Genomic DNA, 57,420 nt, shown 5'->3' with positions numbered 1-57,420 from the left:
AACAAGCCGCTCATTGAGGATATTGGCCATTTTTTCAATATCCGATGGATTTAGGCCTGGCGGAATGGAAAATATACGATTTTCCACATGCCCTGAATCGGTTACGATGATCGCAACCGCCGTGTCTTGCGTCAATGGAACAATCGACAGCTTTTTGACAATGTGCCTGCGCACATCAGGACCCAATAAAATGGACGTGTAATTGGTCAGTTCCGAAAGAATCATCGCAGAGCGCTTGATGACTTGCTCTGTCTCTGTCAGCTTCTCTTCGAAAACCGAGCGCAATTGCACAATGTCCTGCTGCGGAAGCGGCCTTGGCGTCAGCAGGTGGTCGACGTAATAACGGTATCCCTTCTCAGAAGGAATGCGTCCGGAAGACGTATGGGTTTTTTCCAGAAAGCCCATGCTTTCCAAATCCGCCATTTCATTGCGGATGGTCGCCGGACTGAAAGAAATTCCGGCTTTTTTGGAGAGTTGGTTCGATCCTACCGGCTGCGCTGATTGAATGTAATCATCTACTGTCACCTTTAAGATGAGCAGTTGCCGTTCTGTTAACATGATCATCACCTCTGTTAGCACTCTACGTACCCGAGTGCTAATACTACATTAAAATTAACAAATATAATGATCCTTGTCAACGGAAGAGCTTTATGCCAATAAAAATTGTTCAAACACTTCATTGCCGACAAATCGGCCTTTTCGGGTCAAACGAACAAAGCCTCCGGAAATCTCCAAGTTTTCCTTGGCAATTTCTTTATCTAAGATGTTGCCATAAACATCCTGTATCGGCTTTTGGAATTTTTCCTGGAAATGAATGAGCGACACGCCAGAAGTTTTCCGCAGTCCTAAAAACATTTCTTCTTCCATCTTTTCATGGACTGGCACTTCGTGTGTATTTAGAATTGGCCGTTCACCTGCGTCCAACGGTGCCATGTATTTTTTCAATGGCCCCGCATTCGAATAGCGGACGCCGTCCACATAGCCATGCGCCCCAGCTCCAACACCGATATATTCGACGTTGTCCCAATACAATAGGTTGTGGTGGGATTCGTGTCCGGGACGCGCGAAGTTGGAAATTTCATATTGCTTCAAACCGCGGATGTCCATTTCATTCATCAGCTTCTCGTACATATCGGCTTCCAAATCTTCTGTCACCGTATTCAATTTCCCTTTAGTCATCAAATTATAAAACACGGTTTTTGGTTCGATGATCAACGAATAGGCAGAGAAATGCGGCAGGTCAAATGCAAATGCCTGCTCGAGCGTATCGTCCCATTGCTGCATTGTTTGTCCAGGCAATCCGTACATCAAATCAAAGCTCAAATTTTCAAAGCCGACCAGACGGGCTGAATCAACTGCTCGTTCGACATCTGAGTTGCTATGGGTTCGTCCAAGCCGTTTCAGCAAATCTTCGTCGAACGACTGGACGCCCATGCTCAGGCGGTTGACGCCCCCGTCAAACAGCACCTGCATCTTGTCTTTCGTCAGTTCGTCCGGGTTCGCTTCTGAAGTCCACTCGAGGTTGGCAGCCATCGGCACATAGCGGTGAATATAGCCCAGCAGCTTTTCCAATTGTGCTGGGGTAAGAGACGTGGGAGTTCCCCCTCCCAGAAAGATGGTTTCAAGCGGGTGGTCGAGTGCTCCCTGCTGTTTCCATAAAGCCAGCTCTTTTCCCACCGAATCGATATAGGCATCTACGGGCTGGTCTTTGAAAAAGACTTTATTGAAATCGCAGTAAAAACAAATTTGGTGGCAGAATGGAATATGGATGTACAATCCCTTAACCATTTTATTTCCTCTTTTCTAATAAGAAAAGGAGGCTGAAATTCCGGCCTCCTTTTTTTCGTTTATTTTGATTGGTCGTCCATTTTCAGGATCGCCATGAATGCTTCTTGCGGCACTTCAACAGATCCTACTTGCTTCATGCGTTTCTTGCCTTCTTTTTGCTTGTCGAGAAGTTTCCGTTTACGGGAAATATCTCCCCCGTAACATTTGGCAAGAACATTTTTGCGCATCGCGCTGATGGTTTGGCGCGCAACGATCTTCTGGCCAATTGCGGCTTGGATCGGCACTTCAAACTGCTGGCGCGGAATCAGATTCTTGAGTTTATCGACAATAACTTTGCCGCGTTCATAGGCAAAATCACGGTGAACGATAAAGCTTAGTGCATCTACTTGCTCAGTGTTCAAAAGAATATCCATCTTCACAAGCTTGGACTCTTTGTAGCCGATCAGCTCGTAGTCAAATGAAGCGTAGCCTTTTGTTCCTGACTTTAACTGGTCGAAGAAATCGTAGACGATTTCAGCAAGCGGCAGCTCATAAATGATGCTGACACGGCTGTCATCGACGTAATCCATTGTCATGAAATTGCCGCGTTTTTTCTGGCAGATTTCCATAACTGCACCGACATAATCATTCGGCACCATAACAGTGGCCTTGACGTAAGGCTCTTCAACCATCTGGATTTTCTGTGCATCCGGCATCATGGCGGGGTTATCAATTTTTAGAACTTCCCCGTCCGTCATGTGGACATCGTAAATTACACTTGGCGCAGTCGTGATCAAATCAATGTTAAATTCACGCTCAATGCGTTCCTGGATAATCTCCATGTGCAGCAAGCCCAGGAAACCGCAACGGTAGCCAAAACCAAGTGCCTGTGAAGATTCCGGTTCAAACTGAAGTGCGGCATCGTTCAATTCCAGCTTTTCCAGTGCATCGCGCAGATCATTGTATTTCGATGTATCAATTGGGTACAGACCGCAGTAGACCATCGGGTTTAAGCGGCGGTAGCCAGGCAACGCTTCTGTTGCTGGATTGTTAGCCAGCGTAATCGTGTCGCCGACTGTTGAATCGCCAACATTTTTAATGGCCGCTGTCAGGAAACCAACATCGCCAACCGTCAATTCGTCACGCAAAATAGCATGCGGGGTGAAAACACCCGCTTCAATCACTTCAAATTCTTTTCCGGAAGCCATCATTTTGATGCGGTCTCCAGGTTTTACGGTTCCTTCGACAATCCGGATATACGCAACAATGCCGCGGTATGGATCGTAAAGAGAATCAAAGATTAACGCTTTTAACGGTGCGCCTGGATCACCGGTTGGCGCCGGGACTTTTTCGACGATCTGCTCGAGAATATCTTCAATCCCAATTCCCGCTTTTGCTGATGCCAATACAGCTTCAGAGGCATCCAAACCGATAACTTCTTCAATCTCGTGGCGGACGCGTTCCGGATCAGCTGCAGGCAAGTCGATTTTATTGATGACCGGAAGAATTTCCAAATCATTATCCAAAGCCAGATAGACGTTTGCCAGTGTCTGTGCTTCAATTCCTTGGGCTGCATCGACAACTAATACTGCGCCTTCACAAGCTGCAAGGCTTCGTGATACCTCGTAAGTGAAGTCGACATGTCCCGGTGTGTCGATTAAATGCATAATATAAATTTCTCCGTCTTTCGCTTTGTAATTAAGCTGGACGGCATTTAATTTAATGGTAATGCCACGTTCCCGTTCAAGATCCATGGAATCCAGTGACTGTGCTTTCATTTCTCGGGAAGTCAGCGCTTCCGTCATTTCTAAAATTCGGTCTGCAAGCGTAGACTTGCCATGGTCAATGTGCGCAATAATCGAGAAGTTGCGGATTTTGCTTTGCCGGGATAATCTTTCCTCATTATTCATTCTCTTCACTCCTATATAAACTACTATGAATTATAGCAGTACAGCACACATTGAGCAATGAAAGCTCCTGAAATCATTTAACTGTCAAGTGAAACTTCTTTGCACGTAACTATTGCATTCCTTTCGCTGATTTGATAAAATAACTCATGTTGTATAGAGACATTAAAGAGTTGGGATGATTTCCTCTCTTTCATATTGTCTAGGAGGTGAAAGATATGCCAAACATTAAATCTGCAATCAAACGTGTGCGTACGAACGACACTAAAAACGCTCAAAACTCACATGTAAAATCAGCAATGCGTTCTTCTATTAAGAAAGCTGAAACAGCTTTGACTAACAAAGACGATAACGCTAGCGATACTGTAAAAGCGGCGATTAAACAGGTGGAAAAAGCGGCTTCTAAAGGCTTGATCCATAAAAACACTGCAGCTCGTAAAAAAGCTCGCTTGATGAAACAAGCGTAAAACATTTAAAAAGCCGGTTCCCCTTAAAAGGGAGCCGGCTTTTTTCTATATATATATTTAACGCTGTGCCTGCCCGCCCCGCTTCATCAGGAAAAACTCCAGGATGCGGTCGCGATTGCCGCTGAGTGTTTTCAGCTGCAAGTCGATTTCGGCCAAATCACCAAGCACCTGCAGCAGCCTTTTTTCGGAAATCTGCTGGCGTTTTTCGACCAATAGTTTGACTCGATATGGATGCGCCTTTAATTGTTTGGAAATTTGCTGTGCGTGATAGCCTTTTTTCTGCAAATAATACACTTGAATCATGAAACGGATTTGCGATGCCAATAATGCCGTCAGTGCTACCGGCTCCTCTTTTTGCCGCAACAGGTCGTAATACACGCTGAGCGCCCCGCTGATGTTGCCATCGAGGTACGACTGCAGCATCTTGAAAGCGTCCTGTTCGAGTGTCCGGGCTGTCATCCTTTCCACAAGGTCCACGGTGATGTCTTCATCTGTTGATCCGAGATATAAGGACATCTTCTCAATTTCTGACGACAACAGCGTCAAGTTGGTGCCGGCCATCTCCATTAGCTTTTGCGCAGCTTTCAGGTCGATGCCTTTGCCAAAACTTTTCGCTTCGTGCATCAGCCAGCTTTCCAGATCGTTTGTCTGCAATGATTTAGCTTCCACCAATACGGTGTGCTGCTTTATCAGCTTGGTCACTTTTTTTCGTTCATCCAGTTTTTCATAAGGCGCTACGAAAATTGTGACTGAACTTCCCGGCGGATGCTCAAGCCAGGATTCCAATGCCTTCAAGTCATGGTTGATTTTTTCTTTGCCGCGCTCTGCCGCTTTCAGAAACGACGCATTCCGCGCAATGATCAGTTTGCGGTCGCTAAAGAACGGAATGGTATCAGCTTCGTCGATGACGTGTTCGACAGGCACTTCGTCCAAATCAAAAAAAGTCAGCTCCAGCTCTCCGCGGTCCGTCAATTTATCTTTTAATAAATCCAAGGTTTTTTCAATAAAATAGCTTTCTGTTCCCACAATGAGATAAACAGGTTCTATTTGTCCGCTGCGTATGGATTTCCACACGGAAGTAATCATCGTATCAGCCTCCCCTCTCTCTACTATATCGGATTTTTACCGCTTTGGGTATTTGACAGTTATGTGTCGGCGCGTAAATTCATCCTTTTAAGTTTACTTCAATCTAGATTTTTGCGTTGGCTTCGCTTATAATTAGAAGGAATTAGGAGGGATTTCAATGAATGAATTTGAACAGAATGTACAGTCCAAGCGTAACGATGCAATTGACGCAGGTATGGGCTTTGTCGTATCCTTTGGATTTTTCGCCCTTATCTTTATCATCGCTGGAGTTGTACAATTCGCAGCACGGTAATTAAATCAAAAAAGGTTCCTGGTCTAATGACCGGAACCTTTTTTTGTTGCCTTTTTATCATTTGTCACCTCATCGTCTCCAGCTCCAGCTCTCCATCATCATAAAGCAATCGGATGGTGCCGTTTTCTGCAGTGTTCAACGTCTTGAGCTTCATTTCAGCGAATCGTTCCACCACTTCCGCACTCGGGTGGCCGTAGCGATTGTCTGCACCCGTTGAGAAAATCGACAGTCCCGGCTTGAGCGCAGTTAAAAATTCCTCGCTGCTGGACGTCTTGCTGCCATGATGCCCCACTTTCAGCACCGTCAGCCCCGAAAGTTCCCTGCCATAAGGCGCAAGCAGCTCTTTCTCACCATCCGCCTCCAAGTCACCCGTGAATAAAACACGATAATCTCCAGTTTTCATCAGCAGTACCAGCGAATCATTATTGCCCTCGTATTTGCCATCCACCGGAGACAGATAAGCAAACTGCGTTTCTCCAACAGTCCAGTTCGATCCTCTACCTGGAAAAACCACTTGGGCTTCTGCTGCGTCCGGGGCGAGGTCGATCATTAATGCATTTGATGCAGAACCCGGTGTCAGATGAAGCTCATCGACTGCAAAAAGCCCAAAAATTTCTTCAGCCCCTTCGGCATGGTCCGCATCCGGATGGGAAATGATAAAAGTATCGATAGTTGAAATGCCGTTGCCTTTCAAATAAGGTGCCACAACCTGCCGGCCGATTTCGTATGGCCGTTTCTTCTTTTTAAAAGCTTCCGTATCAAATCGCAGCACCCCACCGCTGTCAATCAAGTAAACAGCCCTTCTGTGAGGCAATTCGATCAGTGCGCTGTCTCCTTGACCGACATCCAGGAAAGTTACCTTCAAGCGCGGATCGAGATAAGGCCATGCAGTGAACACTATGGCCGGCACTAAGATAATCAGCAGCTGCCGCACACGGAATTTCCGCTCAGCTGCACAATAAAACAAATAGACACTAGCTGTCAGCAGCACTACCATAAAAAATTCTGGTTTTCCCGGATTCCACAGCTGATAGGGCAATCCTGCCAGCCAAACCATAAACTGGTCGATCCCGTCTCGCAAAGGCTTATAAAAGTAGAACACTACTTCTGCAGCCGGCTGAAATAGTGCCGTCAAAAAAAGCAGCAAAAAATTGGCTGGCAGGATCACCACTGTGAACAAAGGGACAAACAGGCTGTTGACTACAAACGCCGACAGCGACAGCTCATAAAAGTGAAACAGCAGCAAAGGATACAATGTCATCTGCGAAATAAAGGTAATGAGAAATCCTGTTTTCACAGAAGATTGAATGCCTCCTAGAAACTTTAGCGAGTAAATAATGCCAAATGTCGCACCGTATGACAACTGAAAACCAATTTTGTACATTGCGTATGGATTCCATAGCATGAAGACGATCATACTGGTTAACATAATAATCGCAATAGGTAACCGAAAGCCGAACAGCCTTCCTGCCAATACAACAGATACCATGCTGACTGCCCGCCAAACAGATGGTGCGCCACCCGCTATGATGGCGTAAAGCGGCAGGACAATGAGCAATATGATAATGGCAGTCTCTTTTCGGACATGGAGACGGATGAGAATTACATACAGCAAACCCGATGCAATTCCAACATGAAGTCCGGAAATGGCAAATAAATGAGAAATTCCAAGAGTTTGATGCACGCGCTGATCTTCTGGATCCATATTTTCCCGCTCTCCAATCAGCAAAGCTTCCGCTTCTGCCGCAAGACTTTCAGGAAAATGCTCCCGTATATGGTGCTTTACTGCATCCCTTCTGCCTAACAGCCGATTGGTCCACGTATCATTTGCCTTGGCTGTGTGAATCGACTGTACCGCCAATAATGAAGCGGCCCCATTTTGTTTCAGGTAGTCAGCCATATCAAATGCATAGCGGTGCGAAGGCGGAGATGGTGCTTCAAAAATACCAGAAACTTGGAATACCGATTGATCCACCAGGCTTTCCATCGCTAGCTTTTCTTCTTCTGAATTCACACGGTACCGGGCATAAACGACCGTTCCATCTGCTAAGGATGCAAATCCTCTCAGGCTGTCGCCGTCGATTACTGCACCAGCCCGATATGTCAGATTTCCAGAATAGGGCTGGGAATAGTCAAAATGGTCTTGGCTTCGAAAATCCTGAACCAAGAATACAGCGCAGGCAAATAAAAAAATGCCGATGACAAGCAACATGCTTTCTCTTTTCCAGCCCATCCAACAAAAAAGCAGCGCCATGAACACGAGTTGAACCGCTGTTTCATGCGCTGCATATGTGGCAAGGGCTGTTGCCGCTGCCAGGTATAGAAAAATATTGGCTGTTACACTTCGATTTCTCCGAATAATTGGTTCACCCGTTCGTTATAATGGGCCAATTCTTCTTCACTTCCGCCTTTTTCCCGCAACTTCTCCAATAGTTCGATGTATAGAGCCGACTTTTCAACACTTAAAAAGTCGATTTTCCGCTCATCAAATACCACTTGCACTACTTCTACCCCGGCTTGTTCCAATAGCTCGATAGCATATTCGTGGTTTTTATAGTCGGTAGCATAATAGAGTCGGGAAATGCCTGACTGAATGATTGATTTTGTACATTGGAGGCATGGGAAATGACTGACGTACATATCGGCTCCATTGACGCTGACGCCATATTTTGCACATTGCAGCAACGCATTCATTTCTGCATGGATTGTCCGGACGCAATGTCCATCGACTACATAGCAGCCTTTATCGATGCAATGGTCGCCTCCTGAAATCGACCCGTTGTAGCCGCCCGCCATGATTCTCCGGTCGCGCACAATGGTCGCTCCGACAGCCAGACGCGTACATGTGCTTCTAAGTGCCAGTAAATGGCTTTGCGCCATGAAGAATTGGTCCCAAGTTATTCGCTTCATTTAATTGCCTCCTGCTTGTGTAGTTAAAATAAGTGTAGCAGAGGCAACAGTTTCGTCAACCGTCTTTTGTTTTACTCTCTTTATTTAGCGGTGATTAGATCTTTTAATTGTTCAAAAGTCTTGTCGCCAATTCCAGTGACTTCCGTCAGTTCTTCTGGTGTCTTAAACTTTCCAGCTTCGTCTCTGTACGCAAGGATCGCAGCTGCTTTAGAAGGGCCAATGCCCGGCAGTTCCATTAATTGGGCTTCCGTTGCCGTGTTGATGTTGATGACGCTGCTGCCGCCTGCTGAAGCAGCCTGTGCTGTTGCAGGCACCACGGCTTCTTCGCCTGCTGCGGGGACATAAAGACTCGTTTCATCCACGACAATCAGCGCTAAATTGATGGCACGGCTGTCTGCTTCAGGCGTAAATCCGCCCGCAGCATCTATAGCAGCCTGCATGCGGGATCCTGCCGGAAGTTCGTAGACACCCGGATTTGCCACTTGGCCTTTTATATCAATCATCAATGTTGCAGCAATTTCGGGATTTTCGGTTTCAGGGGTTTCTGTCTGCTGAGGGGATTCAGCGTTGATCAATTCGAGCGAAGCAGCAGGAGCTGTTTCCGGCTCCTCTTGTGGAAAGAAGAAGTAAATCAATAGCAGCGCAATGGCAGCAGCGGGGATCAGCAGCCATGCAGGTTTGTTCTGAAGATCGGAAAGTTTCAGGTGGCATTCCTCATTTCTTCAGGAGGCAATTAAATGGAAGCTGTTTGAATTATATAATAATTAGAATATGCTTGTCTATTCTTTTTTGAATAGATAAAAACCACCTGCAAGATGCAGATGGTTTTGGCCGATCTTATTTTTTTCTGGCATGAAAGAAAATGCGTTCGCTTTCTTCATCTGGAGATTCATCTGAAAAATCTGCGGTAACTGACTCCACAGAAAATCCCGCTGCTTCCAGCCATTTCAGATAAACGTCGACCGGGAAGGTCTGCTGCTCATGGGTTTCTTCAAAACGTTCGAACAACTCATTGTGGCGGACGAAAAATGTCATGTCATGAATTACGCTGTGTTCCGCTTCACCTGGCTCGGTATGCCAAATATAAGCAATTTCTTCCGCATCGTAGACAAACGGACTATCCATGTAAAGCACATCCACTTTAAAAACAGAATGCACATCAAAGAAAAAATGGCCGCCTGAATTTAATGCGCTATGGATTTCTTTGAACGTCTGCTGGACCTGCTGGCCGCTCTGCAAATAATTCAGTGAATCGATGGCGATCGTGACAACATCAAATCCTTCCAGCCCCTCCAGGTTGTCCATGGACAATTGGAGCACCGGAATCGATTGGTTCGCTTCCTGGAAACGCTGATTGGCAACCGTCAGCATGTCTTCAGACAAATCACTGGCGGTTACATCATAGCCCATTTCAGCAAAAAGCTGTGACAATGTGCCGGTCCCGCACGCCACATCCAGCAATTTGCCGGACGGAACGCGGGAAGCGACCCACTCCACATACTTTTCATAAGGAATATCCTCCATCAGCCCATCATAGACTGCGGCAAATTTTCCGTATTTCATATTTCCATTTGCGGAGCTTCTCTCCACAGGCGTTCAAGATTGTAGTATGAGCGTTCGTCTTTATGGAATACGTGTGCCACTACATCACCAAGATCGACAAGGATCCAGCGTGCCGAATCAAATCCTTCAACACTTTTCACTTCATGGCCTTCTTCATGGGCTTTATCCATAATTTCTTTTGCAATCGATTGAACCTGGCGATCGGAGTTTCCTGTGCAGATAACGAAAAAGTCAGCCAACAGCGAAATTCCCTCCATATTCAACACAACGATGTCTTCTGCTTTTTTATCTTCTGCAGCGTTATACGCCACTTGTAGTAAAGTTTCTTTAGTCATTCTTTCACTTTCCCTTTCTGTTGCACGAAGTAGTTGTAACACTTCAGTGAATCCGGAAATACCGGTTGATTTTTCGATACTAAAAATTCGATGGAATGTTTGACCGAGGCTTCCATCATAACATCCAATCCTTGTTCTTTTAATTGTCGCAATTCTTCAACACCTGAAAATTTGCGGTTTGGCTCAATCAAATCAGCAATATAGACCACTTTTTCCAAATCGGACATATCTTCTCGGCCCGTCGTGTGGTAGCGAATGGCATTCAAGACGTCTTCATCTTCTACGCCAAACTCAGTTTTCGCTAAATAAGCGCCAACCGGGGCATGCCAAAGTTCCGCATGATACTGGAGCAATAACGGATCCATCTTTTCAGAGACAATAATGGATTTCATCCAGTCCCGATCTGAAAACTTGGCAACATCATGGAGAATTGCCGCGACTTCTGCATTATCTAAAGATACATTAAATTCTCTTGCCAGCTCTATCGCCGTATCCACGACACCGAGCACATGCGTAAAGCGTTTTTCAGGAAGCCGTTCTTTGACAGTTTCAAGCATTTGGCTGTGATCCATATAAACGCTCCTTTCGAATAAACCTTTCCACTTTTTCCGGCACTAAAAAAGTGAGCGGCCGATCAGCGGCAGCGCGTTCTCTCAACATCGTAGATGACAGCAGCAATTCAGGCGAGTCGATCATCATGACCGGATAAGGCGTCTCAGTATTATACCCCGGACGCTTAACGCCGATAAAGCGAACGAACTCCACCAAATCATCAATGCGATGCCAGGTGGGCAAACCCTCTACCATATCTCCCCCGATAATGAAGAAAAACTCCGTGTCAGGTTCCTGTTCGGTCAGCTTTGTCAGCGTGTCGAATGAATAGGATACTCCGCCGCTTTTGACTTCTGCATCTTCCACTTTAAAATGAGAGTAGCCTGAAATCGCCAGTTGGGTCATCATCAATCGCTGCTGCGCACTGGCTCCTGCCACTTCCTTATGAGGTGCAATAAAATTAGGCATGAAGCGCACTTCGTCCAATCCGGCTGAATGGTACGCTTCATTGGCCATGATCAAATGGCCGAGATGAGGCGGATTAAAAGTTCCGCCCAATATCCCTACTTTTTTCATCTTTTAACCGGCAACTCGATCTTTTTGTTATGGACCGATTGCTTGTAAAGGATCACTGTATGGCCAATCAATTGAACCAATTGTGATTTTGTGCCTTTGGCAAGAGCTTTTGCCACTTCATCTTTGCCGTCTTCATTGTTTTGAAGAATGCTGATTTTTACCAACTCACGCTTTTCCAATGCTTCTTTGATCTGCACGAGCATCGCTTCGTTGACGCCGCCTTTGCCTACCTGGAAAATCGGTGCAAGGTGATGCGCTTCGCTTCTCAAAAAGCTTTTTTGTTTAGTTGTTAACATAAGTGCCTCCTAGTTTTTCTGTGACCAATTTGATCATTTTTTCTGTATCCGGCTGTACGCCCGTCCATTTTTCAAATGCAATTGCTCCTTGATAAACGAACATGCCTACACCGTTTAATGTGACGCAGTTTTTTTCTTCTGCCTTTTTCAAAAGGGGCGTTTCCAGCGGATTGTAAATAATATCCGCCACCAAAGTTCCAGCAGTGACCCGTTCCAAGGAAATCGGCAATGCTTCGTCAGCAGCCAAGCCGACAGATGTCGTTTGAATGAGGACTGCAAATTCGTTCAGGCTTTCTTCTGAAGATGCAAGCGTTATAGCCGAGCCACCAGTTTCAGCAGCCAGTTCTTCTGCGCGCCGGAATGTCCGGTTGGTAATGGTAACATCCGTAAATCCTGCGCGCTTAAGGGCAAAAGCAATGCCTCTCGCCGCACCGCCGGCTCCGATCAGCAGCACTTTGGATGTTTTATCGACAGAGTGAACGAGCATCGACCGAACGAAACCATCTCCATCGGTATTGGAACCGACATAACGGGTTCCATCAGAATGCACCGTGTTGACTGCATTCATTTGCATGGCGCTTTCTTCCAGCTTGACGAGCAACGGCACGATGGACTGCTTGTGCGGAAGCGTGATATTAAAACCGCTGATACCCAACAACTTCATGGCTTCAAACGATTTTTCGAGCTGTGACGGTTCCACATGAATGGGAATATAAGCAGCATCTATGCCGTGCTCATTAAACCACGAATCATGCATAAATGGGGACAAGGAATGGGCAATCGGGTCACCGATCACCGCGTACCATTTCTTCATCTAAAAACCTCCTAGATTAAAGATGGGCGCAATATTACTTCTACACCTTTAGGTGCATGGGCTGCAATGACAGCATTGCCGTGCTGAATGGTAATCCAGCCAAGTCCAGAAAAGACGATATCGGTTTTTGCATCCTTGACACTGAACTCATGGCGGACCAGCTCAGGAAAATCATCTTTATACTCCGCTGAAGGCGGTGCCAGCATATCACCCAAGTGCTGCTCATACAAGGCATTCGCGTTGTCCAGTTTAGTCCGGTGGATGGGCAGATCGTTGGCAATATGGACAGTAAAGGAAGAGCGTTCTCCTTGAATAAAGTCAAAGCGCGCCAAACCGCCAATAAATAGCGTTTGCTCTGCATTTAATTGGAAGACCCGCGGCTTGATTTCTTTTTTTGGCATGATTTGCTTTAAATCTGCCGTCTGAAGATGGTGTGCCAATTGGTGATGGTTGATGATGCCTGGCGTATCAAACAATGAACGTTTGTCGTCCAATGGAATTTCGATCATATCCAAAGTTGTTCCCGGGAAATGTGATGTCGTGATAACATCTGCTTGCCCAGTCGCCTGTTTGATGACGCGGTTGATGAACGTGGATTTTCCGACATTTGTACAGCCGACCACATAGACATCTTTGCCTTTGCGGTATTTTTCAATCGCTTCCATGGCTTCTGCAATTCCAGTTCCTTTATGCGCACTGACCGTCAAAATATCAATCGGCTGCAATCCCAGTTTACGGGCTTCCTGTTTCATCCAGTGGATCAATTTATGCTGCTTGACCGATTTCGGCAGCAGATCCGCTTTATTGGCAATCAACAAGATGTCGTTATTTCCGACAAAACGGTGCAAGCCTGGAAGCCAGCTGCCGTTAAAGTCAAAAATATCGACAATTTTCACTATCAGGCCATCGCGTTCTCCCAGACCGTTTAAGATACGAAGAAAATCATCGTCCGTTAAAGAAACCGGTTGAAGTTCATTGTAATTTTTCAGGCGGAAACAGCGTTGGCAAATAATTTCCTCTTTTTCCAATGAAGACGGCGGAGCGTATCCTACTTCTTCTTTGTTTTGGGTTTGAATCTGTACACCGCATCCGATGCAAGTTGGCATTTCACTCAATTTTCTTCCTCCCACATCAATTGTCCTTTATCTTTCAATCTCTTCATGATTCTGCGTTCGACTTTGCGGTTAAAGCGTGTGAAAAAACCATCCGACTGAGCCACAGGCAAAACCAGAATCGTGTGCATTTTATTCAGATTGCCGCCGAAAATATCCGTCAGCATTTGATCTCCGATTACTACAACCTGTTCACGTTTGGCTTCCATGATACGAAGCGCTTTACGGAAAGCACGTCCCATCGGTTTACGGGCCTGGTGGATAAATGGTATTCCTAAAGGATCTGCGAACGACTTGACGCGCAACTCCTTATTATTGGAAACAATGACTACTTGAATCCCGGCATCTTTCATTGACTTGAGCCATTCAACCAATTTTGGTGTCGCATCCGGTCGATCCCACTCCACTAGGGTGTTATCCAAATCGGTAATGATTCCTTTAATATTTTTTTCAATCAAAGTTTCCGGCTTAATGTCAAAAACTTCTTTTACGTATTGGCTTGGTACAAAATTTCGATACAATGCTACCCACTCCTGTTTTCCGAACTTAATGCTATTGATTATATCATATTTCCTAGCGCTTCTCCCACCTTGATCCGTTGGCCGGCAGACATATCTTCGACAAATTTGATGGAATTCTTCTCAAAAAACAACACAACAGTGGAGCCGAAACTGAAATAGCCCACTTCGTCCCCCTTTTCCCAGTCGCTTCCGGTGTTTGTCAGCTGGATGGAATTTACGAACATTGCGCCGACTTTGACTACCAGCATCCTGCCGAATGCCGTTTCCAGTTCCGTGATCATACGATAATTGCCGCTGATCGGTGCTTTGCCATATTGTAGTCCAGCCGCATTGACTGGATACGATTTTTTTCCAAGAACATATTGCTTATTCACTTTTCCGTCAGCTGGACTGTGAATACGGTGATAATCAGCTGGCGATAAATACAGCACGGCATAGTTGCCATCCTGGTATTGTTCCGCCAATGCTCCGTCACCCAACAGGTCCTCTAGTGAATAGGACTGGCTTTTCACTAGGAACCGGGTACCTTGCTGCAGGCCCCCAGCAATTTCAATTTTTCCGTCTACAGGGGAAACAACCGGCGCATTTGCCACTGGCCGGCTGGCTTTGGACAATTTTCGGACAAAAAAATCATGAAGAGTTGGAAATGCAGCCACTGGTTTTTCGACTTCCTCCACTGAAATCTGATAGGCTTTAATATAGCCGGGTATGAACCTGCGGCTGTTTTTGGATTGAGCAAACTGTCGAATCAAGTTCGAAGTGACTGCTCCATTCGTCAGTTCGATTGATCGCTGGTACATGTATTTTTTCATAGAGAAGCCTCCGTCGCTAAAATAGTCTACCATTTTTTTACCTTTCACAGTATAATAGAGTGAACAAGTTTACAAAAAAGAAGGAGTGTTTTCCATTGTTAATAACAGAAAAAATGGATCACACCATAAAAAAGCTGAGGTCACAGACCGCTAATACCATCACAATCGGCAATATGCTGTTTGGCGGGGCTTCTCTCATGGCCACTTTAAATGGATCTTATAGCTATAGCGTGCTATTTATATTTATTGCGGCTTTTCTAGACCGCTTTGACGGTATGGTGGCAAGAAAGTTTAATCAGGAATCTGATTTAGGAAAACAGCTCGATTCGATGAGTGACATAATCTCTTTTGGTGTTGCACCCGCAATTTTAATTTACCAGCTTGTCTTATCGGACTTTGGCGTGATCGGCATGGTCTTCACCGTTCTTTATATTTCGTGCGGGGGATTCCGGTTGGCACGGTTTAACATCTCAGATGCTACGGGATATTTTACCGGTTTGCCAATTACCGCAGCCGGTACCATCATCACTTTATCTTATTTCGGACTGCCGATCCTTTCGCCGGTCGTCTACATGTTCCTGTTCGTTATATGTTCTTTATTGATGGTCAGTACATTTACCTTGAAAAAAGTGTAGTAAAAAGCTGAGTGACGTTGAGAAAACGTCCTCAGCTTTTTATTTTGCCTCCTGCCGGTTAAATGCGTGCAGCCAGCTGGCTGATAACGTTAAAGACGATCTCTGTCGAATGCTTGGCTGCTACAGGCAGAAATTCATCAAATGACACTGATGATTCTTTCCCTGCAATGTCAGACAAGGCACGGATGACCACGAATGCCACGTCGAATTGATAGCAAACCTGCGCTACTGCTGCCGCTTCCATTTCAGCCGCTTTCATAGACGGAAAATATTCGCGTACCTTAGCTACACGCTCCGGATCGTTCATAAACGAATCGCCCGTTGCGATCAACCCGACCGCATAATCATGCTGGCCCATTTCTTTTACTGCTTTGACTGCCAGTTCGATCAATTCCTGATTGGAAGTAAACGCTGCCGGCAACTGAGGCACCTGGCCCATTTCATAGCCAAAGACCGTAACATCCACATCATGGTGGCGCACTTCGTCTGAAATTACGACTGCCCCTACTTCAAGCTCTTCATCAAAGCCACCCGCTGAGCCGATGTTAATGACGATGTCCGGCTTGTATTGCTGCAGAAGGATCGTTGTTGACATTGCGGCATTGACCTTGCCGATTCCGCTTTTCAGCAACACGATTTCCTGTCCATCGTATGTACCTATTGTAAACTCACATTTTGCAATTTCTTCCGTTTGTGTATTGTCCAGTTTGCTTCTGAGCAACTGGACTTCTTCTTCCATTGCACCAATCACACCAATTTTCATTTTTCCATTCCTCATTCCATAGTCTGTTAGTTTGCACAGGTTTACTTTATCTCAAAGAAAAAGACGCCTTTGTTAATAGGCGCCTTCCAGTGTTTTTAATACGTCCATCTTCACTGGTTTCCAGCCTTCGCCGTCTACCCATTCCATGTGGACACGGTACTTTTCAGATTCATCTTTGGACTGGACAGTCGCGATTGATTTTTGTGGACCGCCGCCATTTTTGATCATCATAACATACATATTGTTGGCATCGAGGCCAGTTGCATAGGACACTGCGTTGACTTTTTCGTTCCAATCTACAGAATCCTTTTGGTAGACTGAGACGTGGTCACCTTTTTGCTTCGTGCCGACTGGCTCCCAGCTTGTATTGATTACGGTTTCTTCCACGATTGGATCGCTTGAATCTTCACGTGTGATGGTCCCGCCTTTTGTAACGGATCCTTCTTTTTCTTCTCCAGCTTTTTTAGCTTCTTCAGCTTCTTTTTTGGCTTTTTCTTCTTCAGCTTTTTCTGCAGCCGCCAGTTCTTCAGCAGAAACTTCAGCATCTTCTTCTGGTTGTTCTTCAGTGTCTGTGCTTTCGCCTTCACTGTCTTCAGAACCGCTCGTTTGGTCTTCGGTTTCAGGTGAAATCGTTACTGCCTCAGGATCTTGAGCCTGATCGTCCCCTCCACTAAACAACATGGATACCCCAATGATGAGGATCAATGCAAATACCAAGCCAATCATAATATTCAAAATGGAATTTGATCGGTTTTTCTTTTTCTTCAAACGAGAGGGATATGGTTTTTCTTCGTTAGACATTGGATGTCCCCCTTTCTCAATAGTTTACCATAAATTCAGTATGACAAATTTGACGTTTCAGCGATATTTTCGTTTCATTTGGAGTCGAATTAATGAAAAGCGGCCATCCTTATTACAGAATGGCCGCTTGATCACGTGATTGAAAGAATCTTGATTTCCATTTCTCCGCCTGGTGTCAGCACTTTGACGTTTTCGCCAATTGTGCGGCCAATCATGCTTTTCGCAATTGGAGAATCGTTTGAAATACGGCCTTCTAACGGATCTGCTTCCGCTGATCCTACGATTGTGTAAGATTCTTTATCGCCATTTGGAACTTCTATGAATGTTACCGTCGTTCCTAAACGAACGATATCTTTGTTTGACTCATTTTCATTTATGATAACCGCGTTGCGGATCATCGATTCAAGTGTTGAGATGCGGCCTTCTACAAAAGCCTGATCTTCTTTTGCAGAGTCATACTCAGCGTTCTCAGATAAATCACCAAAATCACGTGCGATTTTAATTCGTTCAACCACTTCTTTGCGTTTGATCGTTTTCAGAAAGTCCAGTTCATCCTCTAACTTCTGCTTACCTGCAGCTGTCATTGGAAATTGTTTTTCGTTAGCCATTGTTCCCACTCCTTCAACTGCTGACCTGGATGCCTGCACCCGTCAGTCTTGTCTCATCATATTATAATCTGCCAATCTATTCAAGAATTGTTTTGATTTTTGTAACCATCAAGTCGATTGCCACTTCGTTTTGTCCGCCTTCGGGGATGATGACGTCCGCATAGCGTTTTGTTGGCTCAATAAATTGATTGTGCATCGGACGCACCACTGTCAAGTATTGTTCGATAACAGAATCGATGGTCCGTCCCCGTTCGTTGATGTCGCGCAGCAAGCGGCGTATGATGCGCAGATCGCCATCAGTATCGACAAATAATTTGATGTCCATCAATTCGCGCAAACGCACATCTTCAAGCACCAATATTCCCTCCAGAATGATAACATCTTTTGGTTCAATCAACACTGTTTCTTCTGCACGTGTATGTACAGCATAATTATAAACCGGTTTTTCAATCGGCTGGCGCTCGAGCAAACTGTTGATATGCTCAATCAGCAGATCCGTATCAAATGCCAGTGGATGGTCATAGTTTGTTTCCAGGCGCTCTTCAAAGGCCAAATGGCTTTGGTCCTTATAGTAATAATCCTGCTCAATAACCACCACTGAGTTTTCTTTAAACACTTCATAGATGGAATTCGTTACACTCGTTTTCCCCGAGCCCGAACCCCCTGCGATCCCAATAACGACCGGCCGTTTTTTAGACATGTTATTTAGCTCCCTGCAAACCTCTTTTTGGTGTTTTCATTTTTTTCTGCAGATCATAATGCCGTCTCCTGATGACAATAATTCCGTGTCATAACCAGGATGATTGAGCATATGCTCTTTAAAAGCTGCCAAATTGCGGATCATCGTCCGCTTTCTTCTCGGCACTTCCGATAATGGTATATCCGAAAGCCCATGCATGGCCATATTATCGCAATATATGATTCCGCCCGTTGCCAAAAGCTCTTCGTACTTGTCGAAAAATCGTTCATATTGTCCTTTTGCTGCATCGATAAAGATCGCATCGTACTGTTTTTTCAGGTCAGCCAGCGAAAGCTCCAGTGCATCTGCATGGAAAATGCGAATCCGATCGCTGAATCCTGATTGAGCGATAAACTCAACCGCTTTCTGGTATCTGGTTTCATCGCGTTCAACGGTATCCAGCTCGCTTGCCGGCAAAGCTTCAGCGATTTTGATCGCTGAAAATCCGATTGCTGCACCGATTTCCAGAATTTGTTTAGGCTGCTGAATTTTTAGCAGCCCCACTAATTCCCGGATGCCCTGATCTTCCATAATCGGTACATGTTCCAAAGCGGCATAAGCCTGAATCGCTCCGAGTGTTGCTGATAATTGGTCGTTCGCCATACTGGAATGCTCCTTTTCGGTTCAGCAAAAATTACTTCAAATTTTACCATAAAAAGAGAAGGAAAGCGAGGTGCTTCCTTCTCGATCGTTTTAATTCCCTATATATTCATCGCGGTTGGTCAAATGTTCTTCATAGGTTTTAGCAAAATGGTTGACACCGGTCGAATCAGCCAGGAAATAGAAATATTCTGTTTCAGCAGGGTCGAGCACCGCTTCAATTGAAGACCCTCCGGCATTGGCAATAGGTCCCGGCGGCAGCCCTTTATTTTGGTAGGTGCTGTAAGGGTGTTCAAATTCGTAATCTGTGTTGAATAAGCGGTCCTTATGCTCGCCCATTGCGTAGATGACTGTCGGGTCCGTCTGCAGCGGCATATCGTCTTCTATGCGGTTATAAAAGACGCTGGCAATGGTCTGGCGATCCGATTGCGCTGTTGCTTCTTCTTCCAGTAAGGAAGCGAATGTTAACAGCCAGTGCGGCGACTCGCCATTCTCCTCCAGCACGGTCTGGTACTGCATAACATTAGCCTGAGTTGTATCAAGCATCTGCTCGATCAGCAATTCCAAAGATGGATCTTCTTCGTAAATCGGATAAGTGGCCGGGAACAGATACCCTTCGAGTGCATAGCGGACGTTTTCGCCCAGTATTTCTTCGGTCAATAAATCAGGGTATTGGACCATCAGCTCATCCAGATAGGCCGGATCCTGGATTTTCTCCAGAAACTCTTCAGCTGTGAACGAAGTTTTTTCCGCAATGACATTTTCGGCAATTTCTTCTACCGTCAATCCTTCCGGAACATTAATCGTAAAGAGCGGCTCCCGGTATACTTTCCCGGTTTTCAGGCTTTCCGTAATTTCATCCAAGGTCATTGAAGGCAGCAAGCCATAAGTCCCAGCTTGAAATTCGGATTCGTTATTGAATTTCACGTAATATTTGTAGATGCGTGCATCTTCAATGACGCCATTTTCTTCAAGCAGCGCTGCGATGCTGTCCAGGCTCGAACCGATTGGCACTTCAACCGTGATGATTTCTTCCGAGTCCGGATCAACCGGCTCCAGTGCGTTGGTGATGTAATTATAAGTTTGAAAGCCAGCGATTCCGATGATGATCAACAGAATCAGCGCGACTATTAGTACGATGCGTCGGACGACTCTCACTTCCTTCTTCTTTTCTGTCATTCGTTCAAACATAATATCCTTTTTCGATGGTTTCTCCACGGGTGCCCCCCCTAGCTTTTCTGCATTACTGAAGTTGGACAGAAAATGTTCAACTTCTATCAGTATACAAGAAAATCGCACAAAAGAAAAAGACGGAATCAGCAATCAATTCCGTCCTCCCATTTTTATAGTTCTTCGTTTTCTTCTTCTTCGTCAAGGAACGTGTTCAGCATTTCTTCGATCATGTCCCATTCTGCATCAGTTTCAACCGGGCGAAGCTCTCCGCCGCCTGCTGTTTCATCTGAGTCAGCATTTTCAGTAAAGGAAGATGCATGAATTTCGATCTCGCCTTCTTCATCTTCTTCAGCGCCTACCGGGAAATACAAGACGTATGATTTTCCGAAGTCAGCTGATTCAAATGTAAACAATACTTCAAATAATTGTTCGTTGCCGTTTTCATCAACGACTGTAATGTGCTCTTGTCCGTGTTCCATTTGCGTCACCTCATTATTTTTTAAAATCAAGATAGCCCTGCAAAATCATGACTGCTGCCATCTTGTCGATCACTTTTTTGCGGTTTTTGCGGCTGACATCTGCGGAAATCAGCATTTTCTCTGCTGCCGACGTTGTAAGCCGTTCATCCCATAGGACCACCGGTATACTATACGCTTCTTTCAGCAAAGCTGCAAATCTTTCAGATGCTTCAGCGCGCGGCCCGATTGAGTTGTTCATGTTTTTCGGGTAGCCCACAACCGCTTCGGTCACTTCGTATTGCTTGATCAGTTCGCCAAGGCGAACCATTCCAAATTCTTCGATCGCTTCATTTATTTTGACGGTTTCAATTCCTTGGGCTGTCCAGCCCATCGGATCGCTGATTGCGACTCCGATAGTTTTCGAACCGACGTCAAGTCCCATTATGCGCATCATTATTCCTCGTTATTCTTCTTGATATAAAACTTTACAAGCTCTTCCAGAATTTCATCGCGCTCTAGTTTGCGAATCATGTTACGCGCATCCTGGTGGCGAGGAATATAAGCCGGATCACCTGATAATAAATATCCGACAATCTGATTGATCGGGTTATAGCCTTTTTCTTCAAGTGCAGCATGAACTTGAAGCATCACTTGCTTCACTTCCTGCTCCATCGACTCATCAGAGGAATCGAATTTCATAGTACGATCAAATGAACTCACGACAAGCACCTCGCTTTCGGATTTTAAATAGCAATAATCGTTTCCGCTGTCTATTTTTCATTATAACCGATAGCTCAGATTTATTAAACCTATTTCACTAAGCTGTAAACCGATTCGAGTGCTGATTCCAATTTATCGGCATCTTTTGCACCCGCCATCGCCATGTCCGGACGGCCGCCGCCTTTTCCGCCGCATAGTTCTGCAACGTGTTTGACAATTTGTCCAGCATGGTAGCTGCCTCCGGCCAAATCTTTCGTGACGCCTGCAGCCAGCATGACCTTGTCTCCGTCTGTAGCACCGAGAACAATAACGGCCTTATCAATTTTCGTTTTCAAATCATCCATCATTTGGCGCAGCTGGTTATTGTCTTTTGCTTCCACTTTTACAGACAGAACCGTAATGTCGCCAACTTTTTGTGCACTATCCAAAATGCCGGCAGACTGCGCATTGGAAATTTTCGCAAGCAGCGATTCGTTTTCACGCTGCAGCGATTTCATTTCTGCCTGGACAGACTGCACTTTCTGGACCATATCTTTTGGCGACGATTTCAGAAGTCCTGAAGCCTGCTCCAAAATCTGCTCGCTATCTTTTAAGGTGCTGTATGCGCCTTTGCCAGTCACCGCTTCAATTCTGCGGATGCCGGCTCCGATGCCGCCTTCTGAAACAATTTTGAACAAGCCGATTTCAGAGGTATTGGCCACGTGGACACCGCCACATAGCTCGAGCGAGTAGCCCCCGATTTCAACTACACGGACCACATCGCCATATTTCTCGCCGAACAGCGCCATTGCGCCCATCTCTTTTGCTTCCTGCAGATTATGGTAGCCCGTTTGGACTGCAATGCCGTCCCAGACTTTTTCGTTGACGATCTTTTCAATCGTCTCAAGTTCCTCTTTAGTCACCTGACCGAAATGCGAGAAGTCAAAACGGAGACGGTCTGGCCCTACATACGATCCAGCCTGGTTGACGTGTGTGCCTAATACATCTTTAAGCGCCTGGTGAAGCAAATGTGTTGCTGTATGGTTTTTCACGGTATGGCGGCGTTCGGACGCATCCACTTGAGCATGGACAGCCGATTTCGTCAATTCGCCGGTTTGAACGCGAACAGAATGCAGGTTCTGGCCGTTTGGCGCTTTTTTGACGTCCAACACTGCTGCTTGCACCAAATCGTTGCTCAATGTTCCGCGGTCAGCAATCTGCCCGCCGCTTTCTGCATAGAATGGCGTTTGATTCAAGATCACTTGCACTTCTTCGCCTTCGTGCGCGCTGTCTGCCAGTTCGCCGTCTTTGATGATAAACAGGATTTCGGCATCCGATACCGTTTGGCTATAGCCGATAAATTCGCTGGCTTCTTTGATGCTGCCCAGCACTTCCGATTGGGTTTGCATGGAATTGACGTTTTGGCGCGCTTTTCTTGCACGGTCACGCTGCGCTTGCATCGCTGCTTCAAATCCTTGGTGGTCGATCGCCATGCCTTCTTCTTCCGCATATTCTTCCGTCAGCTCCACAGGGAAGCCATACGTGTCATACAGACGGAACGCATCTTCACCCGGAATTTCCGAATGTCCAGCTGCTTTTTGCTTTTCCACGACCGACGACAAAATTGCCAAGCCATCGTGAAGCGTTTCATGGAAACGTTCTTCTTCAAGTTTCATGACACGGATAATAAAGTCCTGCTTGTCGTTCACTTCCGGATAGAAGTTTTTCATGATGTCTCCGACAACCGGAACCAATTCGAACAGGAACGGTTTCTCGACGCCCAGCTTTTTCGCGTAGCGGACAGCCCGGCGCAGCAAGCGGCGCAGGACGTAGCCACGGCCTTCATTCGATGGAAGGGCCCCGTCTCCAATGGCGAACGCCACGGTGCGGATATGGTCAGCGATTACTTTGAAAGCCATGTCCATATCGGCATCTTCGCCGTATTTCTTGCCGGAAATCTCTTCGGTTTTTTGGATGATTGGAACGAATAGGTCAGTATCGTAATTGGTTGGTACGTCCTGGACCACGGAAGCCATACGCTCCAAGCCCATTCCTGTATCGATGTTCTGTTTTGGAAGCGGTGTATAGGTATGATCTGGATTGTGGTTGAACTGGGAAAAGACCAAATTCCAAATTTCCAGGTAACGGTCATTTTCTCCGCCCGGATATAATTCCGGGTCGCTTAAGTCATTGCCGTAGCTTTCGCCTCGGTCATAAAAGATTTCAGAGTTTGGTCCGCTTGGGCCTTCGCCGATGTCCCAGAAGTTGCCTTCGAGACGGATAATGCGTTCAGCCGGCACACCCACTTCATTTAGCCAAATGCCGTAAGCTTCTTCGTCTTCCGGGTGGATTGTTACCGATAATTTTTCGGGATCAAAGCCGATCCATTTGTCTTCAGTCAGGAATTCCCATGCCCAGTGAATCGCTTCGGTCTTGAAGTATTCACCGATCGAAAAGTTGCCGAGCATTTCAAAAAATGTATGGTGGCGTGCTGTTTTGCCGACATTTTCAATATCGTTTGTCCGGATTGATTTTTGTGCGTTGACGATCCGTGGATTTTCAGGAATAACACGGCCATCAAAATATTTTTTCAATGTTGCCACTCCGCTGTTGATCCACAACAGCGACGGGTCTTCGAAAGGCACAAGCGGCGCGCTTGGCTCCTGGTCGTGGCCTTTTTCTTTAAAGAAGTCAAGATATAATTGTCTGATGTCTTCAGCTTTCAAATTCTTCATCTATTTTTCCTCCTCTGCATAATAAAAAGCCCTCATCCCAAAAAAGGGACGAAGGCTTTATTTCGCGGTACCACCCTAGTTACACGGACCATAAAGCTCCGTGTCTCTCGAACACCTTAACGCGGTTCAACGGCAGGGATTAGCTGCACTCCAGAGTAGCTTTCTAAAATCAGATCTCGTCGGGGCCTTTCAGCCTGGGGCCCTGTTTCTGTGCGGATGCGATTCTATACTGTCTCCATCAATGTGTTTATCTATCAGTCTAATTTGAATTATAGAAAAAGCCTTGGGTGATGTCAATAGTGGGACTTTTTAAATGTGTGGATGTTTAACATATATGGTGCTTGGTTATTCCCCAAAAAAGAAATCCACTTGGGAGTTAAAACCGAGTGGATTTCAGCGCGTGCCCGCGGAAAGCAACCGCTTGGAGCGATTTCTTAAGCTCAAATTTATGTTCTTAAGATTGTAATCTTAAGTTCTATTTGCAACTCAAGCTTCCATGAATTTCTGTGGTGTGATGCCTTCCATGCCGATCATCGGATGTATGGCGTGGACGTTTTCGTTTGTCAGGCTGACAGGTCCGCTTTGCACGGCTTCGGCCTGCTCTTTGGTTTCTTGCTCGGTTTTCGGTTGTTCTGCTGCGACTGTCAGGCGGTTTTTCAATGTGGTCATACGCTGCGCATCGTCCGTCCGTTCAACGCCGTAGCGGAAAACGCTCGGATCTCCGCAGAGGATCAGAAAATCCTTGCTTCGGGTGATCCCGGTATAAAGCAAATTGCGCCGCAGCATTTTCATATAGCCCCGAACCACCGGCATAATCACCGTCGGGAATTCAGATCCCTGTGATTTATGGATCGAGCAGCAGTAGGCCAGCGTCAGCTGGTTCAAGTCGCTGCGTTCATAGGTCACTTCGATGCCGTCAAAAGATGCCACCAGCATGTCCTGCTTTTCGACGGTCTCTTTAGCTTTAAGGATCGCTACGACTTCTCCCATATCGCCGTTGAAGACATTGCTTTCTGGCTGATTGACGAGCTGCAGGATCTTGTCGCCGATTCGGTAGGTGATATCGCCGAACACCAGCTCTTTGCGTTTGCCGTCCGGGTTCGGATTGACCATTTCCTGGATCATACGGTTTAAGGCATCTATTCCGGCCGGACCTTTGTACATCGGCGCCAGCACCTGGATATCTTTGATCGAATGGCCTTTTGACAAAGCACTTTTGACCACTTTTTCGACAACCGACGGAATCTGCTCGATTCCTGCTTTGATAAATGAACGGTCGGCTGTTTTCGCGGTAATGTCTTCCGGCAATTGCCCTTTTTTCATTTGGTGCGCCAGTTCGATGATCGAAGATCCGGACGACTGCCGGTAAATATCGGTCAACTCTACTGTCGGTATCCGTTTTGATTCGAGCAGATCGCGTAAAACCTGCCCGGGTCCGACCGGCGGCAATTGGTCCTGATCTCCGACAAAAATCAGCTGGGCGTCTTCAGGCACTGCTTTTAGCAGCTGATGCGCAAGCCACGTGTCGACCATGGACATCTCATCAATGATGATCAATTTGCCTTCGATTTCCTTTTCTGTTTCTTCATCTTTTTCCTGCCCATTAAAGCCGAGCAGACGGTGAATGGTCATCGCCGGCAAATCAGTCGATTCGCTAAGACGTTTGGCAGCGCGTCCAGTCGGTGCTGCAAGGATGATCGGAAACGGCTCTTTTTTCTTGGCATATTCTTTTGGATCCAATGACAAACCGTGCAGCTCTGCATAAATTTCCACCAGTCCGCGGACCACGGTTGTTTTCCCGGTACCTGGTCCCCCGGTAAGGATCATGACAGACGAATTGATGCTGCTTTCGATGGCATCAACCTGCGTTTCCGCATAATTGACCCCCAGCCGCTCTTCTGCCTCTCCCAGTGCTTTGCGGACTTCTGAGCTTGGAAACTTCGTGCGGGTTTCCTGTTCGGCAAGCAGCGTTTCCAGTTTGGTCGCAATGCCGACTTCCGAATAATATAGCGATGGCAAATAAAGCCGCGTTTCTTCGCCTGCGACTTTGCCTTCTTCATTTAATTCGATGGCTGCTTTGGAAATCGCATCAATCGGGATTTCTCCCTGCTGTCGCGCTTCAAGCATTTCTTTGACCATGGGAATCAAGGTTTTGGCATCAACATAAACATGGCCGTCTGACAGAGAAGCCTGATTGAGAATGTGCAGTATCGATGCTTTGATGCGGTCGGGGTGGCTGCCGGTGATGCCGAGCTTCAATCCCAGTTCATCTGCTCGTTGAAAACCGATTCCTTCGATTTCTTCGATCAGCTGGAACGGGTTTTTCGTTAGGATGTCAATCGTTTCCTCACGATAAGCCTGATAAATGCGCATGCCGACCTGCGGACCAAAGCCCCAGTCATTCAATTGAATCATGACACGCTCGAGTCCCAGGTTCATTTGAAGCGTTGCACGGATCGTGTCTTTTTTGTCATCTGACAGACGCGGCACTTTGTCCAGGGCATCCGGGTCCTCCAGAATTTTTTTGATGGCTTCTTTTCCAAGCTTTTTGACGATTGATTCCGCCGTCTTGCGCCCAATGCCGTCAAACATATCACTTGACAAATAATGGATAATCCCCTGTTCGGTCTCGGGCACTTCTTTGGTGAAGGTCTCAACCTGGAATTGCACACCGTAGCGCGGGTGATTTTTCACCACTCCGGTAAAACGGTACTGCTCTTCAAGCGACAGCATCGGAAAATAGCCCGACACGATGATCTCTTTTTCAGTATATGGAGTATTGGTTTCCTGTATTTTCACTTTCGCGATGGAGAATAAATTTTGGGGATTGTGAAAAATCGAGACGACAGGACGCCCTAATACAAACTGCTTTTCTTCTTGAAATAAATCGATTTGTCCGGTCATTTCTGTCGTCTCCTTTTCACGTGGCTATTCCAGTGTTGTTGCAATCATATCATAAGCGTAGCGCGCCATTTCGTTCCGTTCATCAAGCGTATAGGCCTGTTTCAAGTGATGCATGGCATCTTCTGACCGGTTTGTGGAAACCGCATAAAGAACACCCAAATTATAATGGGCGTCCGAATGGTTCGGATCCTGTTCCAACACCTGCAGAAATTGCGGTTCTGCAAGCTCGAACAATTCCAATGATGCCAAAGTGATGCCATAGCTCAAGCGTGCCTGGACATCCCCTTCATCCAATTCCACTGCACGCTGCAAATAAGGCAGCGCCAACTTTGGCTGCTCCAGCTTTTCCAAACATTTGCCGATCATGAAATGCGCATCTGCGCCTTCCAATTCATACTGCAATGCTTTTTCGTACAGTTTCAATGCTTCCGCAAAGCGCTCTGAGTTGAAGTAAAGATTAGCCAAGCCATAATAAGCCGTAGCTGATGTTTCGTCCAGTACAATCGCTTTTTGGAAAAATCGCTCGGCACGGTCAATCTCATCGATTGAAGTCAATACATGGCCAAAATTGATGTAGCCAAGCGCTTCTTCCGGTTGTTCTTCGATCGCTTGGGTGAAAGCCTTGATCGCTTCTTCTGTATTGCCTTCCTGTAATGCCTGTATGCCGATTTCATTGTAATTCATCGCTGTCTCTCCCATTAACCTACATATTCCAAACGCGCGCCGTTTTTAAAGACGCGGTCGATGGTTCCGCCGCCCAGGCATTCTTCGCCGTCATAAAAAACGACTGCCTGGCCGGGTGTGATGGCACGAACCGGTTCCGCAAATGTCACAATGGCTTCATCGCCTTTAAATTCAACAGTCACGCCGACGTCCTGCTGGCGGTAGCGGAATTTCGCTGTGCATTCCAAAATGCCGGCTGGTGCTGTATCGGACGTAAAGCTCAAGTTTACCGCAGACAAACTATCCGAGAAAAGAGCATCGTGATGGATATTTTGCCCGACATACAAGACGTTCTTTTTCAAATCTTTGCCGATGACGAACCACGGGTCGCCGGCGCCGCCAATGCCAAGCCCTTGGCGCTGTCCGATTGTGTAATACATCAGGCCGTCATGGCTGCCCATTTTGATGCCTTCCAAAGTTTCCATCACGCCGGGCTGTGCTGGCAAGTACTGCCCAAGGAATTCTTTGAAATTGCGTTCGCCAATAAAACAAATGCCAGTGGAATCTTTTTTCGTCGCAGTCGCAAGTCCAGCTTCCAACGCGATTTCCCGAACTTTTTTCTTTTCCATGTGGCCGATCGGGAACATCACTTTAGACAATTGGTTTTGATCCAATTGGTTTAAGAAATAGGTTTGGTCTTTGTTATTGTCTTTGCCGCGCAGCATTTTTGTTTCGCCGTTTTCCGCGTGCTCGACTTGTGCGTAATGTCCAGTCGCCAAATAATCTGCACCCAGGCTTAACGCATGCTCAAGGAATGCTTTGAATTTGATTTCTTTGTTGCACATTACATCCGGGTTTGGCGTTCGTCCCGCTTTGTATTCTTCCAGGAAATACGTAAATACTTTGTCCCAATATTGCTTTTCGAAATTGACAGCGTAATACGGTATGCCGATCTGGTTGCATACCCGGATGACATCTTCATAATCTTCCGTCGCCGTGCAGACGCCGTTTTCGTCGGTGTCATCCCAATTTTTCATGAAGATGCCGATGACGTCATATCCTTGTTCTTTCAATAAATAAGCGGCAACCGAAGAGTCAACCCCTCCGGACATGCCGACGACAACACGAATATCTTGTGGTGCTTTTGCAGTCATTATCTCTCACCTTTTCATTTTAACGCCAAACGCTGGCTGATTTGCGCTGTCTTCGCGGCAGCTTGTTCAATATCCTCGGACGTCAATCCGATGCCGAAGCTGAATCGGATGGAGTTGCGGATTTCTGCAGCCTGTTCCCCATACATCGCAACGAGCACATGGGAAGGATCAATCGACCCCGCCGTGCAGGCAGAGCCGCTGGAAGCTGAAATTCCCGACAAATCCAAATTGACCAGAAACGACTCGATTTCAATGCCCGGGATGCTGAGATTCAAAATATGCGGCATTTGGTCACTGCCGTTTTCCTTGTAGACAACACCTTGTTGGTCCAAGGCAGATTTAAAAATTGTTTTGTATTGCTCGAAAGCTGACGCTTTGTCTTCCATCGTCGAAAGTGAAATTTCCACAGCTTTGGCAAACGCAGAAATAGCTGGCACGTTTTCTGTGCCTGCGCGGCGCTTGCGTTCCTGCTCTCCGCCATACAAGAGAGGCGTCAGTGCCGTCCCCTTGCGCTGGTACAAAAACCCGACACCTTTCGGGCCATTCAGCTTATGGGCTGAAACCGACAGCAAGTCGACGTTCAAGCGGTCCACATCAATCGGCAAAACACCGTAAGCTTGAACCGCATCGGTATGGAATGTGACATCCGTCTCTTTTAGCAGTTCACCAATTTCAGCGATGGGCTGAAGTGTACCGACTTCGTTGTTGCCGAGCATGACAGACACTAGAATTGTATCGTCTCGCAGCGCATTTTTCACGTCTTCTGCTCGCACGCGGCCATTTTCATCCACTGGCAAGTACGTCACATCGTAACCTTCGCGCTCCAGCTTTGCGCAAGCGTGCAGTACTGCATGGTGTTCGATTACTGTTGTGATGATGTGTTTGCCTGTTTTTTTAGTGGCTGTGCCAAAAACCGCCAAATTATCCGCTTCTGTTCCGCCGCTTGTGAAAATGAGTTCATTGTCATCGGCGTGGATGCTTGCTGCAAGAAACTTGCGTGCATCGTCCAGCGCTTTTCGCGCAGCCCTGCCGGTTCCATGGATGCTTGACGGATTGCCATACACCGTGCCAAGCGCTTCAGAAAAAGTTGCCACGACTTCCGGGTGCATTGGCGACGTTGCTGCATGATCTAAATAAATTTGTTTCATAATAAATTAACTCCCTTATATATAATACATATAGCTTTCAGTTTCGCCGTTGTTGGCTTTTGCCAAGTCTTCGATCGTGGTTGTGTCGAGGACATTTTTTACCGCATCACGGATGCGCACCCACAGCTCACGCTGAGGCTGCTTTTCGTCTTCGATTCCTTCCACTGGCTGAATCGGGCCTTCAAGGACACGGATCACGTCTCCTGCAGAAATCTCTTTCGGATGGCGCGTCAGCATATAGCCGCCGTATGCTCCGCGGACACTTTTTACGAGCCCCGAGTTGCGGAGCGGCCCTACAAGCTGCTCTAAATACGCTTCGGAAAGTTCGTTTTCTGCCGCAATTTTGCGAAGCGGCACCGGGCCTTCTCCGTATTGCTTGCCTAGTTCAATCATAATGGTCAGACCATAACGGCCTTTGGTTGATATTTTCATCATTACACCTCTAAGTTTGATAAATTGAACGAAAATTTTGCTGCTGGAAATGTTTAAGTTATTCATAATTTAGTACTTTTTCTTAATATCTTCGTAAGTCCACAGCCTTTACAAAACAATATAAACCACTGTACAATGCCGGCGCGCCCAAGGGCTAAGCAAAGCAGAAAGACAAGCGCAATTTGCTTGGCTTTCTGCGGAGCTATGCCCAAAGCGGCCGGCGTCATTTGCAAAAGATAAATACTTTGATTCACATTAAAAAACTCCAATATTCTTCAAAACAGTATATCATAATTCAGGCCAAATGGACTTGCAATGACTTTTGAAACTTCAAACGCTATACTGATAGAACGAATGTACGGAAGGAGTTTTTATATGCACAACGAACCTTTAGCTTTCCGTATGCGCCCCCGGACCATCGACGAAGTCGTCGGACAAAAAGATGTCATCGGGCCGCATACGGCTCTATATAAAATGATCAGCAACGGCCACGTGCCCTCCATGCTGCTGTATGGCGAGCCTGGCATTGGCAAAACGTCCATTGCCCACGCCATTGCCGGCACGTCTAACTTGCCATTCATCGCTTTGAACGCTACCACATCAGGCAAGAAAGATGTCGAGGAAGTGGTGACGGAATCTCGGATGACTGGAAAAGTTCTGCTGTTTCTGGACGAAATTCACCGCTTCAATAAATTGCAGCAGGATGCCTTGCTGCCGCATGTCGAAAGCGGTTCAATCGTTCTTATCGGCGCGACAACGGAAAATCCATTTCATGACGTCAATCCGGCGATCCGTTCCCGCTGCGGCGAAATCAAACAGCTGAAGCGGCTGGCGCACGAAGACATCGTCCAACTCCTAAACGCCGCATTGACCGATCCGAAGCGCGGCCTTGGCAACGAAGAAATTGACATCTCCGAGAAGCAAGTCGAGCGCATTGCCGAAGGCACCAATGGCGACGCCCGCAAAGCATTGACGATGCTGGAATCGATTGTCATTGCTTCGGACGAACGCGATGGCAAATATATCGTTGAAGACCAAATGATCGAGCAGATGATCAAGCGTGTCGGTGTTTTCGGTGACAAGAAAGGATCTCATTTCTTCAATTTGCTGTCTGCACTGCAAAAATCGGTGCGCGGCAGCGACGTCAATGCCGCGATGTATTATTTAGCGCATCTACTGGAAAACGGCGACTTGACGGCGGTCACGCGCCGCTTGCTGGTGATGGCATATGAGGACATAGGACTTGCGAACCCGGCAGTCGGCGGCCATGTGTTGGCTGCTTGCCAAGCAGCTGACCGACTGGGGCTGCCGGAAGCACGCATTCCCCTTGCACAAGCTGTCGCTGAGATGTGCCTGTCCGAAAAATCCAATTCAGCTTATAAAGCTATTGATGCGGCGACTGCGGCTATTAATAAAGGCGAAGTTGGTGACATCCCGATGCATCTGCGGGACACTCATTACGCCGGCAGCGCGGAGCTTGGCCACGGCGGCTACAAATACCCACATGACACCCCGATCGGATCATTTGGCGGTTGGGCCGATCAGGATTATTTGCCGAAAGAAGTAAAATCAGCCGAGTTCTACAAACCGATCGTCGCCGGCGAAGAGAAGAAATTTGCAGGAATCTACGAGAAGCTGAAAAGCTTCCGGAAAAACAAAAAGTAAACATAAGTTGCCCAGCCATTTCCAGCAGCGGAAATGGCTTTTTCATTTCCTTAAATACATATAAAAAAGCCGGTTCATGATTGAACCGGCTTCGCATTTAATTCATCCGTACGCGTGTAATCGGAATGGACTTAGTGATATCGTTGACGACCCAGCTCGCAGCGATCAACCCCACGGTCGAAGGCGCAAAGGCATTCGAAGACGGCGGCATCTGCGCTTTGCGGATTGGTGCATCGGGCTTGCCGACGTTTTCCACTACATCTTCACGGACAATAATCGGGCTTTCATCCGAAAAGACAACAGGAATCCCTTTGTAGATTCCTGCCTGGCGCAGCTTTTTGCGGATGATTTTTGCAAGCGGATCGGTATGTGTCTTGGAAATATCCGCAATTTTAAAACGCGTTGGGTCGGTTTTATTGGCCGCTCCCATGCTGGCGATGATTTTGGTGCCGCGCTTGTAGCATTCTTCCATCAAATGCACTTTATAGATCATGGTGTCCGATGCATCTATAACGTAATCCGGATTGTAGCTGAAAAATTCCTCGTAGGTTTCTTCGGTATAGAACATATGCAGGGAAATGACCTTGCACTCTGTGTTAATGTCAGCGATGCGGTCTTTCATGACACCAGCTTTGGACTTTCCTACGGTCGACAAGTTGGCCACCAGCTGCCGGTTGATATTGGTGATGTCGACATTGTCTTTGTCAACCAGGATAATGGTGCCCACTCCGCTCCGTGCACATGCTTCTGCTGCGAACGAACCGACACCTCCGATACCCAAAATCGCGACCGTCGCATTTTTTAATAAATCAATTCCTTCTTTACCTACTGCTAATTCGTTTCGTGAGAATTGGTGTAACATTAAGCCACTGCCTTTCAAAGTTAGTACGCATAATAGAAAGTATACACATTAAAAATCCCTTCGACAATAAATTGTCGAAGGGATAAAAATGATTTTTTATTAGGAATCCCAATCGTGCCGTCTTTGTTGGTGCGCATCGTTTGAACCCGCTGAAAGCAGGTGGGTGATCTCTTCACCACTTATAACTTCCCGTTAAGGCATGTTAGCCATGGTGAAATGTGATCTCCCGACGACATAATGTTGGGTCAAAATCGAATTGCTTAAAACGTACACATCAGGATTCTCTATACACGTATGTTAGCATACCTTTTTTATTTAAACAAGCTTTTCACTCTGATACTTTTTTATTATTCTGAATGTTCAGGGATAGGCTCAATTCTTCAAGTTGCGTTCCGGAAACCGGGCTTGGCGCGTCTGTCAACAGGTCGCTGGCGCTGGCAGTTTTCGGGAATGCGATGGTATCGCGCAAGTTGGTGCGCCCCGCAAGCAGCATTACCAAACGGTCGAGGCCGAACGCAATGCCGCCGTGCGGAGGTGTTCCGTATTCAAAAGCTTCCATAAGGAAACCAAATTGCTCGTTGGCTTCTTCTTTGCTGAAGCCGAGCACTTCGAACATTTGCTCCTGAATGTCGCGGCGGTAAATACGGGAAGATCCCCCGCCGAGCTCATAGCCATTCAAGACAAGGTCATATGCCTGCGCGCGGACGTTCTGCGGCTCTGTAGCCAATTTGTCCAAGTCTTCTTCAAACGGCATCGTGAATGGATGGTGGGCTGCATAGTAACGGCCTTCTTTATCATCGTACTCAAGCAGCGGCCAGTCAGTAATCCATAGGAATTTATAAACCGAGTTGTCGATCAAGTCGAGTTCTTTGCCGAACTTCAAACGAAGTGCCCCAAGTGCATCTGCAACTACGGTTTTCTTATCTGCTACGAAAAGCAGCAAGTCTCCTGCTTCGGCTTGTGCGCGTTCGGTCAAAGCAGTTGCCGCGTCGCCTTCAAAGAATTTAGCAATCGGGCCTTTGACGCCTTCTTCCTCAACTTTCAGCCAAGCCAGCCCTTTTGCTCCGTAGACGGCAGCAAACGCGCCTAATGCATCAATGTCTTTGCGTGAATAATTGGCAGCCTGCCCTTTGACATTGATCAATTTGACTTGGCCGCCGTTTTCGATGGCACCGGTAAAGACTTTAAACGCTGAATCTTTGACCAGTTCCGATACATCCACCAGTTCCAAGCCAAAGCGGACATCCGGCTTATCTGAACCAAAACGGTCCATCGCTTCTGCATAGCTCATGCGCTGGAATGTCGGCTCGATGTCGATGTTTTTAACATCTTTCATCATCTGCACCATCAAGCGTTCATTCATGCCGATAATATCTTCCATTGTCTGGAAGCTCATTTCCATATCGATTTGCGTAAATTCCGGCTGGCGGTCCGCACGCAGATCTTCATCACGGAAGCATCGTGCAATTTGGTAATATTTATCAAATCCAGATACCATCAGCATTTGCTTGAACAGCTGCGGCGATTGCGGCAAGGCATAAAATTCACCATCATGGACACGGCTTGGCACTAAATAATCACGTGCGCCTTCCGGTGTTGATTTGGTTAAGATCGGTGTTTCCACTTCAATAAAGCCTTCTTCATCCAAAAAGCGGCGGATCGATTTAGTAACATCTGAACGCATTTTAAACGTTTCATACATCGCTGGACGTCGAAGATCCAAATAACGGTATTTCAAACGCAGGTCTTCGTTGACATCAGTGTTGTCTTCGATCGCAAACGGCGGATTTTTTGCCGCGTTGATAATGGCTGCATGGTCTACCTGCACTTCGATTTTACCGGTTTTCATGGCTGCATTGATCTGGCCTTCTGCCCGTTCTACAACCAGTCCGTCAATATGGACCACGAATTCGTTGCGCAGCGATTCGCCGATCGCGGCTGCTTCTTTCGAAATTTCCGGATTGAAAACCACTTGAACGATTCCTGAACGATCACGGACATCGACAAAAATCAAGCCGCCCAAATCCCGGCGCTTTTGTACCCAGCCTTTTAATGTAACACGCTGTCCAGTTGCTGTTTCGTTAACTTCCCCACAATAATGCGTTCTTGACATAGTTATTCCTCCAGTGATTTCTTTTTCAGTATTGTCCCGGCGAGTTCTTCGAATGCCATTTCCTGCTGTTCACCCGTCGCCATTTCTTTCAATGCCACATTGCCGCTTTCCAGTTCCGTTTCGCCGATAACAATGACGAATCCGGCACCTTTGCGGTCAGCAGATTTCATCTGTGCTTTTACTTTACGGCCGGCAAAATCCATATCTGCCGAAATGCCATTCATGCGCAAGTCGCGTACGACAGAAAATGCTTTTTTCTTCGTCGTCTCATCCATCGCCACTACATAGACTTCCAAATTATTTGATTGGCCGATTTCCACTTTTTCCATTTCCAATGCCAGCAACAGCCGCTCGATGCTCATTGCAAAGCCGATTCCTGGGGATTCTGGTCCGCCGAGATCTTCAACCAGGCCGTTGTAACGTCCACCGCCTGCCAAAGTCGTGATGGCGCCAAAGCCTTCCGCATCGCTCATTATTTCAAATGCGGTGTGGTTGTAATAATCAAGGCCGCGCACCAAATTCGGATCGACGACAAAGTCGATGTCCATGCTTGCAAGGTAAGATTGCACTTCATCAAAATAAGCCTGTGATTCCGCGTTCAAATAATCGGCAAGTGACGGCGCAGCCGCCATCAATGGGTGGTTGCGGTCCACTTTGCAATCCAGGATGCGCAACGGATTTTTTTCCAAACGAGTTTGGCAATCGCTGCAAAATTCATTGATGCTTGGCTCAAAATGCTTGATCAACGCTTCTTTGTGCGCCACCCGGCTTTCCGTGTCGCCCAGTGAGTTAATGACCAACCGCAATTTTTCAAGTCCAACAGAACGGTAAAGGTCCATTGCGAGTGAAATTACTTCCGCATCGATGGCTGGATCCTTGGAACCGATCGCTTCAACACCGAATTGTACAAATTGGCGCATGCGGCCAGCCTGTGGACGTTCATAGCGGAACATTGGGCCAGTATAAAATAATTTCACCGGCTGATCCGGCATGCCGAACAGTTTGTTTTCCACGTACGAACGGACAACCGAAGCTGTTCCTTCCGGTCGCAGCGTCAGCGAACGATCGCCGCGGTCCTGGAATGTATACATTTCCTTTTGAACAATATCGGTCGTGTCGCCGACACCGCGCTGGAATAATTCCGTGTGTTCGAAAATAGGTGTACGGATTTCCTTGTATTGGTAGAGCCTGCATAAATCGTTGATTTTTTGTTCAATTTCCTGCCACTTGGCGGATTGGTCAGGCAGCACATCGTATGTGCCGCGGGGTGCTTGAATGTTCATCGTCTCTTCACTCCTCTATTTTTCCATACAAAAAAGCTCCCGCCCCTTGCTTTACGCAAGGGACGAGAGCTTGTATAAGCTTCCGCGGTTCCACCCTAGTTGATGCAAGAAAATGCATCCTCTCATTCCGGGTAACGGCCGGTTCCGTCTTTTCCTAGTAAGCGGCAAGCGCTTTTCAGAAAAAAGCCTCAAAAGTGTTATTCATCGCAGGTGTCTGCAGGAAAGTTTACAGCCTGAGACTTTCCCTCTCTTTTCAGCCAAGTCATGCAATTACTTTCTTCGTCGTCAGCAAATATATAAGTATAATAAACCAATCTTAATAACTCCCTGATAGCTTGTCAACCTTTTTGACACAAGCCGTTCTTTTTTTGATATTATTGAATAGAAATTGTTTTAGGGGGAATGGCATGAAACGCAAAGGGTCCATCGCAATTATTTTATTCTTTTTATTTATAGCCGGCAGCTTGCCGCTGTTGGATAAAGATCATGTATGGGCCGATACCGGCACCGTCGAAATTTCCGGCTCGACCGTCAATATCCGATCCGGTCCAGGTTTGTCTTACAGCCTGACTGGTGACTTGGAGCAAGGGGAAACCGTTTCTGTCGTTTCCAAACAAGGTGATTGGCTCGAAATCCGCGCCGAAGGCCAGGAAGGCTGGATCGCTTCTTGGCTGACGACAGCTGCAGGCGAAGAACAGACAGCTGCCGGACAAACAGCCGTATCCTCAGTCAACGGCTTGAACGTCCGTGCACAGGCTGATCTGTCCGCGGCTGTGCTGACGAAAATGAATGCCGGCGAAAAAGCGGAAGTGCTCAGCACAACCGGCGACTGGATTGAAATCAGCTTCCGTAATACGCGCGGATTTGTCTCGAAGCAATACCTCAGCCTCGGTGAATCACAAGCAACGGCTGAAACCCAACAGCCTGCTGACGACGCTGAACCCACAGAACAAAAAGACCCAATTTCCAAAGTCTCGTCTTTTGAAATTGCCGTCAGCGCATTAAACGTCCGATCGAAACCAGACCTCAGCTCTGAAATCCAGCAGACGGTCAATAAAGGCCAAGTCTTCCCTGTAGTTTCTATGCAAGGCAATTGGGTAGAAATCGAATTAGCGGAAGACAAAAATGGTTGGGCGTATGCATTCCACGGCCAACTGTCCGACCAGGCAGCAGAAACTGTGGAAAACGATGCAAACGAGTCCGTCACCATCCTGACAGATGGAACGAACCTCCGTACGCAAGCTTCAACCGCTTCTGAAGTCGCCAGCCGCGCAAATGCGGGTGATGAGTTAACAGTAACTGGCAAGCAAGGCGAATGGTATCAGGTTTCAACGCCCGATGGCCAAACGGCTTTTGTGGCTGAATGGGTCGTGTCTACAGAAGAAACAATTGACCAAGAAGAACAGGCCGAATCGCCCGACCGCAGAAAAGGTACCTTAAACGGCATCACTATCGTCCTTGACCCGGGACATGGCGGCAACGACGGCGGTACAGTCGGCGTCCGCAAAACAGAAGAAAAAGAACTGACTTTAAAAACATCCGAAATTTTGTCGCAGCATTTAAGTGCGGCAGGAGCCAACGTTGTCATGACCAGGCAGTCTGACACCTATGTTGATCTTCGCAAACGCGTTGCCGAAAGCCACCAGGCTGGAGCCGACGCCTTTATCAGCATTCATTATGATGCTACTGAAGACAGCAGCGTGTCCGGATTTACTTCTTATTACCAGCACGATTACCAAAAAGAGCTGGCAGACTCTCTCAATGCAGGACTCGGCGATAAACTGAGCTTGAAGGACCGCGGCGTCCAGCACGGCAATTATTTGGTGCTGCGTGAAAACAAGCAGCCTGCAGTCCTCGTTGAACTTGGCTTCCTCAGCAATTTCAATGAAGAGCGCGTCCTGACAAGCAATCAATTCCGCGAACAGGCCGCACTTGGCCTGTACACGGGGATTATCAATTATTTCGATGCCCAATTAGGCGAATAAAAAAGCACGGAGAATTTTTCTCCGTGCTTTTTTATGTGGAATTTCTGTTGAACGTGCGTATTTCCCTGTTGAACTTGCATAAACAAGAAAATCAAAAAGAAGCACAGGCCAAATCCCCCTGTACTTCTCCCCTATTTTCTATTTCGACTCCACCATGATCGTCACTGGCCCATCATTGATCAGCTGAACGTCCATCATGGCGCCGAAGATACCCGTTTCGACAACCAGACCATGACTGCGCAGCGCTTCGTTAAAGGCATGCCAAAGCGGTTCAGCCGTTTCCGGGCGGGCCGCTGAAACAAAGCTTGGCCGCCGCCCTTTTTTGACGTCGCCGTACAGGGTAAACTGGGAAATCGAAAGAATCTCGCCGCCATTATCGAGAATCGACCGGTTCATTTTGCCTTCTTCGTCTTCGAACAGGCGAAGCTGGGCAATTTTGCCGGCCAGGTAATCGGCGTCCCTTTCGGTATCTTCATGGGTGATGCCGACAAGCAGCACATAGCCGGAGCTGATTGCGCCGGTAATGTCGCCGCCGACCGTCACCGATGCTCCTTTAGATCGTTGCAGAACTACTCTCATAGTGCCTCCTTAATTCGTCACACGCAAGACCGAATAGACATCCGGAATTGATTTGATCCGTTCGACAACACGGTTCAAATGCGAGATATGCGGAATCATGATGGACAAGTTGATGGTCGCGATTTTGTCTTTGTCCGCACGGCCGCTCACCGCAGTAATGGTCGTTTTTGTTTCGCTGACCATGTGCATAACTTCGTTGATCAAACCGGTGCGGTCATAAGCCTGCACTTCAATATCAATTTGATAGGCTTTATTGTCCGGCGAGCCGGCATTTTCCCATTCAACCGGAATCAGCCGGTCATTTGCCTCGGAGTGGATGTTCGGGCAATCGGTGCGATGGACCGAAACCCCGCGCCCTTTGGTAATAAACCCGATAATGTCGTCGCCCGGCACCGGGTTGCAGCATTTCGACAAGCGGATCATCATATTGTCGATACCTCGGACAATGACGCCGGAATCGGCTTGCTTTTTCGGTACGTTGGATTTCATTTCGACCGTGATTTTTTCAAGCGCTTCTTCCTGCTCACGCTTTTTGCGCATTTTTTCTGCCAGGCGGTTGACGACCTGCTGGGCGGTAATGCCGGTAAAGCCGACAGCCGCATACATATCATCTTCCCCTGCAAAATTGAATTTTTCACAGACGCGTTTGATGTTTTCATTCGTCAAAACTTCTTTAATCGGAAATTCCTGCGACTTGATTTCTTTTTCGATCATGTCCCGGCCTTTTTGGACATTGTCTTCACGCAGCTGTTTTTTGAAAAATTGCTTGATTTTGTTCTTCGTCTGCGTTGACTTGGCGATTTTCAGCCAGTCGCGGCTTGGGCCAAATGACTGCTTCGAAGTCAGGATTTCCACAATGTCCCCCGTGTGCAGTTCGGTATCGAGCGGTGCCATCTTGCCGTTTATTTTGGCGCCGATGGTTTTATTGCCGATTTCCGAGTGGACGCGGTACGCAAAATCGATCGGGCAAGAGCCCGCCGGCATTTCGATGACGTCGCCTTTTGGCGAAAAGACGTAAACCATATCGGAAAACAGGTCGTATTTCAGCGATTCCATAAATTCTTCGGCATTGTCCGATTCGTTCTGAAAATCCAGAATTTCACGGAACCAGGACAAGCGTGAATCTACTGAGCTTTTCGGCTTGTCCATGGTTTTGCCTTCTTTGTATGCCCAATGCGCCGCGACTCCATATTCAGCGATGCGGTGCATTTCTTCGGTACGGATCTGCACTTCAAGCGGATCGCCTTGCGGGCCGATCACGGTAGTATGAAGCGACTGGTAGAGATTTTGTTTTGGCATGGCGATGTAATCTTTAAAACGGCCTGGCATCGGCTTCCACGTAGAATGGATAATACCCAGTACCGCGTAGCAATCCTTGATGCTTTCAACGGTAATGCGGACAGCCAATAAATCATAGATTTCGTTGAACTGTTTGTTTTGTATGGCCATTTTCCGGTAAATACTGTAAATATGTTTTGGCCGGCCGAAAAGATCCGCCTTGATATCGACTTCGTCGAGTTGTGTGCGGATCTCACTCATGACTTTATTCAAATAATCTTCCCGTTCGGTCCGTTTCTTTTTCATCAAATTGACGATCCGGTAATACTGCTGCGGGTTTAGGTAGCGCAGCGCGGTATCTTCCAGTTCCCATTTGATGGTATTGATTCCAAGGCGGTGCGCAATCGGGGCAAAGATTTCCAGCGTTTCATTGGCTTTGATGCGCTGCTTCTCAACGGATTGGTATTTCAGGGTCCGAAGATTGTGCAGCCGGTCGGCCAGTTTGATCAAAATGACACGGATGTCCTGTGCCATCGCTACAAACATTTTGCGGTGATTTTCCGCCTGCTGCTCTTCTTTGGACAAGTACTTGATCTTGCTCAATTTGGTCACGCCGTCGACAAGCATTGCCACTTCCTCGTCAAAATCACGGACAATGTCTTCACGGCTGACTTCTGTATCTTCCACAACATCATGCAAAAAGCCCGCTGCTACAGTGGCTGGATCCATCTGCAATTCTGCCAGGATCCCAGCCACCTGCACCGGATGCACAATATACGGTTCTCCCGATTTCCGGAATTGTCCCATGTGGGCATCGTACGCTACTTGATACGCCTTCTTTATCGTTTTCACATGATCGGCATTCATATAAGACGCAACCATTTCGAATACATCTTCAGCTGTTCTCACTTGATCTTTAGCCATAATTGCCCACCTTGCTTTAAATTTTTCCAAAAGTATATCTTTCTATTATAAAAAACAAAGTGGCTAAATGTAAAGCTTTGTTAGCTCTTCTCCATCACTTTAATAAATTCCCGAAGATAATCCGGCAGATCGGGCGGACGGCGGCTTGATACCAAGTGGCCGTCAACGACTACAGGTTCATCCAGCCATTCCGCGCCAGCGTTGACCATATCGTCTTTTATGCCCGGCGTGCTGGTGACTTTCCGGCCTTTTAAAATGTTGGCGGAAATGAGCACCCAGCCGGCGTGGCAAATTTGGCCAATCGGCTTTTTCTGGTCGTCCATATGGCAAACCATTTCCAAAACTTCCGGAAAACGGCGGATTTTGTCCGGTGCCCAGCCGCCCGGAACAAGAAGCGCGTCATATTCTTTCGCGAGTGCTTCTCCGTAAGACAAGTCGGAAGTCGCCGGAACGCCGTATTTGCCTATATACTCAACACCAGCTTCTTCTCCAGCCAACTCGACTTCGGCCCCTTCTTCACGCAATCTTAAAATTGGGTACCATAGCTCCAAATCCTCGAATTCATGGTGAACAAAACTCAGTACTTTTTTTCCAGTCAATTTCATGTTATTGCCTCCTTTTTTATTTGTTTTAAAGCAAATGGGAACTTCGTTTTCTGACCCCTTCCAAATAGACAAGCTCACTGCCTTTTCCGACAGCAACTGCCTGTTCTGCAGAACCGATGCTGACCAAATTTTCCACCCGGACGTTGCGGGCACTTTGTTCGCCGCCGGCAATCGATACATCAGCTCCTGCCGTCGTAAAATCCCGGATGACTCCATTGGTCAAAGAAACGCAGCCTGCCCGGTACTGAATTGCAGCAGCCGGCTGCCGCTTGTAATCATAATTTGGATCTCCGACAAAGAGAAACCGGTTAATGGCGACATTGCGATAGCCTGACACAACCAAACAGCGCGGCGCTGAACCTTCGTATAAAGAGGTTTCAATCGGCTCAATCGCTACCAGCCGCTGTGCGAAGATGTTGAATGCCGATTTTGATTCTGGATCGTCTTTTTTATGGTGGCCAATGTGGCGGAAATTAAAAGAACGATTGTCGTGGACCGAAAGATGGCCAGAGATATGGACGCCTGATGCGGCCGAAGAGTTGGCATGGGCTTTGATCTCGATTCCTCCAAAGCAGCGTGCGCTCGAATTGTTGGCCAGCCAGACATGACGCGATCCGTCGTCCACTTCAAAGCCATTGGAATTGGAAAATCCTTTTTCGTGCGCCCGTCCGCTCGGGTCGCTGAAATGCGAATTGGAAACAAAAATGTAATCGCTGTGATGCGTCGTCAGACCGTCGTCGCCGAAACCGGAGCCGCTGACGCCGTCAAGCCAGACAAATTGGCTGCCTCCTTTTCCCCGCAATCCGTCCCCTGAATAGTTATAGAGAGGCGCTGTGATATCAAAGCAATGAAGCCCTGGATTGAGCGCCTCCACATCCTTGACCCAGCCATATGTGACGCGCGCAAAAGTCAAACAGCTGGAATGATTGCCGCCTGCGCTGGTGTTTTCCACATCCCCTAATCGTTCGACATGCCAGTCCAATGTCAGCCCTTCCACAGAAATGTTGCGGTTGCCAGACAAGTAATTGCTGTTGGTCAACAGACGGGCTTTGCGAGGCGCTTTCGCCTGCAGCTTTATCACCGTTCGTCCTTTGCCTGCACCTATCAGCCGCGTCCAGGACGGCAGCTTCAAACCGTCTACCATATAAACGCCCGCCGGCACCTTGACTTCAACCGCTCCTTTGCCAAAGGCTTTTTTAAAGGCATCTGTGCAGTCGGTTTCCCCATCGCCCACCGCACCGTAGTCCCGCACGTTGACCCGACGCTGGATGGTCGACTCAAGTTTTCGGTATTCGCCGTCCAGCCTGTCCTTCCACGCGGGGTAAAATTGCTGGCCCGATACCCGGGTTTCAAAACCGTTTTCATCGTCAAGTGAAAACTCTTCTGCCAGAAAAGACCATAGCCGTTCCGTAAAGTTCATTTTCCGCTGGGCGTGCTTGCTGACAGCGAAATCTTTTTTTATGGCAGCAAAAAAACTTTCCGTTTCGCGGGTAATTTTTTCAAGAGGTGTGCGATTGTCCAAGTATTGGTCAATCCATGCAGCATTCAGTCGGGGATCGTGCTCTTTTTCCAGCTTCATCTTCCAGTCACCTCCCATATGTCACTCTTGTTTCCATACCCTCGATGCCAGAAAAAAATCCCTCTGCCTGTAATGGCAGAGAGATTCGGTATTAATATTGCATTAAAGTCGTAACATCATAGCCGTCCAAATTTTTGCGGCCGTCCAAATAAGTCAATTCGATCAAAAATGCGCAGCCGACGACTACTCCGCCGAGCTGTTCAACCAAGTTAATGGTCGCACCGATTGTGCCGCCGGTAGCAAGCAAGTCATCGGTGATCAAAACACGCTGTCCCGGTTTGATGGCGTCTTTGTGCATCGTTAATACGTCCGTTCCGTATTCAAGGCCATATTGCGCACGAATCACTTCGCGGGGCAACTTTCCTTCTTTGCGGACTGGGGCAAAGCCAAGTTCAAGAGCGTAAGCAACAGGGCAGCCGATGATAAATCCGCGCGCTTCCGGTCCTACGATAATTTCAGCATTTACTGTTTTTGCGTATTCAACGATTTGGTCCGTTGCATACTTATAAGCAGTTCCGTCGTCCATCAGCGAAGTGATGTCCTTAAAACGGATTCCTGGTTTTGGCCAATCTTCTACAATCGTAATATACTTCTTCAAATCCATATTTCTTCCTCCTTGGCAGACACTTTCGCATCGAACCACTCTTTTAAATCTTTATAAGATGCATACAAAAGCTTCTGCTCCAGAGCGATCTGCTGCTCACGCTTTTTGTAAATCGGCGCTTCCGACAAATCCTGTTTGCTCGGCGATTGGGCAATCTCGGTAATTCCATTGTTAAGTGTAACAAACCCGAGTTCAAAAAACACCTGCAGCATGAAAAATAATGACTCGCGCGTCCAGCCTTTATGTTTTGCCAGTTCATCGCAGTGTTTATTGAAATCGAACGTGCCGCGTTTTTTAATGAACGCAAACAGCCATTTGAATTGCTCCCGCGTAGGAATCTGCTCAAAATACTGCGAGTCCTTGGCATGGAAATGTGCGTAAATGCGCTTCGGCTTTAATGCGGCCAGTACGGACGCCAACTGCTCTTCCGACTCCGGCAAGTCCAGCAGCACCAAATGATCTTTAGTGCCTGGCACTCCGTCCAATTGATCCACTTTGCAAATCGGCTGCGGCAGGAACGACTGGAACAAAGCAGGCGTATCCTCATTGAATGCCAGAAAAACCTGGTTTTCCTGAGGAATCAGCTTGGACCAGCGCGATACTTGGCGAATGCCGCGAATATCAAACAATTGCCACTGATCAGTGCGGACATCCTCTACCATCAATTGCGGTTTTTTCCGTCCGTTCCATTCATTGATCTGCAGATCGCCGATGACGTCGATTTGGACGTCCGGCGTCAATTCGTCGCCAATCGGGCCGATGCCGAAACCAACAGCATCCAGCGTTGCGGCATGCTGTGTCAATTCCATTTTCAAATGGTTTTGCGCCGCCCCGATTTTGCGAATAGATGCCACTTTGACGCCTTCCAGATAAAACTTCGGTTTGGCGAATCCCATGCCAAATGGCGCTAATAGCCGCATCGATTCAATAGCCGTAATATCAATTTCATCTAGGCGCAAAGGAATATCAATTTCCACAACCGGCAGCAGGTCTTCTTCAGTCAAGCTCGTTTCAGCCTGCTTGTTCAGCCGTTCGCGCAAATCGTCCACATCACTCGCTTCCAGCGTCATGCCTGCTGCCATCGGATGTCCGCCGAAATGCGGCAGAATATCGCGGTTTTTTGCCAGTTCATTATACAAATGAAAGCCTTCAATGCTGCGTGCAGAGCCTTTTGCTTTGCCGGTTTCCGGATTCAGCGACAATACGATTGATGGACGATAGTATTTCTCTGTCAGTTTTGATGCCACAATGCCGACAACGCCTGGATTCCAGCCTTCCTGGGCCACAATAATTACGTGCGGCGGCCCGTCCGGATAGCGCTGCTCTACTTGCTGTATCGCTTCTTCAGAAATTTGTTTGACGATGGCCTGACGCTCTTTGTTCAGGACATCGAGTCCGGAAGCCAACGAACGCGCTTCTGCCGGATCTTCTGTCAGGAACATCCGGACAGCGGGATCGGCATCCTGCAAACGGCCGATCGCGTTAATGCGCGGACCAAACATAAAACCGATTGTTTCTTCCGTAATATCCTGCTGTTTAATGCCGGCAACTTCACATAATGCTGCGATGGCCGGGCTCGGAGAATCGATTAATGCTGCCAGACCTTCTTTCACAAACAGCCGATTTTCGTCATGCAACGGCACCAGGTCGGCAACGGTGCCGATCGCCGTCAATTCAATCAGGTGATCTGGAACTTCTTCGTACAAGGCATGCGCTATTTTAAATGCCACTCCGACGCCCGCCAGTTCACCGAAAGGATAGTTGCCTTCAGGATGGCGCGGATGGATAACAGCCAACGCATTTGGCATTTGGTCACCGATGTCATGGTGGTCACTGATGATTACATCCATCCCCAGTCCATTGGCAAAATCGACCTGTTCGATGCCGGAAATTCCATTATCAACGGTAACAATCAATTTTGTGCCGTTGTCGAACGCCTGCTGGAACAATTCTGTATTCGGTCCGTACCCGTGTTTAAAGCGGTTCGGTATCATAAAGGACACATCGGCCCCTAAATCCTGCAAGACGGTCATCATGACGGTCGTGCTGGTAACGCCATCCGCATCGTAGTCGCCATAGACCATGATTTTCTCCTGGTTGTCGATAGCTGAACGGATGCGCTCCACGGCCACATCCATATCTTTCATTAAATAGGGATTATGTATGCCGCTGGCGTCCATCTGCATAAATGAACGAGCCGATGCTGCCGTATTTAACCCGCGCGTCACCAAAATTTTGGCCAGTACGGATGTTATCTTCAGTTCTTTTTGAATTTCTTCTACCGCTTTTTCGTCCGGCGTCGTCAAACGCCATCTTTTTTTGGATTCAATCATCGCTATCACTTCCTCACCGGTTCATTATACAGCAAAAAAACGCAGACAAAAACCTTTCGGCAACTGCACCGAAAGGTTCATTTTTTTCAGATTTCCTCTTTCTTCAGTTCTTCGCTGGTGACGATTTGTGCATCCGGCACCACACCGGCTTTTTGATACTCGCCGATTTCGTTTTGCTGAGTGGCGATCAAATTTTCTTTGACTGCCATCTCTTTTTGCAACGCTTTGATTTTGCGCTGCATCTGGTATTGGCGCATGATTGCCAGCACCCCGCTCAGTAAAAATCCGAGCAACGCAGACGCTAGAATGACCAGTATCAACGGCCATTGTGCTTCACCAAATACATAGTTGACCGGAACCTCGTCAACGTTGACAACAGCAAATACTGCAATGATTACTGCAAAAACAAGTCCAAGTAAAATAAGCCATTGTAACTTCATTGTCGATTCTCCTCTCAAAATAAAAAAATGGAACAAGGTCATATTATCTATACCCTGTTCCATTTCAACTCTAAACTTATACGACAGGCTCGTCAGAACCCCATTTGTTTTGTTCGTCTTTCTTCTCAATATCGATCGGCCCTTTTTTCTTCAGTTCGCCTTTTTTCAAGACCAGCCACAGCTGGGCGGCGATAAAGATGGAAGAGTAAGTACCGGCAATCAACCCGATCAATAAAGCAATCGAGAAGTTCGTGATCGATGGTGCGCCGAAGATCAATAGTGCAATGACCACAAACACAACTGTCAGCACCGTGTTGACCGAGCGCCCAAGTGTTTGGCGAAGCGATACGTTGACCACTTTTTCCAACTGTTCGACCGTATCGATCTTCTTCATGCGTTTCATGTTTTCCCGGATTCGGTCAAATGTCACGATTGTGTCATTGATCGAATAACCGACGATGGTCAGAACCGCAGCGATAAAGGTGATGTCCACCTCAAGCCGCAGCAGACTGAATACGGCAACAATGAAGAATGCATCGTGAATTAATGCGACAACGGATGCCACACCCATGCGCCATTCAAAACGGAAGGCGACGTAAATGATGATGCCGAGTGCCGCAATCGACAAGGCATACAGCGCATTTTTCGCAAGTTCTTCTCCCACTGTCGGTGACACGGTTGAAATGTTCGGCTCTGCACCGAATTCTTCCGCTGCCACAGATTTCAAGCTATTGATTTCTTCCTGGCTGAACGCTTCATTGAAACGCGCCACACCAAGATTAGACTCGTCACCCGAAATGACGATGTCTTCCGTTTCATAGCCTGCACCATCAAGGAAGCTTTGCACTTCTTCTTTTGTCAGTGCCGATTCCGAAGCAATTTCAACGCGTGTACCGCTGGAGAAATCAATGCCCAAGTTGAGGCGGAATACACCGATGACTGCCATTCCGGCAATGATCAAGACAATTGAAGCCAAAAAGAATTTATTGCGGTGTTTCGCAAAATCAAAACGGTCGAAGCGCGTGGTAAGATCAGTAATTTCCAAGCCTTCTTCTTTAGAGTGGATTGTCGATTTCTTTAATCCGAACAAGCCAAATTTATTGTCGAGCACACCGCTGTTGACCCATAGGCCAAGCAGCAGGCGCGATCCCCAAACCGCTGTCAGGAAGCTGACCAAAATGGAGATAATCAACAGCGTCGCAAACCCTTTTACGGAACTTGTTCCGAAATAAAACAGTACGGCCGCTGCCAGCAATGTGGTAACGTTGGCATCCAGGATGGCTGAGAACGAAGACCGTGCACCTACCTTGAATGCTTCTTTTACAGTTTTGCCGACGCGCATCTCTTCTCGGATCCGCTCATAGGTGATGATGTTGGCATCTACAGCCATACCGACACCGAGCATGATCGCTGCGATTCCGGGAAGCGTCAATACGCCGCCAATCCATTCAAATACCAGGAGGATCAGGTAAACATAGGCCGATAACGTAACAACGGCGATTGCACCTGGCAAGCGGTAATAAACCAGCATGAACAACAGGACTAAGGCAATCCCGACAGCAGCTGCAACCATGGTTTGGTCAAGCGCCTGTTCACCAAACTGGGCTCCGACTGAAGTCGAATAGATTTCTTCCAAACTTACCGGCAAAGCACCGGCATTCAAAATACCTGATAAGTTCTGTGTTTCTTCTACTGTGAACGATCCGGAAATCTCAACAGATGGGGACGAAATGCGCTGCTGCACACTTGGCGCCGAAACAAATTTCGGGTCCTCCTTCATGCGTTCTTCCGCGAAAGAATCCACACCTTCTTCAAAATCCAGCCAAATGACCAAGACATTGTCAGGGGCCGGCATTTGAGAAACGGTTTCTGTCACTTCTGCGAATTTGCCTGGGTCATTTAGCTCCAGAGTAACAATCGGATTGCCGTTCTGATCGAACGTTCCGGTTGCGCCGCCTTGTGCCAAATCGTTTCCGGCAAGCAGAAGGTTATCTTCCGCGTCGCGGAAAGTCAGATTGGCTTCAGTTGACAGCAATTCACGTGCTGAAGCTTGATCCTCCACTCCCGCCAATTGGACCCGGATGCGGTTATCGCCTTCGATTTGGATAACCGGTTCGCTGACTCCAAGCACGTTGATTCGGTTCATCAACGCATCCGTTGTATCCGTCAGCACATCTTCGGTAATTTCCTGTCCATCTTCCAAAGCTTCTACTTGATAGAGCACTTCAAAGCCGCCCTGAAGATCCAGGCCTAATCGAATGTCTTTTGCAATGGGTAAACTAGTCGAGCCAATAATCCCTATCAGTACAATAACCAGTAAGAAAAAGGCAATTATGCGACCTCTTGCTTTCATATGTAAACTTCCTCCTCGGGTGTGTAAAACACAGCACTATCATTATGAAACAGCCGCTGATTACTGTCAAATTGGACTGGGTAAATTGAATAAAAAATCAGTTTTTATTGTATGAGGAATTCGCTCCAAGGTTCATTGAGCTGCATTCCACATATCTATTAAAGAGTGCGGAGCCATGCCCTTGGCGGCCTAAGCTGCGGACAAAAACTAAATTCCCAAATCTAACTTACGTCGTTTTTTTCGAAGACGGACGCAAGAGATGCCCAATGTTCTCCAGTGTACTGTCATCGTTCCAGCGTGCCTTTTTTAACGCCTCGACCTGGTGGTAGGCCAAAAAGTCAGAAGCGGTCATATTCATAATGTCGTTGATCATTTCATAGAGATGCATCGTATCTATGTCTTTTTTTCGCCATTTTTTCTTAACGCAAAATTCCCATAAATCCTCTTCTGTAAAAGTATCGTATTGAAAATGATGAAATTCACTGCGTTTGCTTTGAAGCGCCGGCAGAACAAATTCAAATTGTTCTGGATAACTCGCCATGCGTGTACTCCTTTCCGCTGTGCTGTATCCATTGTACCCTGTAACTGGAAAATTTAGAATAAGGACATTATTTTTCATTAAAAAAACGCCTTCAAAATCGAAGGCGAGTTTTTACTTGTTTTAGATTGTTGATTTTGCCGATTCCACAACACGTGCAATTGCTTGACGCTCAAACTGCATACGCGTGCCATCAGCTACAGTGATGTAGATGGTTGCATCGTCCACTGCATCAACAAGGCCATGCAATCCGCCGATTGTAACAATGCGGTCGCCGCGTCTTAATTCTGTCTGCATGTTTTTCGTCGCCTTCTGACGTTTTTGGGCAGGACGGATGATGAAAAACCACATTAGCAAGAACATTAATAGTAAAGGTGATAACGCAATTAAAGTTTCCATTATTCATTTTCCCCCTTTCACTTTCTCTATTCTCTTACAAACTCAGAAATTTTTAGCATTGGGTTTATTGAAACCGTAAGCTTCAAAAAATTCTTCGCGGAAATCTCCCAGGCGGTCTTCGCGAATCGCTTGTCGCACCTGTCCCATTAAGTTTAACAGAAATTGCAGGTTATGATAACTAGTAAGCCTAATTCCGAATGTTTCATCTGCACGAATCAAGTGATGGACATACGCGCGCGAATAATTTTTGCATGTATAGCAATCGCATTTGTCATCGATTGGTCCGAAATCACGTTTGAATGCAGCATTTTTAATGTTCAAACGGCCAGTGCTCGTCATCAGGGTGCCGTTGCGGGCAATGCGGGTCGGCAAAACGCAGTCGAACATGTCAATGCCGCGGATTGCGCCGTCGATCAAGGAATCGGGTGAACCGACGCCCATCAAGTAACGCGGTTTGTCTGCCGGCATTAACGGCGTCGTGAATTCCAGCGCACGGTTCATGACGTCTTTCGGTTCGCCGACCGATAAGCCGCCGATTGCATAGCCCGGAAAATCAAGCGACACAAGGTCCCGTGCACTTTGTTTGCGCAGGTCTTCAAACTCGCCGCCCTGGATGATGCCGAACAATCCCTGGTCCGCTTTGCGTTCGTGCGCTTCCAGGCAGCGTTCTGCCCAGCGGGATGTCCGCTCGACACTGGATTTCATGTATTCATGCGTTGCCGGGAATGGCGGGCATTCATCAAACGCCATCATGATATCAGAACCGAGATCGTTTTGGATTTGCATCGCTTTTTCCGGGCTCAGAAACAGTTTATCGCCGTTCATATGGTTGCGGAAATGAACGCCTTCTTCTTTGATGTTGCGGAATTCACTCAAAGAAAACACTTGGAATCCGCCGGAATCTGTCAGAATTGGACGGTCCCAGTTCATGAATTTATGCAGGCCGCCCGCTTCTTTGATAATGTCATTGCCGGGGCGAAGCCATAAATGGTACGTATTGCTCAGGATGATGCCGGCGTTCATGGCCTTTAGTTCTTCGGGCGACATGGTCTTGACTGTCGCCTGCGTGCCCACAGGCATAAATGCCGGCGTTTCAAACGAACCGTGCGGCGTATGGACGATGCCCAGACGCGCACCGGTCTGTTTGCAGGTCTTGATGTGTTCGTACGTTACTGCTGCTGTCATTGGTGAGTCTCCTTTTTCTGTGGTTCAATGAACATCGCATCTCCGAAACTGAAGAAACGGTAGCGTTCATCAACGGCTTGTTGATAGGCATTTAAAATATGGTCACGGTTCGACAAGGCGCTGACCAGCATGACTAAAGTCGATTTCGGCAAATGGAAATTGGTGATCAGTCCATCGATGGCTTTAAAGTCATAGCCCGGGAAAATGAAAATGTCGGTCCAGCCGCTGTCTTCCTGCAGCTCGCCGCCAAACTTATGCGCAACTGATTCCAAAGTGCGCGTGGACGTCGTACCCACTGACACAATGCGGCCGCCTTGTTGTCTGGTTTGATTGATTAAATCTGCCGTTTCTTTGCTGATGCGGTAAAACTCCGAATGCATTTCGTGGTCTTCGATCGAGTCGACCGATACGGGACGAAATGTTCCAAGTCCAACATGCAGCGTAATAAATGCGATATTGACCCCTTTGGCACGGATTTCTTCCAAAAGTTCATCGGTAAAATGAAGTCCAGCAGTCGGTGCCGCAGCGCTTCCCCGCTCTTTGGCGAAAACAGTTTGGTAGCGGTCCTGATCTTCCAGTTTTTCACGGATATAAGGAGGCAAAGGCATTTCGCCCAATTGGTCCAAAATCTCGTAGAAAATGCCATCGTAGATCATTTTGAAATGGCGTCCGCCGTGATCAAGAATGCTGGTGCATTCCGCGCGCAGCATACCTTCTCCAAAAGAAACGATGGTGCCGACTTTGACTTTCTTCGCTGGTTTAACCAAGGTCTCCCAAACGTCATCTTCGATTTGCTTCAGCAGAAGCAATTCAATATTGGCGCCGGTGTCTTCCTTAACGCCCATGAGACGTGCAGGAAGCACCCGTGTATCATTTAAAACGAGCGTGTCGCCAGCGTGCAGATATTCAATAATATCGCGAAAATGGCGATGTTCTGTGTCTCCAGTGGCTTTGTTCATGACCAACAGCCGGCTCGACGTACGGTCAAGCAACGGTGTTTGGGCAATCAATTCCTCCGGCAGTTCAAAATCAAAATCTTGTACATTTAAAGTTGTGGGTGGTGTGTTGGGTTTAGTCATTCAGGCATCTCCATTTTAAAGTGTTCATAGGCTAATTGCGTTACCGTGCGGCCTCTTGGTGTCCGCTGGATAAACCCAATCTGCAGCAAATACGGTTCGTAGACGTCTTCAATCGTCGTCGACTCTTCCCCGATGCTTGCAGCAATCGTATCCAGTCCAACCGGACCGCCCCGGAAACGTTCAATCATGCCCGTCAATAATTTATGGTCAATATGGTCCAATCCAAGCGGATCGACTTGCAGCATTTCCAGCGCCTGCTCTGCCATATCCATCGTAATGGAGCCGGTTCCGCGAACCTGGGCATAATCCCGGACGCGTTTCAGCAAACGGTTGGCAATACGCGGAGTCCCACGGGAGCGTCGGGCAATTTCAACAGCAGCATTTGGATCAATGTCCGCCTCAAACAGTTTCGAACTGCGAACAACAATTTCCGTTAACGCTTCGGTATCGTAATAATCAAGCCTCGACAAAACGCCGAAACGGTCACGCAACGGTGCCGACAAGGCTCCTGCACGCGTTGTTGCCCCGATCAGCGTAAATGGCGGCAAATCCAACCGAACGGAACGCGCAGTCGGTCCTTTGCCGACGACAATATCCAAACAGAAATCCTCCATTGCCGGATACAACACTTCTTCGATTGACCGGTTCAAGCGATGAATCTCATCAATAAATAAGACGTCTCCGGGTTCCAATGACGACACAATGGCCGCCAAGTCGCCAGGACGTTCAATGGCCGGTCCGCTGGTCATTTTGATGTTGACTTCCATTTCGTTGGCGATAACCGCTGCGAGTGTCGTTTTCCCGAGTCCAGGAGGCCCATACAACAGGACATGGTCCAGGCTTTCCTGGCGCATTTTTGCAGCTTCAATGAAAATTTGCAAGTTGTGTTTTACGGTATGCTGGCCGATGTATTGGCCCAGCAATTGCGGGCGAAGCGATTGTTCAAAGCGCTCATCAAACTCCGAAATTTCACTGTCTATGATGCGTTCTTCCATGCCGTTCGCCTCCTTTCATCAGGTTTGTTTGAGCAGCAGCTGCAAAGCTTTTTTCATAAAGCCCTCTGTATCGAGATCAAGGTCCCGCAGCTGTGGTTTAACTTTCGTAATTTCGCGTTCTGAGTAGCCAAGAGCTCCAAGTGCCAGCATCGCTTCCTCCAGCTCTGCCTGGTCGTTCGACAATAAAGTATTGGTTTCTTCCGGATCGAAAGGATCGCCGAAAAACTCGGTCAGCTTGCCTTTCAAGTCCAAAATCATCTGGCGGGCCGTCTTTTTGCCGACACCTGGGAATTTCACCAAATAGGATTCATCTTCCCGCTCGATCGCTTCGATGACGTGCTGCGGCTGTCCGCTTGCAAGAATGGCCAGCGCGCCTTTTGGTCCGATGCCGGATACCGAAATCAGCTTGCGGAACAATTCCCGCTGCTCCAGTGTCGGAAATCCGAACAATAGCTGTGCATCTTCCCGAATGTGGTGGTGCAGGAAAACTTGCAGCTCATCCGAACCGAACGAATACGGATTCGGCGCAAAAATCTGCCAGCCGATTCCTTGCTGTTCTATCACTAAATATTCCGGCGTTACGCGTGTAACCTTGCCTTTTATGTAATCGTACATGGACAGTCTCTCCTTTAATTCAACTCCATGATTATACCATATTCGGCTGCTTTAGACGAAATAAACCCGTTGCTGTTCGGCACATGATAAGATAAAAGGAACGAGTCGATAAGCGAGGGATCCCTATGAAAAAATTACTCGGCGAACAGCGGCGCCAATTTCTGCTGGAAAAAATAAAAACGTCTGCTCAGCCGATGACCGGCAGCGAACTGGCTGCACTTGCCAGCGTGTCGCGCCAAGTCATTGTCGGCGACATGACCTTGCTGAAGGCAAAAGGCGAGCCCATTATCGCCACCAGCCAAGGCTACTTGTTCCTGGCCGACCGGGCAAGCGAAGAAGCAAGCCGGCGCATTGCCTGCCGCCACCAGCCCGATGACACCGAACGCGAATTAAAGCTGCTGGTGGAGTCAGGCGTCACTGTTAAAGACGTGTCGATCGAGCACCCGGTTTATGGAGAGCTAACAGCGGGCATCCATGTCTCGAACATCCAGGACGTCGAAGCGTTCATGAAGCGCGTCCGCGACACCGGTGCCAGCTACTTGCTGGAACTGACCGATGGCACGCATCTCCATACCATCACTGCTCCCGACAACGCGACGCTTGAAAAAGCTATCAGCCGGATGCGGGATAACGGATTTTTGCTGGAAGAAAGTGAATAAGTTTTAGTGAACTCACCATCCAGCTTTATGTGGGATGGTGAGTTTTTTTATTGGCTATATAAGTTGAACTTAAGAGTTATCATTAGTGAAAATATTGCGGATTCCCCAAAAAGAAGTCCCGCAGCAAAACGCTGCGGGACTTCTTTTTTATTTATACGTATAATACGAACCTAAGGTTTTCACTGTACAGCCAATTGCCGCAAGCTCTTCGAACGCTCCGCTCATCATCGTGTCGCCTTCATCTGCCAATACATCGGCAATAAAGAAATAATCGCCTAGGCCGGTTTTCAGTGGCCGCGACTCGATCTTGCTCAAGTTCAGCCGGCGCCAAGCAAAGACGGACAATATCTGGTGCAGAACACCGGAACGGTCATCATCGGGCGGCGTGATCATCAAGGTCGTTTTGACTTGATTGTCATGTGTCGGATCAGTCAGCTTGTGGTCGGATTTAGATAATACGAAAAAGCGCGTGTGGTTAAAATGGAAATCATGGATATCGCGCTGCAAAATATCCAGCCCGTATTTATGGGCGGAGAATTCATTGCCGATCGCCGCGATGTTGCGTTCCGGCAACTCGGAAACCATTTTCGCCGCAGCAGCCGTCGAGCTGTACTGCTCCAGAGGCGTGCTCTTATATGTATAAAAAAGGTATTTGTGGCATTGCGCCAATGCATGCGGATGAGAATAAATCGCTTCAAACGATTCCGCGTTGCGGTTTTCAGGGTGTACCAGCAAATGCTGCTCAATCGGCGACAAAACTTCCGCCGTTACATACAATTGTGCTTCGTGGAACAAATAATCCACCGTTAATGGAACAGATCCTTCCAACGCATTTTCCAGCGGCACGACAGCGTAATCCACGCTGCCTTCTGCCACTGCTTCTATGCATTCAGGGATGGTTGTAAATGGCACCAAGGTGTCTTTAGGGAAAACTTTTGTTGCCGCAAGATGTGTAAATGACGCTTCCGGCCCTAAATATGAAATTCGTTTTTCAACAGCTTGTCCAGTCATTTAAACATTCCTCCATTAAGATGATCCGCTTGAAACCACATCCGCCGACTCGACAAAATCGAGCTTTTTCAGCTGATGCAAAAATACGTCCAAATCCCCGTCCATTGCCGTTACATCCAAGGACAAAGTAACGTTCGCCCGCCCTTGGATCGGAATGGTCTGATGGATGGTCAAAATATTGCAGCCATTTTCGGCGACTGCCTGCAAAAGTGTCGCGAGCGTTCCTGAGCGGTCTTCCAATTGCAGGAAAACCGTCAAGATCCGTTCTTTGACAATCGAATGGAACGGAAATACAGCGTCCCGATATTTATAAAACGCAGAGCGCGAAAGACCTGTCTTGTTGACCGCATCCATAATGGAAATGCGGTCATTCTGCAGCATTTTTTTCACTTCAAGCGTTTTTTGCATCGCTTCTGTCAAAACGTCTTCACGCACTAAATAATACCGTTGTTCCGAAATATCCTTCATTCAAGCTACCTCCGCATCAATCCATAAATTCGAATTCGAATTCAAGCAGGCGAACTGTATCGCCATTTTCCGCTCCGCGTTCACGTAGCGCATCATCAATTCCCATGCCGCGCATTTGGCGGGCAAATCGGCGAATCGAATCTTCACGCGAGAAGTCGGTCATCTTGAACATCCGTTCAATCGCATAACCAGCCAAGACAAATGATCCGTCAGAATCACGTGTGATATTGAAGCCATCAGCATCGGTTTCGTGTTTGTAAAGAACCGTGCTATCTGAATCTTCTTCCGTATCGTCGATCAATGGGAATTCCGGCGTCACTTCGATAACATCAGCAATTGCGAACAATAAATTGTTCAAGCCTTTGCGCGACAAAGCAGAAATCGGGAAAATGCGGGCATCTTCCGGCAATTTCTCACGGAATTTCGTCAGGTTTTCTTCAGAATCCGGCATATCCATTTTGTTTGCGACAATCAATTGCGGACGTTCTGTCAAACGCATATTGTATTGCTGCAATTCTTCATTAATTGTAACGTAATCCTCATAAGGATCGCGTCCTTCGAGGCCCGACATATCGATGACGTGGATAATAACGCGCGTCCGTTCGATATGGCGCAGGAATTGATGGCCAAGGCCGATTCCTTCGTGTGCGCCTTCGATCAATCCCGGAAGATCGGCCATGACGAAGCTGCGCTGATCTTCCGTTTCCACCATGCCGAGGTTCGGTACGATAGTCGTGAAATGATATTCAGCGATTTTCGGTTTTGCAGCTGACACAACTGACAGCAAGGTCGATTTCCCGACACTTGGGAATCCGACAAGTCCGGCGTCTGCCAATACTTTCAATTCCAAAATGACATTGCGTTCAAAGCCCGGTTCGCCTTTTTCAGACAGTTCCGGTGCAGGGTTGGCAGGTGTCGCAAAACGTGAGTTTCCTCGTCCGCCGCGTCCGCCTTTAGCAATGACTGCCGTTTGGCCATGTTCCACTAAATCAGCAATTGTTTCGCCGGTATCGACATCTTTCACAACTGTGCCCGGTGGAACTTTGATCAATGTATCCTGTGCTTTGGCGCCGTGCTTATTGGCACTCATGCCGTGTGTTCCGCGATCAGCTTTAAAGATCCGCTTGTAACGGAAATCCATCAGCGTCCGCAATCCTTCTTCGACGATAAAGACGATATTTCCGCCTTTCCCGCCATCTCCGCCGGCAGGTCCGCCGTTCGGTACATATTTTTCGCGGCGGAATGCAACCATGCCATCCCCGCCGTCGCCACCTCTAACATAAACTTTTACGTGATCGACAAACATATTATCCCTCCATCTGTGCACGGACAGCAATCAATGTGCT

At 47.4% G+C, this 57,420-nt stretch carries 58 protein-coding genes, 1 other RNA gene and 2 other annotated features (2 of these 61 running past the window's edge); of the genes, 6 read left to right on the top strand and 53 right to left on the bottom strand.

Annotation, left to right across the window (positions count from 1 at the left end):
- The 3 genes from hrcA to lepA all read right to left on the bottom strand — a co-directional run.
- Nucleotides 1-558, bottom strand: partial view of a heat-inducible transcriptional repressor HrcA gene (gene hrcA, locus QOZ98_RS13975; RefSeq protein WP_142827780.1) — the 5' portion only. It extends 477 nt beyond the left edge of the window; 558 of the gene's 1,035 nt are visible here — the first part of the coding sequence; it begins with the start codon at nt 556-558; its stop codon lies off the left edge, out of view.
- A 90-nt stretch (nt 559-648) separates the two neighbouring features.
- Nucleotides 649-1,788: a radical SAM family heme chaperone HemW gene (gene hemW, locus QOZ98_RS13970; protein WP_308788024.1), complete on the bottom strand. Its 1,140-nt coding sequence runs from the start codon at nt 1,786-1,788 to the stop codon at nt 649-651.
- Nucleotides 1,789-1,847: 59 nt separating this feature from the next.
- Nucleotides 1,848-3,677 carry a translation elongation factor 4 gene (gene lepA / locus QOZ98_RS13965; protein WP_308788023.1) on the bottom strand — a complete coding sequence of 610 codons (1,830 nt, stop codon included), beginning with the start codon at nt 3,675-3,677 and terminating at the stop codon, nt 1,848-1,850.
- Between the two features lie 215 nt (nt 3,678-3,892).
- On the opposite strand from lepA, the gene rpsT reads away from it, so the two are divergent.
- Complete coding sequence (gene rpsT, locus QOZ98_RS13960) at nt 3,893-4,141, top strand: 30S ribosomal protein S20 (RefSeq protein ID WP_006828708.1); 249 nt, start codon at nt 3,893-3,895, stop codon at nt 4,139-4,141.
- Nucleotides 4,142-4,198: 57 nt separating this feature from the next.
- Here the strand turns inward: rpsT and holA are convergent, their stop codons facing one another.
- Entirely contained in the window at nt 4,199-5,227 is a 1,029-nt protein-coding gene (gene holA, locus QOZ98_RS13955; RefSeq protein ID WP_308788022.1) for a DNA polymerase III subunit delta, read from the bottom strand.
- Between the two features lie 157 nt (nt 5,228-5,384).
- Here holA and QOZ98_RS13950 point away from each other — a divergent pair, with 157 nt between their 5' ends.
- The gene (locus QOZ98_RS13950) at nt 5,385-5,519 is read left to right on the top strand and encodes a YqzM family protein (RefSeq protein WP_006828710.1); all 135 of its coding nucleotides are present in this window, start codon (nt 5,385-5,387) and stop codon (nt 5,517-5,519) included.
- A gap of 64 nt (nt 5,520-5,583) precedes the next feature.
- Here the strand turns inward: QOZ98_RS13950 and QOZ98_RS13945 are convergent, their stop codons facing one another.
- The 12 genes from QOZ98_RS13945 to QOZ98_RS13890 form a co-directional block, all read right to left on the bottom strand.
- Entirely contained in the window at nt 5,584-7,731 is a 2,148-nt protein-coding gene (locus QOZ98_RS13945; protein ID WP_308788021.1) for a DNA internalization-related competence protein ComEC/Rec2, read from the bottom strand.
- A gap of 125 nt (nt 7,732-7,856) precedes the next feature.
- On the bottom strand, nt 7,857-8,429 hold the full coding sequence (locus QOZ98_RS13940; protein WP_142827775.1) for a ComE operon protein 2: 573 nt from the start codon (nt 8,427-8,429) through the stop codon (nt 7,857-7,859).
- Between the two features lie 80 nt (nt 8,430-8,509).
- Entirely contained in the window at nt 8,510-9,064 is a 555-nt protein-coding gene (locus tag QOZ98_RS13935) for a ComEA family DNA-binding protein (protein WP_308788020.1), read from the bottom strand.
- 202 nt (nt 9,065-9,266) lie between these two features.
- Nucleotides 9,267-9,992 carry a class I SAM-dependent DNA methyltransferase gene (locus QOZ98_RS13930; RefSeq protein WP_308788019.1) on the bottom strand — a complete coding sequence of 242 codons (726 nt, stop codon included), beginning with the start codon at nt 9,990-9,992 and terminating at the stop codon, nt 9,267-9,269.
- Nucleotides 9,989-10,327, bottom strand: a complete 339-nt coding sequence (gene rsfS / locus QOZ98_RS13925) for a ribosome silencing factor (protein ID WP_142827773.1) — start codon at nt 10,325-10,327, stop codon at nt 9,989-9,991. Before rsfS ends, QOZ98_RS13930 begins: the two co-directional genes overlap by 4 nt.
- Nucleotides 10,324-10,899, bottom strand: coding sequence for a bis(5'-nucleosyl)-tetraphosphatase (symmetrical) YqeK (gene yqeK, locus QOZ98_RS13920; RefSeq protein ID WP_308788018.1), 576 nt, complete (start codon nt 10,897-10,899; stop codon nt 10,324-10,326). The genes rsfS and yqeK overlap by 4 nt, the downstream gene beginning before the upstream one ends.
- Complete coding sequence (locus QOZ98_RS13915) at nt 10,877-11,455, bottom strand: nicotinate-nucleotide adenylyltransferase (protein WP_308788017.1); 579 nt, start codon at nt 11,453-11,455, stop codon at nt 10,877-10,879. The genes yqeK and QOZ98_RS13915 overlap by 23 nt, the downstream gene beginning before the upstream one ends.
- Entirely contained in the window at nt 11,452-11,751 is a 300-nt protein-coding gene (gene yhbY / locus QOZ98_RS13910) for a ribosome assembly RNA-binding protein YhbY (RefSeq protein WP_308788016.1), read from the bottom strand. The genes QOZ98_RS13915 and yhbY overlap by 4 nt, the downstream gene beginning before the upstream one ends.
- Entirely contained in the window at nt 11,738-12,565 is an 828-nt protein-coding gene (aroE, locus tag QOZ98_RS13905) for a shikimate dehydrogenase (RefSeq protein ID WP_308788015.1), read from the bottom strand. The genes yhbY and aroE overlap by 14 nt, the downstream gene beginning before the upstream one ends.
- Before the next feature lie 11 nt (nt 12,566-12,576).
- Nucleotides 12,577-13,680, bottom strand: a complete 1,104-nt coding sequence (gene yqeH, locus QOZ98_RS13900; protein ID WP_308788014.1) for a ribosome biogenesis GTPase YqeH — start codon at nt 13,678-13,680, stop codon at nt 12,577-12,579.
- Entirely contained in the window at nt 13,677-14,228 is a 552-nt protein-coding gene (locus QOZ98_RS13895) for a YqeG family HAD IIIA-type phosphatase (RefSeq protein WP_407676713.1), read from the bottom strand. The genes yqeH and QOZ98_RS13895 overlap by 4 nt, the downstream gene beginning before the upstream one ends.
- Nucleotides 14,229-14,236: 8 nt before the next feature.
- Nucleotides 14,237-15,010, bottom strand: coding sequence for a phosphatidylserine decarboxylase (locus QOZ98_RS13890; RefSeq protein WP_308788012.1), 774 nt, complete (start codon nt 15,008-15,010; stop codon nt 14,237-14,239).
- A 95-nt stretch (nt 15,011-15,105) separates the two neighbouring features.
- On the opposite strand from QOZ98_RS13890, the gene pssA reads away from it, so the two are divergent.
- Entirely contained in the window at nt 15,106-15,645 is a 540-nt protein-coding gene (pssA, locus tag QOZ98_RS13885) for a CDP-diacylglycerol--serine O-phosphatidyltransferase (RefSeq protein ID WP_308788011.1), read from the top strand.
- A 58-nt stretch (nt 15,646-15,703) separates the two neighbouring features.
- Here the strand turns inward: pssA and mtnN are convergent, their stop codons facing one another.
- The 15 genes from mtnN to cymR form a co-directional block, all read right to left on the bottom strand.
- Nucleotides 15,704-16,408: a 5'-methylthioadenosine/S-adenosylhomocysteine nucleosidase gene (mtnN, locus tag QOZ98_RS13880; RefSeq protein WP_308788010.1), complete on the bottom strand. Its 705-nt coding sequence runs from the start codon at nt 16,406-16,408 to the stop codon at nt 15,704-15,706.
- Nucleotides 16,409-16,480: 72 nt separating this feature from the next.
- Complete coding sequence (locus tag QOZ98_RS13875) at nt 16,481-17,209, bottom strand: DUF1510 family protein (RefSeq protein ID WP_308788009.1); 729 nt, start codon at nt 17,207-17,209, stop codon at nt 16,481-16,483.
- A 131-nt stretch (nt 17,210-17,340) separates the two neighbouring features.
- Nucleotides 17,341-17,817, bottom strand: a complete 477-nt coding sequence (gene greA, locus QOZ98_RS13870) for a transcription elongation factor GreA (protein ID WP_142827762.1) — start codon at nt 17,815-17,817, stop codon at nt 17,341-17,343.
- A 76-nt stretch (nt 17,818-17,893) separates the two neighbouring features.
- Entirely contained in the window at nt 17,894-18,517 is a 624-nt protein-coding gene (gene udk, locus QOZ98_RS13865; RefSeq protein ID WP_308788008.1) for a uridine kinase, read from the bottom strand.
- 36 nt (nt 18,518-18,553) lie between these two features.
- The gene (locus QOZ98_RS13860; protein WP_308788007.1) at nt 18,554-19,159 is read right to left on the bottom strand and encodes an O-methyltransferase; all 606 of its coding nucleotides are present in this window, start codon (nt 19,157-19,159) and stop codon (nt 18,554-18,556) included.
- A 90-nt stretch (nt 19,160-19,249) separates the two neighbouring features.
- A complete protein-coding gene (gene mltG, locus QOZ98_RS13855; RefSeq protein ID WP_308788006.1) occupies nt 19,250-20,374 on the bottom strand; it encodes an endolytic transglycosylase MltG in 1,125 nt (374 codons plus the stop codon).
- Nucleotides 20,375-20,499: 125 nt separating this feature from the next.
- Nucleotides 20,500-20,808, bottom strand: a complete 309-nt coding sequence (locus tag QOZ98_RS13850; protein ID WP_142827758.1) for a DUF1292 domain-containing protein — start codon at nt 20,806-20,808, stop codon at nt 20,500-20,502.
- A 13-nt stretch (nt 20,809-20,821) separates the two neighbouring features.
- Nucleotides 20,822-21,238 (bottom strand): Holliday junction resolvase RuvX, encoded by a 417-nt coding sequence (gene ruvX / locus QOZ98_RS13845; protein ID WP_308788005.1) that lies wholly within the window; start codon nt 21,236-21,238, stop codon nt 20,822-20,824.
- Nucleotides 21,239-21,240: 2 nt separating this feature from the next.
- Nucleotides 21,241-21,507, bottom strand: a complete 267-nt coding sequence (locus QOZ98_RS13840) for an IreB family regulatory phosphoprotein (RefSeq protein WP_142827756.1) — start codon at nt 21,505-21,507, stop codon at nt 21,241-21,243.
- Between the two features lie 89 nt (nt 21,508-21,596).
- Nucleotides 21,597-24,221 carry an alanine--tRNA ligase gene (gene alaS, locus QOZ98_RS13835; protein WP_308788004.1) on the bottom strand — a complete coding sequence of 875 codons (2,625 nt, stop codon included), beginning with the start codon at nt 24,219-24,221 and terminating at the stop codon, nt 21,597-21,599.
- 41 nt (nt 24,222-24,262) lie between these two features.
- Nucleotides 24,263-24,472, bottom strand: a binding site (T-box leader).
- A 235-nt stretch (nt 24,473-24,707) separates the two neighbouring features.
- Complete coding sequence (gene recD2 / locus QOZ98_RS13830; protein WP_308788003.1) at nt 24,708-27,125, bottom strand: SF1B family DNA helicase RecD2; 2,418 nt, start codon at nt 27,123-27,125, stop codon at nt 24,708-24,710.
- A 24-nt stretch (nt 27,126-27,149) separates the two neighbouring features.
- Nucleotides 27,150-27,809, bottom strand: coding sequence for a tetratricopeptide repeat protein (locus QOZ98_RS13825; RefSeq protein ID WP_308788002.1), 660 nt, complete (start codon nt 27,807-27,809; stop codon nt 27,150-27,152).
- A gap of 14 nt (nt 27,810-27,823) precedes the next feature.
- Nucleotides 27,824-28,942, bottom strand: coding sequence for a tRNA 2-thiouridine(34) synthase MnmA (gene mnmA, locus QOZ98_RS13820; RefSeq protein ID WP_308788001.1), 1,119 nt, complete (start codon nt 28,940-28,942; stop codon nt 27,824-27,826).
- Between the two features lie 14 nt (nt 28,943-28,956).
- Entirely contained in the window at nt 28,957-30,090 is a 1,134-nt protein-coding gene (locus tag QOZ98_RS13815; RefSeq protein ID WP_185960037.1) for a cysteine desulfurase family protein, read from the bottom strand.
- A gap of 15 nt (nt 30,091-30,105) precedes the next feature.
- A complete protein-coding gene (cymR, locus tag QOZ98_RS13810; RefSeq protein ID WP_142827750.1) occupies nt 30,106-30,522 on the bottom strand; it encodes a cysteine metabolism transcriptional regulator CymR in 417 nt (138 codons plus the stop codon).
- A gap of 375 nt (nt 30,523-30,897) precedes the next feature.
- Here cymR and QOZ98_RS13805 point away from each other — a divergent pair, with 375 nt between their 5' ends.
- Complete coding sequence (locus QOZ98_RS13805) at nt 30,898-32,187, top strand: replication-associated recombination protein A (protein WP_308788000.1); 1,290 nt, start codon at nt 30,898-30,900, stop codon at nt 32,185-32,187.
- Nucleotides 32,188-32,284: 97 nt separating this feature from the next.
- Here QOZ98_RS13805 and QOZ98_RS13800 read toward each other — a convergent pair whose 3' ends face one another.
- The 4 genes from QOZ98_RS13800 to hisS form a co-directional block, all read right to left on the bottom strand.
- Nucleotides 32,285-33,049 (bottom strand): tRNA threonylcarbamoyladenosine dehydratase, encoded by a 765-nt coding sequence (locus QOZ98_RS13800; RefSeq protein ID WP_308787999.1) that lies wholly within the window; start codon nt 33,047-33,049, stop codon nt 32,285-32,287.
- Between the two features lie 101 nt (nt 33,050-33,150).
- Nucleotides 33,151-33,333, bottom strand: a non-coding RNA gene (gene ssrS / locus QOZ98_RS13795) — 6S RNA.
- Nucleotides 33,334-33,377: 44 nt separating this feature from the next.
- Nucleotides 33,378-35,162, bottom strand: coding sequence for an aspartate--tRNA ligase (aspS, locus tag QOZ98_RS13790; RefSeq protein ID WP_308787998.1), 1,785 nt, complete (start codon nt 35,160-35,162; stop codon nt 33,378-33,380).
- Nucleotides 35,163-35,164: 2 nt separating this feature from the next.
- Entirely contained in the window at nt 35,165-36,445 is a 1,281-nt protein-coding gene (hisS, locus tag QOZ98_RS13785) for a histidine--tRNA ligase (RefSeq protein ID WP_308787997.1), read from the bottom strand.
- 55 nt (nt 36,446-36,500) lie between these two features.
- Nucleotides 36,501-36,740 (bottom strand) — a binding site (T-box leader).
- A gap of 112 nt (nt 36,741-36,852) precedes the next feature.
- Between hisS and QOZ98_RS13780 the strand changes: the two genes are divergently transcribed.
- Complete coding sequence (locus tag QOZ98_RS13780) at nt 36,853-38,430, top strand: SH3 domain-containing protein (RefSeq protein WP_308787996.1); 1,578 nt, start codon at nt 36,853-36,855, stop codon at nt 38,428-38,430.
- 138 nt (nt 38,431-38,568) lie between these two features.
- On the opposite strand, the gene dtd is transcribed toward QOZ98_RS13780, so the two are convergent.
- The 14 genes from dtd to ruvA form a co-directional block, all read right to left on the bottom strand.
- On the bottom strand, nt 38,569-39,009 hold the full coding sequence (gene dtd, locus QOZ98_RS13775; protein ID WP_308787995.1) for a D-aminoacyl-tRNA deacylase: 441 nt from the start codon (nt 39,007-39,009) through the stop codon (nt 38,569-38,571).
- Between the two features lie 9 nt (nt 39,010-39,018).
- Nucleotides 39,019-41,211 carry a RelA/SpoT family protein gene (locus QOZ98_RS13770; RefSeq protein WP_308787994.1) on the bottom strand — a complete coding sequence of 731 codons (2,193 nt, stop codon included), beginning with the start codon at nt 41,209-41,211 and terminating at the stop codon, nt 39,019-39,021.
- 80 nt (nt 41,212-41,291) lie between these two features.
- Entirely contained in the window at nt 41,292-41,816 is a 525-nt protein-coding gene (locus QOZ98_RS13765; RefSeq protein ID WP_308787993.1) for a type 1 glutamine amidotransferase domain-containing protein, read from the bottom strand.
- A 25-nt stretch (nt 41,817-41,841) separates the two neighbouring features.
- Nucleotides 41,842-43,395, bottom strand: coding sequence for a glycosyl hydrolase family 28-related protein (locus QOZ98_RS13760; protein ID WP_308787992.1), 1,554 nt, complete (start codon nt 43,393-43,395; stop codon nt 41,842-41,844).
- A gap of 91 nt (nt 43,396-43,486) precedes the next feature.
- Nucleotides 43,487-43,999 carry an adenine phosphoribosyltransferase gene (locus QOZ98_RS13755; protein ID WP_308787991.1) on the bottom strand — a complete coding sequence of 171 codons (513 nt, stop codon included), beginning with the start codon at nt 43,997-43,999 and terminating at the stop codon, nt 43,487-43,489.
- Nucleotides 43,990-46,332, bottom strand: coding sequence for a single-stranded-DNA-specific exonuclease RecJ (gene recJ / locus QOZ98_RS13750; protein WP_308787990.1), 2,343 nt, complete (start codon nt 46,330-46,332; stop codon nt 43,990-43,992). The genes QOZ98_RS13755 and recJ overlap by 10 nt, the downstream gene beginning before the upstream one ends.
- Before the next feature lie 86 nt (nt 46,333-46,418).
- The gene (locus QOZ98_RS13745; protein ID WP_308787989.1) at nt 46,419-46,772 is read right to left on the bottom strand and encodes a LapA family protein; all 354 of its coding nucleotides are present in this window, start codon (nt 46,770-46,772) and stop codon (nt 46,419-46,421) included.
- 76 nt (nt 46,773-46,848) lie between these two features.
- Entirely contained in the window at nt 46,849-49,125 is a 2,277-nt protein-coding gene (secDF, locus tag QOZ98_RS13740; protein ID WP_308787988.1) for a protein translocase subunit SecDF, read from the bottom strand.
- Between the two features lie 226 nt (nt 49,126-49,351).
- Entirely contained in the window at nt 49,352-49,666 is a 315-nt protein-coding gene (locus QOZ98_RS13735; protein ID WP_142827737.1) for a post-transcriptional regulator, read from the bottom strand.
- Between the two features lie 120 nt (nt 49,667-49,786).
- The gene (gene yajC / locus QOZ98_RS13730; RefSeq protein ID WP_142827736.1) at nt 49,787-50,062 is read right to left on the bottom strand and encodes a preprotein translocase subunit YajC; all 276 of its coding nucleotides are present in this window, start codon (nt 50,060-50,062) and stop codon (nt 49,787-49,789) included.
- Between the two features lie 42 nt (nt 50,063-50,104).
- Nucleotides 50,105-51,247, bottom strand: coding sequence for a tRNA guanosine(34) transglycosylase Tgt (gene tgt / locus QOZ98_RS13725; RefSeq protein WP_308787987.1), 1,143 nt, complete (start codon nt 51,245-51,247; stop codon nt 50,105-50,107).
- Nucleotides 51,244-52,326 (bottom strand): tRNA preQ1(34) S-adenosylmethionine ribosyltransferase-isomerase QueA, encoded by a 1,083-nt coding sequence (gene queA, locus QOZ98_RS13720; protein WP_308787986.1) that lies wholly within the window; start codon nt 52,324-52,326, stop codon nt 51,244-51,246. Before queA ends, tgt begins: the two co-directional genes overlap by 4 nt.
- Entirely contained in the window at nt 52,323-53,321 is a 999-nt protein-coding gene (ruvB, locus tag QOZ98_RS13715) for a Holliday junction branch migration DNA helicase RuvB (protein ID WP_308787985.1), read from the bottom strand. The genes queA and ruvB overlap by 4 nt, the downstream gene beginning before the upstream one ends.
- Nucleotides 53,322-53,339: 18 nt before the next feature.
- The gene (gene ruvA / locus QOZ98_RS13710) at nt 53,340-53,936 is read right to left on the bottom strand and encodes a Holliday junction branch migration protein RuvA (protein WP_308787984.1); all 597 of its coding nucleotides are present in this window, start codon (nt 53,934-53,936) and stop codon (nt 53,340-53,342) included.
- Nucleotides 53,937-54,061: 125 nt separating this feature from the next.
- Here ruvA and QOZ98_RS13705 point away from each other — a divergent pair, with 125 nt between their 5' ends.
- Nucleotides 54,062-54,595 (top strand): transcription repressor NadR, encoded by a 534-nt coding sequence (locus QOZ98_RS13705; RefSeq protein ID WP_308787983.1) that lies wholly within the window; start codon nt 54,062-54,064, stop codon nt 54,593-54,595.
- Between the two features lie 147 nt (nt 54,596-54,742).
- Here the strand turns inward: QOZ98_RS13705 and pheA are convergent, their stop codons facing one another.
- The 4 genes in view from pheA to QOZ98_RS13685 are tightly spaced (at most 16 nt apart) and all read right to left on the bottom strand, a layout consistent with a single transcriptional unit that may run on beyond the window.
- Nucleotides 54,743-55,606, bottom strand: a complete 864-nt coding sequence (gene pheA / locus QOZ98_RS13700; RefSeq protein WP_308787982.1) for a prephenate dehydratase — start codon at nt 55,604-55,606, stop codon at nt 54,743-54,745.
- Nucleotides 55,607-55,621: 15 nt separating this feature from the next.
- Entirely contained in the window at nt 55,622-56,074 is a 453-nt protein-coding gene (locus tag QOZ98_RS13695) for an ACT domain-containing protein (RefSeq protein ID WP_308787981.1), read from the bottom strand.
- Between the two features lie 16 nt (nt 56,075-56,090).
- Nucleotides 56,091-57,380: a GTPase ObgE gene (gene obgE / locus QOZ98_RS13690; RefSeq protein ID WP_308787980.1), complete on the bottom strand. Its 1,290-nt coding sequence runs from the start codon at nt 57,378-57,380 to the stop codon at nt 56,091-56,093.
- A 1-nt stretch (nt 57,381) separates the two neighbouring features.
- Nucleotides 57,382-57,420: the end of a Spo0B domain-containing protein gene (locus QOZ98_RS13685; protein ID WP_308787979.1), read on the bottom strand. The gene runs 477 nt beyond the window's last position; the window shows 39 of its 516 coding nt (coding positions 478-516); its start codon lies off the right edge, out of view — the gene reads right to left on this strand; its stop codon occupies nt 57,382-57,384.

It is taken from the genome of Planomicrobium stackebrandtii (assembly GCF_030814955.1).
Classification (GTDB): Bacteria; Bacillota; Bacilli; order Bacillales_A; family Planococcaceae; genus Planococcus; species Planococcus stackebrandtii.
The sequence above is the reverse complement of the archived record's forward strand: the minus strand, read 5'-3'. Positions and strand labels throughout refer to the sequence as shown.

Bases quoted from the DNA above. Each gene is read 5' to 3' on its own strand.
- hemW (WP_308788024.1), bottom strand. From the start codon at position 1,788: ATGGTTAAGGGATTGTACATCCATATTCCATTCTGCCACCAAATTTGT.
- lepA (WP_308788023.1), bottom strand. From the start codon at position 3,677: ATGAATAATGAGGAAAGATTATCCCGGCAAAGCAAAATCCGCAACTTC.
- rpsT (WP_006828708.1), top strand. From the start codon at position 3,893: ATGCCAAACATTAAATCTGCAATCAAACGTGTGCGTACGAACGACACT.
- holA (WP_308788022.1), bottom strand. From the start codon at position 5,227: ATGATTACTTCCGTGTGGAAATCCATACGCAGCGGACAAATAGAACCT.
- QOZ98_RS13950 (WP_006828710.1), top strand. From the start codon at position 5,385: ATGAATGAATTTGAACAGAATGTACAGTCCAAGCGTAACGATGCAATT.
- QOZ98_RS13945 (WP_308788021.1), bottom strand. From the start codon at position 7,731: ATGTTGCTTGTCATCGGCATTTTTTTATTTGCCTGCGCTGTATTCTTG.
- QOZ98_RS13940 (WP_142827775.1), bottom strand. From the start codon at position 8,429: ATGAAGCGAATAACTTGGGACCAATTCTTCATGGCGCAAAGCCATTTA.
- QOZ98_RS13930 (WP_308788019.1), bottom strand. From the start codon at position 9,992: ATGAAATACGGAAAATTTGCCGCAGTCTATGATGGGCTGATGGAGGAT.
- rsfS (WP_142827773.1), bottom strand. From the start codon at position 10,327: ATGACTAAAGAAACTTTACTACAAGTGGCGTATAACGCTGCAGAAGAT.
- yqeK (WP_308788018.1), bottom strand. From the start codon at position 10,899: ATGGATCACAGCCAAATGCTTGAAACTGTCAAAGAACGGCTTCCTGAA.
- QOZ98_RS13915 (WP_308788017.1), bottom strand. From the start codon at position 11,455: ATGAAAAAAGTAGGGATATTGGGCGGAACTTTTAATCCGCCTCATCTC.
- yhbY (WP_308788016.1), bottom strand. From the start codon at position 11,751: ATGTTAACAACTAAACAAAAAAGCTTTTTGAGAAGCGAAGCGCATCAC.
- aroE (WP_308788015.1), bottom strand. From the start codon at position 12,565: ATGAAGAAATGGTACGCGGTGATCGGTGACCCGATTGCCCATTCCTTG.
- QOZ98_RS13890 (WP_308788012.1), bottom strand. From the start codon at position 15,010: ATGAAAAAATACATGTACCAGCGATCAATCGAACTGACGAATGGAGCA.
- mtnN (WP_308788010.1), bottom strand. From the start codon at position 16,408: ATGAAAATTGGTGTGATTGGTGCAATGGAAGAAGAAGTCCAGTTGCTC.
- QOZ98_RS13875 (WP_308788009.1), bottom strand. From the start codon at position 17,209: ATGTCTAACGAAGAAAAACCATATCCCTCTCGTTTGAAGAAAAAGAAA.
- greA (WP_142827762.1), bottom strand. From the start codon at position 17,817: ATGGCTAACGAAAAACAATTTCCAATGACAGCTGCAGGTAAGCAGAAG.
- udk (WP_308788008.1), bottom strand. From the start codon at position 18,517: ATGTCTAAAAAACGGCCGGTCGTTATTGGGATCGCAGGGGGTTCGGGC.
- QOZ98_RS13860 (WP_308788007.1), bottom strand. From the start codon at position 19,159: ATGGCGAACGACCAATTATCAGCAACACTCGGAGCGATTCAGGCTTAT.
- QOZ98_RS13850 (WP_142827758.1), bottom strand. From the start codon at position 20,808: ATGGAACACGGACAAGAGCACATTACAGTCGTTGATGAAAACGGCAAC.
- ruvX (WP_308788005.1), bottom strand. From the start codon at position 21,238: ATGCGCATAATGGGACTTGACGTCGGTTCGAAAACTATCGGAGTCGCA.
- alaS (WP_308788004.1), bottom strand. From the start codon at position 24,221: ATGAAGAATTTGAAAGCTGAAGACATCAGACAATTATATCTTGACTTC.
- recD2 (WP_308788003.1), bottom strand. From the start codon at position 27,125: ATGACCGGACAAATCGATTTATTTCAAGAAGAAAAGCAGTTTGTATTA.
- QOZ98_RS13825 (WP_308788002.1), bottom strand. From the start codon at position 27,809: ATGAATTACAATGAAATCGGCATACAGGCATTACAGGAAGGCAATACA.
- mnmA (WP_308788001.1), bottom strand. From the start codon at position 28,942: ATGACTGCAAAAGCACCACAAGATATTCGTGTTGTCGTCGGCATGTCC.
- QOZ98_RS13815 (WP_185960037.1), bottom strand. From the start codon at position 30,090: ATGAAACAAATTTATTTAGATCATGCAGCAACGTCGCCAATGCACCCG.
- cymR (WP_142827750.1), bottom strand. From the start codon at position 30,522: ATGAAAATATCAACCAAAGGCCGTTATGGTCTGACCATTATGATTGAA.
- QOZ98_RS13805 (WP_308788000.1), top strand. From the start codon at position 30,898: ATGCACAACGAACCTTTAGCTTTCCGTATGCGCCCCCGGACCATCGAC.
- QOZ98_RS13800 (WP_308787999.1), bottom strand. From the start codon at position 33,049: ATGTTACACCAATTCTCACGAAACGAATTAGCAGTAGGTAAAGAAGGA.
- aspS (WP_308787998.1), bottom strand. From the start codon at position 35,162: ATGTCAAGAACGCATTATTGTGGGGAAGTTAACGAAACAGCAACTGGA.
- hisS (WP_308787997.1), bottom strand. From the start codon at position 36,445: ATGAACATTCAAGCACCCCGCGGCACATACGATGTGCTGCCTGACCAA.
- QOZ98_RS13780 (WP_308787996.1), top strand. From the start codon at position 36,853: ATGAAACGCAAAGGGTCCATCGCAATTATTTTATTCTTTTTATTTATA.
- dtd (WP_308787995.1), bottom strand. From the start codon at position 39,009: ATGAGAGTAGTTCTGCAACGATCTAAAGGAGCATCGGTGACGGTCGGC.
- QOZ98_RS13770 (WP_308787994.1), bottom strand. From the start codon at position 41,211: ATGGCTAAAGATCAAGTGAGAACAGCTGAAGATGTATTCGAAATGGTT.
- QOZ98_RS13765 (WP_308787993.1), bottom strand. From the start codon at position 41,816: ATGAAATTGACTGGAAAAAAAGTACTGAGTTTTGTTCACCATGAATTC.
- QOZ98_RS13760 (WP_308787992.1), bottom strand. From the start codon at position 43,395: ATGAAGCTGGAAAAAGAGCACGATCCCCGACTGAATGCTGCATGGATT.
- QOZ98_RS13755 (WP_308787991.1), bottom strand. From the start codon at position 43,999: ATGGATTTGAAGAAGTATATTACGATTGTAGAAGATTGGCCAAAACCA.
- recJ (WP_308787990.1), bottom strand. From the start codon at position 46,332: ATGATTGAATCCAAAAAAAGATGGCGTTTGACGACGCCGGACGAAAAA.
- QOZ98_RS13745 (WP_308787989.1), bottom strand. From the start codon at position 46,772: ATGAAGTTACAATGGCTTATTTTACTTGGACTTGTTTTTGCAGTAATC.
- secDF (WP_308787988.1), bottom strand. From the start codon at position 49,125: ATGAAAGCAAGAGGTCGCATAATTGCCTTTTTCTTACTGGTTATTGTA.
- QOZ98_RS13735 (WP_142827737.1), bottom strand. From the start codon at position 49,666: ATGGCGAGTTATCCAGAACAATTTGAATTTGTTCTGCCGGCGCTTCAA.
- yajC (WP_142827736.1), bottom strand. From the start codon at position 50,062: ATGGAAACTTTAATTGCGTTATCACCTTTACTATTAATGTTCTTGCTA.
- tgt (WP_308787987.1), bottom strand. From the start codon at position 51,247: ATGACAGCAGCAGTAACGTACGAACACATCAAGACCTGCAAACAGACC.
- queA (WP_308787986.1), bottom strand. From the start codon at position 52,326: ATGACTAAACCCAACACACCACCCACAACTTTAAATGTACAAGATTTT.
- ruvB (WP_308787985.1), bottom strand. From the start codon at position 53,321: ATGGAAGAACGCATCATAGACAGTGAAATTTCGGAGTTTGATGAGCGC.
- ruvA (WP_308787984.1), bottom strand. From the start codon at position 53,936: ATGTACGATTACATAAAAGGCAAGGTTACACGCGTAACGCCGGAATAT.
- QOZ98_RS13705 (WP_308787983.1), top strand. From the start codon at position 54,062: ATGAAAAAATTACTCGGCGAACAGCGGCGCCAATTTCTGCTGGAAAAA.
- pheA (WP_308787982.1), bottom strand. From the start codon at position 55,606: ATGACTGGACAAGCTGTTGAAAAACGAATTTCATATTTAGGGCCGGAA.
- QOZ98_RS13695 (WP_308787981.1), bottom strand. From the start codon at position 56,074: ATGAAGGATATTTCGGAACAACGGTATTATTTAGTGCGTGAAGACGTT.
- obgE (WP_308787980.1), bottom strand. From the start codon at position 57,380: ATGTTTGTCGATCACGTAAAAGTTTATGTTAGAGGTGGCGACGGCGGG.